The sequence below is a fragment of the Ammoniphilus sp. CFH 90114 genome (genome assembly GCF_004123195.1).
In the GTDB taxonomy this organism is placed as follows: Bacteria; Bacillota; Bacilli; order Aneurinibacillales; family RAOX-1; genus YIM-78166.
Genome location: NZ_SDLI01000008.1, coordinates 1 through 57,671 on the forward strand (window position 1 = coordinate 1; position 57,671 = coordinate 57,671).

Here is a 57,671-nt window from a genome sequence, read left to right on the forward strand (position 1 = left end):
GTTTCGTTCATATCAAGGGATCTCATGTCCGTTTGAGTTCCAAACACAACGATTTTAATTCAATTAACGCACCTGATGTCCGCAAAAAATAAAGGACGTAAATCCTCTAAAGGATTCACGCCCTTCTCTCTTTATGACAAATATGCTTCTTTAACTTGCGTATTCGTCAGCAACTTGCTTGCTTCATCCTGTAGGATAATCTCTCCAGTCTGAATAACATAGCCGCGATGAGCCACTTGCAGAGCTTGGTTCGCATTCTGCTCAACCAATAATATAGTCATGCCTTCTTGGTTGAGTTCCTTAACGATGCTAAAAATCTGTTCAACAAGGATGGGAGCCAAACCCATCGAAGGTTCATCAAGCATAAGGATTTTTGGTCTAGACATCAATCCGCGGGCAATAGCAAGCATTTGTTGTTCTCCTCCGCTCATCGTCCCGCCCTTTTGATTAATTCTTTCCTTTAACCTAGGGAAATAATGAAAGGCTCGTTCAAATCCTTCTTCTATTAACTTCTTATCCTTTATACCGAAAGCTCCCATTTCCAGGTTTTCTTTCACAGTCATCTTAGGAAAGATTCTTCTTCCTTCCGGCACGTGAGCAATTCCGTAGGATGCTGTAATATGCGGGGGGATGTTGGTAATATTCTTCCCATCATAGATGATAGAGCCCTGTTTCGTATGGACTTGACCGCAGATGGCTTTCAGTGTGGTGGATTTCCCTGCACCGTTGGAACCAATCAGCGTCACGACTTCACCTTGATTTACTTCTACACTAATCCCCTTCAGGGCATGAATCCCCCCATAATAGGTGTGTACTTGATCTATTTTTAATAGTGCCATCTTCTCACCTCTATTCAGCTTATGACCTAAGATGCTTCCTCTTCGTCGCTCTTACCTAAGTACGCCTCAATGACTCGCTTATTATTACGGATCTCTTCTGGGTTTCCTTCAGCAATCTTCTGACCATAGTCTAGGACATGAATATTCTCACTTAGTTTCATGACTAATTTCATATCATGCTCAATTAACACGATCGTTAAGTTCAATTCATCTCGAAGACGGAAGATAAACTCTGTGAGTTCTACCGTTTCGCGTGGATTCATCCCTGCTGCCGGTTCATCAAGTAGAATGATCTTTGGCTGGGCTGCTAAGGCACGAGCAATCTCCAATCGGCGCTGAAGACCGTAAGGAAGGCTCTGAGATTGATCGTTGGCGATATGCTCAATCCCTACATATTTCAGAATACGATAGGCTTCTACCCTTACACGCTCTTCCTCATGCTTTACCTTTCCGAAGTTCCCCAGTATTCCCATAAGGCCTGATTTTAACTGTGTATCCATTCCTACCATCACGTTCTCAAGAGCTGTCATTTCTTTAAAAAGTCGGATGTTTTGGAAGGTACGGGAGATCCCCTTCGAGGCAATAATATCTGGGCGAAGTCCCTTGATACTCTGACCGTCTAATAGAATATCTCCCTCATCTGGAATATAAAAACCTGTGACCATGTTAAAAAATGTCGTCTTCCCTGCTCCATTCGGTCCGATAACAGCCGTAATCGTCCCTTTTTCAATATTAACACTCACGTCGTTTACAGCGGTCAAACCGCCAAAACGCTTCGTGATCCCTTTGATTTCTAATACATTACTCATGAGCTCTTCCTCCCTTGCTGGGCCTCAACCTGTGCTAGAATTCCAGTTTGCGGCAGAGTCTGATCCAACTCTTTTACCTTGTCCAAATCAATCTCCGGACGCTTCGCTGGGATAATTCCCATGGGTCTAAATATCGCAATACTTATGAGAATAAGACCAAAGATTAAACGTTGGAACTTAGAAGGGTCCAACTCATTCGGGATGTTAATCACACCCGACATGCTTAATTGCTGCAGCCACTCGGAAATCTCTTGAAGGACGGATACATTCAGTACCGTGATAATCGCTCCACCGACAATAACGCCTGGAACACTACCATTCCCTCCAAGAATAACCATAACTAGAATACTAATGGATTGCATGAGGATAAAGCTTGTTGGGTCGATAAAGGTTTGTTTTGCTGCAAAGATAACGCCTACGATCCCGGCAAAGGAAGCACCCGTAGCAAAAGCAAGCAGCTTCGTCCGAACGAGCGGAATTCCCATTGCTTGAGCGGCTAGCTCATCTTCACGAATAGCAATCCAAGCCCGACCTAATCGAGAATTCTCTAAACGCTTATTCGCGATAATAATAACGGCAATTACAATTAAAACAAGATAGTAATAATGCGTCGATGTATTAAACTGAAAGCCGAATAACTCAGGTTGAGCTACCGCAGGGATTCCCCGAGGTCCATTCGTAATATTGATAGGCTTATCTAAGTTATTAAATACAATACGGATAATCTCACCGAAGCCTAGTGTAACAATCGCTAGATAGTCCCCTTTAACTTTTAGTACAGGAAGACCAAGTAAGATTCCAAAAATCGCAGCAACCAATAAACCGATTAATAGAAACGGCCAGAACCATTCTCCCCCAAGAGGAAACTGCATAAAGGCTGGCATAAAGTTATTAGCTTGTGCAGTAGCAAAGATGGCGTAAGAGTAGGCACCCGCTGCAAAGAAGGCAACATAGCCTAAATCTAGTAGACCAGCAAAACCTACTACGATATTCAGACCTAGCGCCATCGCAATGTAAATCCCTACGTTAGACGCAACCTCCATATAGTATTGGTTACCGCCAGAGGCAAAAGGCAATAGGATAGTAAAGATAAGCACCCCTACTATAATACGAGTTTTAGTAGGTATCTTGTTGGAATAATAAAGGACTAAGAAAGAAAACAAGAGCATCAGGAAGGCTATAATCGATTTGGCTGCAAAATGTAGCCAGAGCGATGCCACAAGTAAATAGATGCTTATAAAGCCATATTGGGCTGATTGGTTGGATAGTAGTGCTTTCACTTTTTCCATGGTTCGCTTCACCTACACTTTCTCTTTCACTGCTTCTCCGAACAATCCTTCTGGCTTAAATAGCAATACAAGGATTAAGAGCGAGAAAGCTAGTACGTCTTTGTATTCAGCACCCATTGCTCCGTGTGTTAAAGGTTCTAGATACGCCGATCCAAAAGATTCAAATAAACCTAGCATGACTCCACCAAACATAGCTCCCTGAATATTGCCGATTCCTCCTAATACTGCGGCTGTAAATGCCTTAAGACCAAGAAGGAAACCTATAAATGGATTGATCGTAGAATAGTATTGAGCGTAAAGTACTCCTGTAGCTCCGCCAAGTCCTGATCCGATAAAGAAGGTAATAGCGATAACTTTGTTTACATTAATTTGCATGAGGGAAGAAGTCGATTGGTCTTGGGCTACGGCTCTCATGGCCTTTCCCCATTTCGTCTTGGAAACAAACATCTGCAAACCAATCATCATAATAATGGCAGAAGCCATGATAATAATAGATTTATGTGGTAGGATAGCAGCATCAGTTAAATTGATAGATTCAGTAAATAATTGCGGGCTGTTTAAGAAGAAGGCTCCGCGATGCAGTCCCTCAACTAAACGAACAAGATCCTGAAGTAAGAAGGATACACCAATAGCTGAAATAAGCACGACTAGGCGAGGCGATTTACGGAGTGGACGATAGGCAATCCTCTCAACTCCAACTCCTAGTGATCCGGTAAATAAGGTTGCAATGAGTAGTGCGCCGAATAAGGAGAGAAAAGGATTCATTCCTTCTAACATACCTGTAGCTTGTAATAATAACAGAACTTCCGTTCCAACGAACGCTCCCACCATGAAAATTTCACCATGCGCAAAGTTGATTAGCTCCAATATCCCGTATACCATGGTATACCCTAGAGCGACAACCGCATATAAAAACCCTAACGTGAGTCCGTCGATGAGAACCTGTGGCAATATCGCAATATAAAAATCTAGACCCATACGGTTACCTCTTTTCTGCTTGTATTTCAATGGTTATTAGTCTTTTTAGGAAAAAGAAAGGAGCGACTTGGCGTCGCCCCAGTTGGCGTTTAGGGTTGGGAACAATCCCTCCCCCCTACGCATAAGTGCCACTGGACTCTCGGCTTACAAGGCTTACCGATTAGCCCAAGTTCTTAGCCTCTTTCAGCAATTACTTGATTTCTGCGATTTGATCTGCAGGATATGCACCCTTCTCAAAGCTCTTAATGAATACAGATGCGTTTACGTTGTCACCCTTCTCATCAAAAGTAGTTGTGGAAAGGATACCTTTGAAATCCTTTGTTGCAGAAATCGCAGCATTCAACTGTTCACGAGTAGGCTTCTTGCCGCCATTATCCTTAATCGCTTGCTCTAGTCCGTTCAACACTACTAAAGCGGCATCATAACCATAACCAGCGAAAGCACCTGGATCTCTATTAAAGGAGGTCTTGAAGCGATCAACCCAAGCTGGACCGTCAGCAGATGCTGTAATGTCTCCTGCTACAGAAGTGATGCGGGCTAACTTCACAGCTTCGACACCAGCAGCGGTTACGAATCCACCATTATCAAGACCGTCTCCACCAAGGAACATGCCATCATATTGCTTATCCTTCAACTGCTTTAAGAACTGACCACCTTGTGCATACATTCCCCCGAAGAAAACAGCTTGGGAGTTAGAAGCCTTGATCTTGGTTACTAGTGTATTGAATTCCATCTCTTGTGCACTTACGGATTCGTGAGCAATAACTTTAAGTCCAAGTTCTTCTGCTTTCTTCTTCATCTCGATCGCTAGACCCTTACCATAGTCAGTGGCGTCATCGATGATGTATAAAGACTCAAGTCCCGAATCCTTAATAAATTGAGAAGCTGCTGGTCCTTGGTTGTCATCACGAGCACAAATACGGTGGAAGGTCTTCCAACCATTCTGGCTCAATTGAGGGTTCGTGTTCGAAGGAGATACGACCGGTAATCCTGCTCCCTCGTAAGTCGTTCCAGCTGCTGCCATAACCCCTGAGTTCAAGTGACCTACTAAAGCTAATACATCTTGATCTGTTACAAGGGCCTTCGCATTGGTTGTACCTGTAGCTGGGTCAGCCTTGTCATCCTTAGGAAGCAATTGAAGATCAAATCCCATGGCCTTGAACTTCTCTGCATTGTCCTTAAGTGCAAGCTCTGCTCCCAACTTGATGTCTTCACCCATCTCCGCATTCTCACCAGAAAGTGGACTTTGGGTTGCAATCTTGATGACCGCGGATCCACCGCCACCGCTGCTTGCTGGCTGTTCTGCTGGCTTGTCACCGCCACCGCTTCCTCCCGTTTGTGTAGATCCACCGCAGCCGCTCAAAATCATACCGATGGAAAGAACAAGAGATGCAGCTAAAAACGACCTTTTTCTCATCTTTTGTAGTACCCCCTCTAATATCTAATTAATTAGTACATACGTTTATTTTATAAGTTATTTGAAAATTTGCAAGAGAAAAAAACAACTTTTTATAAATAATTTTTTCTCTGTTTTCATTTTTACAAAATTAAGGGAAATCGCTTTCATTACTGATATATCGCATATTACAAAAAGTCGTTCTCTAACTATATTCTATAAATAAACTTGTTTTGCAAATTAGTTTTAGCGCTTTTAAGCAAAAAAGCCCCTTCATACTCTAGAGTATAAGGGGGTGGCTTGATAAAATCTTACTTCCTGTTAGATAATCTATCACTATTTTATAATCTCCTGGCCGGGTAAAGAGGTCGTCCCTCCTTAATGGAATACAACCCTTGTGCCGTGAGTCGCAAATCTGGTAAATGTGTTGCAGATAAAAAGAATAAAGTATACAACGGGTCAATATGACGATGTCCTCTGACCTTTAACATATCCACTAAATTCGATGTCTCTGCCATTAAATCATGCATATCCAAAAGGCTCATCTTCCCACTTAAGGGTAAATCCAAGTGAAAAAGATCCTGATTCCCTTCCTTTAAAACGATTCCTCCCCCACGAGAGAGAAGGTCATTCACAGCTTCAACCATGCTATCTTTACACTGCCCTACGACTAATACATCCTGTGAAGCCGTGTATGTCGTAGCTAAAGCATCCAATCGGTCTGCAAAGCCTTTGATGATTCCATTCGTAATCCAATTGCCAAATTGGTCAATTAAGCTTACGTAACAATAACCTTCTAAGTCCTTTGTGTTTAAGCCCGTCTCAGGCAATATCACATCAGAGCGCTTGATAATCGCCGCATTCACCATTTCCAGCACAGGAATCTCAGTCGTATCGAGATTTAAGTCTAAGCTCTCCCGTTGTAATCTCCATGATTTTTTCATGGGATTGAAGTTCATTCGATCCCAATCACACAGAGGCCACTGTTCCGTCAGTTTTCCTTTCTCAGCCACCATTCTACCATCGGCCATTACGCTTAAAGGTTTAGGTTGGTGTACATTCTCCAAAAATACAATGTCGGCTATGCGGCCTGGTGCAATACCACCGATCTCTTGATCTAATCCATAATAGACAGCCGGATTTAATGTGGCCATCCGATACGCTGTTAGAGCCGGGACACCGCTCTCTAAGGCTAATTGGATTAAGTAATCCACACATCCGCTACGATGAAAGGGAGGCATAGAGCCATCCGTTGTCACCATAAGGCGTGACGCCGCAGCCGAATTAAAGTCGAACCCTATCTCCTTTAATCCAGAAAAGATTTCAGGCAGATCTGGTCGTATCGAGGAGTGACGCAACGTTGCGTACATCCCTAACCGAAGTCTTCTCATCACCTCTTGCGCATTAATGGCTTCATGGCAGGCTGTTACTCCTAAAGCAGCCATGGCATTCAGCGTATCAACAGATGCCCCCGGGTTGTGACCTTCTATCCTCTTCCCTAGGTTCCTCGTCATTACAATGCCATTCAGCATGGACTCGTCTCCTGCTAGTAGATTCGGCCATGACGTCAATTCCCCTGCTTGTAAGACACGATCATGCTCGAGCCACTTAAGCAAATTTCCCTCCGTGAATTTGGCTAACATCTCAGGTTGAGTACTTTGCGGGTCAAGTCTTGTCCACCAGAAATTCTTGATAGGCAAAGAAGAACAGTAATCGAAAAGGTAGTCGTACTCCTCTCGGCCCATGTTTAGATAAAAAATTAAGTTATCGCTGATTAAGGTGGTCGTCCCAAGACTTAAAGCAAATTCACTAAAGGCTTGTACATTATAAAGCTGAAAAGGGTGAGCATGGGGTTCTATGTAACCAGGGGCTAGGACATACGATGAGGCATCAATCTCCACTGTATTGGAATCGGTTAAGGGTGCCTTTTCCCCTACATAAGCAATACGATCTTCATACAAGATAACATCAGCCCGTTCTACTTCACCCGTGTATACATTGATAATCTGTCCATGACGAAGCCAGGTGGTGGCTGGTCGTTTCCTACGGGACACCTCTATGAGACCTAGAATCTTAGCCTGATCTAGAGGGCGGATGGGTTTAGGCATAACACATCCTCTCCTTACCTTTTTTATCCACATTGTATCACAGGCACAAGGCGTAAGTATTCTTTTCTCCAGATAACAAACACTACTAATAAAACAAGACTGCCGGTGGGTGAATAACAGGAATATCTCCTGCTAACACACCACCTCATAACGTGCAGCCTTATTCCTTGGAGGTCTTATGAAAAAAAATGTAGGCACCATCGATGCCCTGTTGAGGATTTCTCTAGGTTTTTTTGCTTTTGGCTGGGGGATTTCGAGGATGGTACGCAAGCCGTATAGCGCGATGCCTTTTTTTATTACTTTGATGGCTTCACAGAAGATCGCTGAGGGTATCACTCGTTTCTGCCCTGGACTTGCCTTGCTTGGCTTGAACACGAGGGATGTAAAAAAGGAAAGAAAAATGCCCCCATCTACAAACTATTACGCCAGAAGAAAAATAGAACCCCCTCTCACTGCACCTACACAGTTTGAAAGGGGGGATATCCATGAATAGTGCCCAAGTACTTGAGATGGCAGGCGATAATTTCTTCGTCATAGCCTCTGTTCTTGGTTCTATTGCTGTGATTGTTTGGTTGTTTGTGCGAATTAACAAAAAAGCTAAAGGTCGTGTCTAACGAGAGCCTTCTTCGCGATATCCTTACGGTAATGTGCACCATCGAACGAAATTTGTTGAACCGCCTGATAAGCTGCATCACGCGCTTCTTTTACCGATTGGCCAATGGAGGTCACACCAAGGACTCTTCCTCCATTGGTCACCACTTTCCCATCCTTCAGTTCTGTGCCCGCATGGAACACCATCGCTTGATCTCCGACTTGATCCAATCCGGTAATTTCCTTGCCCTTTTCATAAGAGCCTGGATAACCACCAGATGCCATGATGACGCAAACCGCTGCTTCTTCTTTCCACTGAACATCTAAATTATCAAGCTCACCAGCCACACCGGCAATAAGGACATCTAAAAGATCCGTTTTCAAGCGTGGCAGAACCACTTGGGTCTCAGGGTCTCCGAAGCGTGCGTTGTACTCAATGACCTTCGGCCCTTCCTTCGTAATGATTAAACCGGTATAAAGAATTCCTCTAAACGAGCAGCCTTCCTTAACCATCGCTTCTGCTGTAGGTACCACAATGTCTTTGACAATCTGTTCCACCAGACTCTCCGGCATATGAGGGACAGGAGAATACGTACCCATACCGCCTGTGTTAGGTCCCTTGTCATCGTCATAGACAGGCTTATGGTCTTGAGAGGGGACCATAGGCTTGACGGTGGTTCCATCCACAAAGGATAACAACGTCATCTCTTCACCTTGAAGGAATTCTTCAATAACCACTCTGGCTCCCGCAGATCCAAAGATTTCATCTTTCATAATATGCTGAAGCGCCACCTCAGCCTCCTCAAGTTTGAAGGCAACTGTTACCCCTTTCCCTGCAGCAAGACCGTCCGCTTTCACTACAATCGGAGCACCCTCCTGACGCACGTAAGCAAGAGCTTCTTCATAACTGTCGAAGGATTCATACTTCGCTGTTGGAATGGCGTACTTTTTCATCAGATCTTTGGCAAAGGTTTTGCTTCCTTCGATTAGAGCTGCCTCTTTCTTCGGACCAAATACAGATAAACCTTGCTCTTCAAAATAGTCCACAATCCCAGCTAACAGAGGATCTTCAGGACCCACGAACGTTAAATCGATTTTTGCTTCCTTTGCAAAGGCAGCAAGCTTTTCAATTTCCATGGCGCCAATCGGAACGCATTCTGCCAGTTCGGCAATACCCGCGTTTCCTGGAGCACAATAAATTTTTTCAACTTTAGAGCTTTGAGATAGTTTCCACACGATGGCATGCTCGCGCCCGCCGCTTCCAATGATTAATACCTTCACGGGAGATCCTCCTCATTATTAGTGTTTGAAATGACGAACCCCTGTTAACACCATGGCGATGCCATGTTTGTTCGCTTCTTCAATGGAGTCCTTATCACGGATCGAACCGCCTGGTTGAATAATCGCCGTAACTCCCGCTTTTGCCGCTTCCTCGATTGTATCTGGCATCGGGAAGAACGCGTCAGAAGCTAGTACGGAACCTTTAGCTTTTTCGCCGGCTTGAGCAATGGCGATACGAGCAGAGCCTACACGATTCATCTGACCTGCTCCTACTCCAATGGTAGAGGAGTCTCTAGCTAATACAATGGCATTTGATTTCACATGCTTCACGACTTTCCATCCGAATAGCAATTGCTCCATTTCATCCGCTGTCGGCCTTCTATCGGTTACAACTTGAAGATCGTCTTCTGTTACTTGCTTGATATCCTCTTCTTGAACAAGTAGGCCGCCTTGTACCGAGGATAAACGAAGAACGGCTTTTTGATCCGCCTTTACTTCACCTAGTTTTAGCAATCTCAGGTTCTTCTTCTCTTTCAACACTTCTAGCGCATCCTCATCAAAATCAGGAGCCATGATGATCTCAAGAAATAATTCCTTCATCAAGAGAGCTGTAGCCTTATCAATCACTCGATTCGCAGCAATAATTCCTCCGAAGATGGAAACCGGATCGGACTCATACGCTTTCTCGTAGGCTTCTAGAATCGTTTTTCCTGTCCCTACTCCGCAAGGATTCGTATGTTTTACCGCTACAACAGCTGGCTCGGAGAATTCCTTCACTAATTGGAGGGCTGCATCCGCATCGTTGATATTATTGTAAGACAGCTCTTTTCCGTTCAATTGTTCGGCTGTACTTAGTGTTCCTGCTCCTGCCAACGGAAGCTTGTAGAAACCAGCCTTCTGGTGAGGATTTTCTCCATAGCGAAGGTCCTGAACCTTTTCAAATGTAACAGTATACTGATCTGGCCATTCAACTCCAACCTGCTCGGTCAAGTAGTTAGAAATTAAGGAATCATAAGCCGCTGTATGACGGAATACTTTCGCCGCTAAACGACGACGAGTTGCAAGACTAACGTCTCCAGCCTTCATTTCCTCAAGTACGCCAGCGTAATCCAACGCATCTACAACGACGGTTACAAACGCATGATTCTTCGCTGCTGAACGAAGCATGGTAGGTCCGCCGATATCGATGTTTTCAATCGCATCCTCATAGGTCACGTCCGCTTTGCTAATTGTTTCCTTAAACGGATAGAGATTGACGACAACTAAATCAATGGGCTGGATGTTGAGCTCTTCTAATTGCTTCTGATGCTCTTCTTTATCGCGAATCGCAAGTAGGCCGCTGTGAATGTTCGGGTGAAGAGTTTTTACTCGTCCATCAAGAATCTCAGGAAATCCTGTCACTTCAGAAATCCCCGTTACCTTTATTCCCTGTTCCTTTAACAGCTTGGAAGTTCCTCCTGTAGAGATAATCTCCACGCCGAGTTGTTCAAGCCCCTTCGCAAATTCTACGATACCCGTTTTATCTGATACGCTGATTAACGCTCTTTTCATCTGATCTCTACCTTTCTTCCGTTTAATTCAACTCTTCCATCTGCTATCCATCCGATGACTTCAGGCAACAGCTCATGCTCCATCTTCTGTATCTTCAAAGACAAGGAGTCTTTGGTTTCTCCGTTTTCTACACACACCGTCTTCTGGGCAATGATCGGCCCTGTATCCATTCCTGCATCAACAAAGTGAACCGTAATTCCCGTTACCTTTACCCCATACTCTAACGCTTGTCCCACAGCATCCTTCCCAGTGAAGGCTGGCAGAAGAGATGGATGTAGATTAATCATTCGACCCGAGTAACTAGAAAGAAGGGTCACTCCTATTAATCTCATATAGCCTGCAAGTACAATCAAGTCAACCTGGAAATCCTTTAGCTTTTCTAAAATCATTTCTTCGTACGCTTGCTTATCCGTGAACTCTTTGGGGTTAAAAGAAAAAACAGGAATGGATTCCTGTTCAGCCCTCTTTATAACAAGCGCACCCGGACGATCACATACCAATAGCGCAACTTCTATATTTTTTAATCGCCCTGCTTTTGCTGCCTCCATAATGGCGGCAAAATTGGAGCCAGATCCAGATGCAAAGACGGCAATTCTCATCCTTGGTTTCCTCCAACAAGACGAACCCCTGTTCCCCCTTGAACAACAGATCCGATACGATAGGCTGTCTCTCCAAGAGAAGCTAATTTATCCAGCACAGCTGCACTTTCCTGCTCAGAAACGACGAGAATCATCCCAATCCCCATATTGAACGTACGATACATGTCGTATTCAGAGATGTTTCCTTTTTCTTGAATGAGATCAAAGATAGGAAGAACGGGCCAAGTACCGAGCTCAACTTGGACTTCCACACCTTCAGGAAGGACGCGTGGGATATTGTCATAGAATCCGCCACCCGTGACATGAACCATTCCCTTCACTTGATATTCTTTCAAGAGTTCCAAGAGAGGCAACACATAAATCCGAGTTGGTGTAAGAAGGGTGTCCCCGAGTTTTCCACCTAAGGATTCCACTTCTGTGTGCAATGTAAGTCCCGCATCTTCTAATAGCACTTTACGGACTAATGAAAAGCCATTGCTATGAACGCCGCTAGAAGGAAGACCAATCACCACATCACCCGGTTGGATCGTGCTTCCATCGACAAGCTTTTTACGATCAACCATACCGACCGTAAATCCCGCGATATCATATTCTCCATCCGCATACATCCCTGGCATTTCTGCTGTTTCTCCACCAATCAAGGCGCATCCAGACAACTGACAGCCATCTGCAATCCCCTTAACAATGGCTTCAATCTTTTCTGGCAACACTTTTCCGCAAGCAAGATAATCAAGGAAGAACAACGGCTCAGCGCCTTGAACCACTACATCATTCACGCACATGGCTACGGCATCAATTCCAATCGTATCGTGCTTATCCATTGCAAAGGCAATCTTTAGCTTGGTCCCTACGCCGTCCGTACCAGAGACCAGGACAGGCTCTTCATACTTCTTCATATCCGGTTGAAACAAAGCTCCAAAACCACCCAATCCTGTTAACACTTCAGGACGGAAGGTCTTCTTTACATGCTTTTTCATCCGTTCAACCGCTTCATTCCCTGCATCTATATCAACACCAGCATTACGATAGGCATCGCTCATATCCACTTGTCCTCCTTAGCTTGACTTACTCAAAGTTGCACAGCGGCTATCCGCTTCCTCGTCCTCGTAGATTTCCGTAGGGTACTGGCCTGTAAAGCAAGCCAAGCAGTGACCGCTATTGAGTTCTTCCGAGTTTCGGCCTACCCCTTCCATAAGTCCCGCTACAGAAAGGAAAGACAGGCTATCTGCGCCTATAAATTCACGCATTTGTTCGATTGTTTTCTTAGCAGCAATTAACTCTTCTCTTGTAGAAGTATCAATCCCATAGAAGCAAGGATTCATAACAGGAGGGGAACTAATTCGAACGTGAACCTCGGTTGCCCCTGCTTCACGGAGCATACGTACGATTCGCCCGCTTGTTGTCCCTCTTACAATCGAGTCATCAATCATGACAACTCTTTTCCCTTCAACGACCTTACGTACAGCACTCAGCTTCATTCTTACCCCTTGAGCACGAAGCTCTTGGCTTGGTTGAATAAACGTTCTACCGACATATCGATTTTTGATTAATCCAAGCTCATAAGGAATGCCAGTGGCCTCTGCATAACCGATTGCTGCAGAAATACTAGAATCAGGTACCCCTGTTACCACATCTGCTTCAATATAGGCTTCCTTCGCTAGTTGTCTTCCTAATTGCTTACGCGCTTGATGAACGTTGATTCCGTCAATATCGCTGTCAGGTCTAGCAAAATAAATATATTCAAACGAACAGATCGAACGTTGCGTATTCCCAGAGATTCGCTCTGAACGTGTACCTTCCGCATCGATAACGAGCATTTCACCCGGTTCTACTTCACGCCAGTATTGAGCGCCTATCACATCAAAAGCACAGGTTTCAGAGGAAACCACATACCCTTCTCCGATTCTGCCCAAAGATAAAGGACGCAAGCCATTCGGATCAAGTGCTACGATCAATTTGTTTTCTGTCATGATGAGAAGAGCATAAGCTCCCTTGATCATGCGAAGCGATTCACGAACGGCATCCTCAATTCGATCATAACCAGAACGGGCGATCAAGTGGGCAATAACTTCAGTGTCACTTGTTGTTTGAAAGATGGAACCTTGACGTTCCAACTGATGTTTGACCTGCTTAGCGTTAACTAGGTTCCCGTTATGCGCCAAAGCAAGATTCCCTTGACTATATTTAAAGATAAGAGGTTGAGCATTTTCAATTCGGCTATCGCCAGCCGTGGTATAACGAACATGACCAATGGCCATATGCCCTTTAATCTCTTCTAATTCTTTATTGCCAAACGCCTCTGTAACCAGACCCATTCCCCTGTGATAGGAAAATTTCTCTCCATTAGAAGCACAGATCCCTGCTGATTCCTGACCACGGTGCTGAAGGGCATGTATGCCATAATAAGTGAGCTGGGGAGCATCGGGATGACCGAACACCCCGAACACTCCACACTCTTCATTTAATTTATCCCAAATTACGTCATCAAACATGGAATCGCATCCTTCCAGGCTGTCTTTGCCTTGGATAGTGGTTGTTGAATGATTGCTTGACCATTGACTCGAATCGTTAATTGATCTCCGGATACATTCCCTAACTTCGCTACAGGAACACCATAGCTGTTGGCTAAAGTTTGAATTTCCTCTGCATCTGCAGCTGTTGCAGTGAGAAGAATACGAGATTGGGTCTCACTGAACAACGCAAGGTCTGGACGAAGATCTGTCGATAGATCTACTTCTGCTCCGATATTTCCGGAGATGGCACTTTCCGCTACAGCTACAGCTAATCCACCCTCAGCCAAGTCATGAGCAGACTTCACTAGCCCCTTGCGAATGGCTTCTAATGTAAGCTGTTGAAGCTTCTTCTCCACCTCAAGATCGATTTGAGGAGGACGACCCTCAATACGGCGTAATTGTAGCTTCTGGTACTCCGAGCCGCCTACTTCCGCTTTGGTTTCCCCAAGAAGTAAGATGATGTCTCCTTCTGCCTTGAAGGATTGCGTTGTGATATGATCCATATCGTCAATGAGACCGACCATCCCAATGGTTGGTGTAGGATAAATGGCTACGCCATTGGTTTCATTGTATAAGCTTACGTTTCCGCCGATGACCGGAGTATCTAACTGACGGCAAGCTTCACTGATTCCATCGGCTGCCTTCTCGATCTGCCAGAAGATTTCTGGCTTCTCTGGGCTTCCAAAGTTAAGGTTATCGGTAATGGCCAAAGGCTTCGCACCAGAGCATACGACGTTACGCGCCGCTTCCGCCACCGCAATGGCTCCACCATGATACGGATCAAGGAATACATATCGTCCATTACAATCCGTCGTCATAGCTAAAGCTTTACGAGTTCCACGGATCGCGACAACAGCAGCATCGGAACCTGGATGAACAGCTGTATTGGTACGCACCATATAATCATACTGACTATATACCCATTCCTTGCTGGCAATGGTTGGAGCGGATAATAATTGAAGTAAAGTTTCATTATAATCTGTTGTTTCTTCAAGCTCTGAAGCATCTACGTTGGCAAACTCTTCATAGTAAGCCGGCACCTTAGATGGCTTATGATAAACGGGTGCATCCTCCGCTAATTTATCAACAGGAATGTCAGCAAATACTTCTCCATGATGCAAGATACGAAGACGATTGTCATCGGTTACGCGACCGATCACGACAGCATGAAGACCCCACTTTTCAAAAATCTTATATACTTCTTCTTCCGTTCCTTGTTTGGCTACAACGAGCATCCGTTCTTGAGATTCGGAAAGCATCATTTCATAAGCCGTCATGCCCACTTCCCGCTGAGGAACAAGGTCAAGATTCAGTTCAATTCCGTTGCCTGCTTTACTTGCCATCTCTGAGCTCGAGCTGGTAAGTCCTGCCGCACCCATATCTTGAATCCCTACTACTAATCCTGAATCAATCAATTCTAGCGTAGCTTCGAGCAGCAGCTTCTCCATGAATGGATCCCCTACTTGAACAGCCGGACGCTTCGCTTCAGAACCTTCACTCAATTCTTCAGAAGCAAATGTAGCTCCATGGATACCGTCTCTACCCGTAGCTGCTCCTACATAGATAACAGGGTTGCCGATTCCTTTCGCTACCCCTTTTTGAATTTGATCATGGTTGATAAGTCCAACGCACATCGCATTAACTAAAGGGTTTCCGTCATAACTAGGATCGAAATAGATTTCTCCGCCAACGGTCGGAATTCCGATACAGTTTCCGTATCCAGCGATTCCTGCTACTACATTTTCAAACAAGTATTTGGTACGAGGGGTTTCAAGCTCTCCGAAGCGCAAAGAATTGAGCAAGGCGATGGGACGTGCTCCCATTGAGAAAACGTCGCGGATAATTCCGCCCACACCCGTAGCCGCCCCTTGATAAGGTTCAATTGCTGATGGATGGTTATGGCTCTCAATTTTAAATACAACCGCTTGATTATCCCCGATATCCACGATTCCTGCTCCCTCTCCAGGACCTTGAAGAACTCGTGGACCACTTGTAGGGAAACGCCGAAGAACAGGCTTGGAATTTTTATAGCTGCAATGCTCAGACCACATTACGCTGAAGATCCCCGTCTCTGTATAATTCGGTTTACGCCCTAAAATTTCTACGACCTTGTTGTATTCCTCTTCCGTAAGACCCATTTCACGATAGACTTGTTGTTCTGCAATCTGATCAGGGGTAGGCTCTCTATGCTGCACCGTTCTTCTCCCTCCAGTACTTAAGAATTGAAGTAAACATGCGCTTACCGTCCTCAGAGCCTAGCCATTCATGCACAGCACGCTCAGGGTGAGGCATCATACCTAAAACATTACCGTTCTCGTTCATAATTCCAGCAATCTCTGCAATCGATCCATTCGGGTTATGCCCTTCATAACGGAAGATAATGCGGTTGCTTTCTTCTAGCTCTTTTAACGTTTGCTCATCACAATAGTAGTTTCCGTCTCCATGAGCAATCGGAATCTTAATCCATTCTCCTTCGGTATAATCCAGGGTAAATGGCGTTTTGTTGTTTTCTACTTTCAAGTCCAGCATTTCACAACGGAACTTCAAGCTCTGATTACGGCGAAGCGCTCCAGGAAGGAGTCCAGCCTCTGTTAACACTTGAAAACCATTGCAGACACCAAGGACTAATTTTCCTGCTGCAGCTGCTTTTTTCACTTCTTCCATCGCAGGAGCGAAGCTCGCCATTGCACCAGGACGCAAGTAATCCCCATAAGAGAACCCTCCTGGAATGAGGATCGCATCATACTTTGAAAGATCTGTTTCCGTAAACCATACATAATCGACCGGTTGGCCAAGCGTATCCTCGACCCCTTTATACATATCGATGTCACAGTTGGAACCTGGAAATACAATCACCGCGAAATTCATGATTTAGACCTCCTGCAGCTCGAAACGGTAATCCTCAATGACCGTGTTCGCAAGCAGCTTCTCGCACATTTCCTTCACGCGCTCTTCTGCAGCGGCTCTGTCGTTTAACTTCACTTCCAACTCCATATACTTCCCGATTCGAACGTCCCCAACCTCATCAAATCCTAAAGAGTGAAGAGAACCTTGAACGGCGTTCCCTTGAGGGTCGAGTACACTTTCTCTTAATGTTACGTATACAGTAGCTTTAAACATGAGCTTGTCCTCCTAAGCGTCTTAAGATTTCTTGATAAGCTTCTTCCACACTGCCTAAATCACGACGAAATCGATCTTTGTCTAGTTTTTCTTTCGTTTCTGCATCCCAGAAACGGCAAGTATCCGGTGAGATCTCATCAGCGAGAATGACTTGTCCGTCATTCGTCTTTCCGAACTCTAATTTAAAATCGACTAGAATAATTCCACGTTCAGCCATATAAGCATTGAGAACTTCATTTACCTCTAATCCAACCTTCTTAAGCAAAGCACATTCTTCTTCTGTCGCTAGATTCAGCACAGATACGTGGGCATCATTAATGAAGGGATCCCCGAGAGCATCGTCCTTATAATAGAACTCTACGATTGGATGTCGAAGAGTAGTGCCTTCTTCCATCCCTAATCGCTTAGCAAGGGAACCGGCGGCGATATTGCGAACGACAACTTCTATTGGAATAATCTCGACTTGGCGTACAATTTGTTCAGTTGGAGATACTTTCTTTACGAAGTGATTTTCGATTCCCTTTTCTTTTAACATGCTGAGAAAAATCGAACTGATCTCATTATTTAAGATCCCTTTGCCCGTAATCTGTGCTTTCTTCTCACCATTAAAGGCTGTTGCATCGTCTTTGTACTCGATCCAGTAAAGCCCAGGTTCATCGGTTTTATAAACTTTCTTCGCTTTACCTTCGTACAACAAATCTAACTTTTCCATTGCCGGTTTCCCCTCCATTAGGTGGATGTAATTATGAAAGGCCTAAACGCTCAAAGATGGTGTCGACATGCTTAAGATGCCAATTGTAATTAAAGCAATCGTCCATTTCTTCTTGGTTCAGTAGCGTAGTCACCTTGCTATCCTCTTCTAGGATCTGACGGAAGGAACGTTGCTCTTCCCAAGCTTGCATCGTTTTTGGTTGAACCGTGTCATAAGCTTCTTCACGACTTAAGCCTTTATCAATTAACTTCAGCATGACACGCTGGGAGTATATCAATCCGAACGTACGGTCCATATTACGCTTCATATTTTCTGGGAACACCGTTAAGTTCTTCACGATGTTTCCGAAGCGATTCAACATGTAGTTCAAAAGAATTGTTGCATCCGGTAAAATCACGCGTTCCACAGAAGAGTGGGAGATGTCTCTCTCATGCCATAATGGAACGTTCTCGTAAGAGGAAACCATATAGCCGCGGATCACCCTAGCCAAGCCCGACATATTTTCACTGCCGATTGGGTTGCGCTTATGAGGCATCGCAGAAGATCCCTTTTGTCCTTTTCCAAATGCTTCTTCTACTTCTCTCGTTTCACTCTTCTGCAAACCACGCACTTCCGTTGCAAACTTCTCAATGGAGGTTGCGATCAAGGCGAGCGTTCCCATGTATTCTGCATGTCGGTCACGCTGAAGGGTTTGAGTCGAAATTGGTGCTGCTTGAAGCCCTAACTTCTCGCAAACGTATTGTTCTACAAAAGGATCGATGTTCGCATAAGTCCCTACGGCACCAGAAATCTTTCCGAAAGCCACACGCTCTGTCGCTTGGTCGAAGCGCTCTAGGTTACGCTTCATTTCTTCACGCCATAGAGCTAGCTTCAATCCGAAGGTCGTAGGCTCTGCATGAACCCCATGAGTACGTCCCATCATAACCGTGTTCTTGTGCTCTTTTGCCTTCTCTGTAAGAATCTCAATGAAGTTCACAATATCTTTTCTCAAGATTTCATTTGCTTGACGAAGCAGATAAGAAAGAGCGGTGTCAACAACGTCGGTAGAAGTTAATCCATAGTGCACCCATTTCTTCTCTTCACCTAGCGTTTCAGATACCGCGCGAGTGAAGGCTACGACGTCATGACGGGTTTCTTCTTCTATCTCGTAGATACGGTTGATGTCAAACCCTGCATTCTCACGCATAGTCTCAACATCTGCTTTAGGAATGTGACCTAGTTCTGCCCACGCTTCACAAGCAAGAATCTCTACTTCCAACCATGCTTGAAATTTATTCTGTTCCGTCCAGATCGCCGTCATCTCAGGTCTGCTATATCTTGATATCATATGGTTACCTCCGCTTTATTCCAGATTCCTAATGCTTCAATTTGTTCTAAGGCCTCTTCCGTTGTACTTGCCAACACATTTAAGTGCCCCATCTTTCGTTTCATCTTGCTTTCTGCTTTTCCATATAAGTGCAGCTTCGATGTAACAGGAAGCTTCTCCATCGATTCTAATATAGGTTCGACATGCTCCCCTAATATATTAACCATGACCACTGGAGAGAGCATGGTGACGTCCCCTAACGGCAATCCACATACAGCGCGAATATGTTGCTCGAACTGTGAGGTCATACAAGCTTCCATTGTATAATGCCCCGAATTGTGAGGTCTTGGTGCTAACTCATTAACTACAATCTGTCCATCCTTCGTCAGAAACATCTCAACCGCCACTAGACCAACGACACCGAGTGCCTCAGCTATCTTTAAGGCAATCTCTTCCGCCCTAGCGGCCTGCTCGGCTGTGACGCGAGCCGGTACAATACTCTGATGAAGGATATTTTCTATATGAATGTTTTCTGCGACAGGGAAAGCCTTCGTCTCCCCGTTCGTACTTCTCGCAGCGATAACGGAAATTTCTTTTTCAAATGGGATGAACGCCTCGACAATGAGCTCTGCCCCTGTTCGATTCAAGTCCCTAAAAGCCCCAGGAACTTCTTCCATTGACCGGATGACCCACTGTCCTTTCCCATCATAACCGCCTGTGGCAGTTTTCATGACGCAAGGAAGACCTAGCTTTGAAACCGCATCGCTTAGCTCTTGCTCGCTTCCAATCACTTCAAAAGGAGCGACCGGAATGCCGTAAGCGTGAAGGGTTGACTTCTCGCGAATACGGTTCTGTGTAATCTTCAGCAACTCGCTTCCTTGTGGAACAAAGGAAGTCTTCTCTAACTGAGCCGCTACTTCGGCGTCTACATTCTCGAATTCATACGTAACTACATCGCATGATTTCGCGAACTCTTCTGCCGCTGATAGATCAGAGAAGGAAGCAATTATTTGTCTATCGGCTACTTGACCGCAAGGAGAATCTGGAGTAGGATCCAACGTTACGAAGCGATACCCCATATTTCGTCCTGCCAGGGCCATCATTCGGCCTAGTTGACCTCCTCCTAGGACACCAATGGTAGAGCCAGGTTTGATCATTTTCACAGGAGTTGCCCTCCCTCCATCACACTTTCTCGAATGTTCTCTCTTCGCTGTACAAAGCGTTCTTGAATCTCTGGATACTTAATCCCTAGAATCTGAGCTGCAAGTAAACCAGCATTAATTGCTCCGGCCTTCCCTATGGCTACTGTTGCGACAGGGACGCCTCCTGGCATCTGAACAATAGAAAGAAGAGAATCCAATCCGTTCAAATTCGAGGATTTAACAGGTACCCCTATAACAGGCAATTCAGTCTTCGCTGCCACCATTCCCGGCAGATGAGCGGCTCCACCCGCTCCCGCAATAATGACTTCGATCCCTCTGTCTTTAGCGGTTGTGGCATATTCAAACATATAATCGGGTGTTCGGTGAGCAGAAACAACTTTCTTCTCATACCCCACTCCGAGTTCATCTAACATGTTACAAGCTTCCTTCATTGTCTCCCAGTCTGAGGTACTGCCCATGATGACACCCACAAGGATATTCATGTTTTTAAATCCTCCTACGCACGAATAATTCATCTTTAGTAAACCACAATTCCCGAAGAAAAACAACCTTATAAACGTACTTTATGTTGTTATTTTTTAATTAATGTTCGTGTTTTACCCGTATTACACAAAAGAAAAGGGCATCTCTATTTAAGATGCCCTACTTTTTTATGAAATTAATGCACCCAACCAAAATAGATTAAGAATACGAAGAACAAGAAGTACATAATCGGATGGACCTGTTTTCCTTCACCTTTGATCAGTTTCGTTAGTGGATAAAGAATAAATCCAAGTCCAATCCCTGTCGCGATACTAAAGGTAAGTGGCATTAAGATAATGGTCAAGAAGGCCGGAGCCGCTTCTTCAATCTTATCCCATTCAATACGACTTAAGTTTGACGCCATGAGGATCCCAACCACAATAAGGGCTGGTGCTGTTACAGCTGGAGTAATCACGGCAAGTAAAGGAGAGAAAAACAACGCAATTGCAAAGAATGCAGCTGTTACAACGGAAGCAAACCCCGTTCTTCCCCCTGCCGCTACTCCTGCGGAGGATTCCACATAAGAAGTCGTTGTGGAGGTTCCTAATACCGCACCGGCAACCGTCGCTACGGAATCCGCTGTTAGGGCTTTACCCGCTCTAGGCAGTTCATTCCCCTTCATAAAACCCGCTTGACTCGCAACCCCCACTAACGTTCCTGCTGTATCGAAGAAATCTACAAACAAGAAGGTGAAGATGACAATAATCATCTGCGCTGACAGCATGGTCGATAGATCGGTAAGCGGACCGAACATAGCTCCAAACGTAGGAGCAATGCTAGGAATTGGGGCTACAACCCCTGCAGGGGGCTGAATAATACCTACGATCATTCCTCCAACTGCAGTAATAACCATTCCATAAAAGATAGATCCGGTTAGCTTTCTTGTCATCAAAACAACGGTAACAACTAGACCAAAAACAGCTAATAGGGTGCTCTGAACCTGCGCCATCTGCGCCGGCTCCATCCCTTCCTTGTAATGAAGGTTACCTAAAGCTACGAAGGTAGCTGGATCTGCTACAATAATACCGGCATTCTTAAATCCTATGAAAGCGATGAATAACCCAATCCCTGCTGATGCTGCATATTTCAATCCTGCTGGTATAGCATTAATTATCGTTTCCCGAACACCTGTGAAGGTCAAGATCAAGAAGATAACCCCAGATATAAATACCCCTGCTAAAGCTTGCTGCCAAGGAATACCCATGGTAAGAACGACCGTAAAAGTAAAGAAAGCATTCAGTCCCATCCCTGGGGCAAGAGCAATTGGATACTTCGCATAAACTCCCATGATTAACGTTCCAATCACAGCCGCTAGAGCGGTTGCTACAAAAACTGCATCCTTATCTGGGAACAAATGACGAAGGTCAGGCGGAAGATCTGCCCCACTCAACATAAACGGGTTAACAGCCAAAATATAAGCCATGGCCAAAAAGGTCGTTAAACCCGCAATAAATTCGGTGCGAAAACTCGTTCCATGTTTCGCAAATTCAAAATACCCTGCTATTCCAGACTCCCGAACGTTCGCCGATTTTTGCTTTTCCATAACCAGCAGTTCCTCCCTAATGATTATAAATATAAAGACTATTACTAAACCCGAAAATTAGTTTAGCAATAGCCTTAAAAAAAGTCAACGATAATCACGAATGTTTCTTTATAAATTTTTAATTAATATTCGGTTTTAGAGCCTTACTCCCACTCAATCGTTGCTGGCGGCTTAGAAGTAATGTCATAAACTACACGATTCACATTCTCCACTTCGTTGACAATCCGCACTGATATTTTCTCCAAAATATCATAAGGTATACGCGCCCAATCTGCTGTCATTCCATCAATAGATGTAACCGCACGGATTCCGACAGTATAGGAATAGGTACGGCTGTCTCCCATAACCCCTACACTCTTCATATCAGGCAAGGCTGTGAAGTACTGCCAGATCTCACGATCAAGGCCAGCCTTTTTAATTTCCTCACGCAAAATTGCATCCGATTCCCGAACAATCGTAAGTTTTTCCTCCGTAATTTCTCCAATTACACGAATGCCAAGTCCTGGACCTGGGAATGGCTGTCTCCAAACAACCTCAGCTGGAAGACCAAGTTCCTCACCAACTTTACGAACCTCGTCCTTAAATAAAGTCTTCAATGGCTCGATTAGCTTTAATTTCATATCCTCCGGAAGTCCACCGACATTATGGTGAGACTTAATCGTTTGAGCTGTAGCTGTACCACTCTCTACGATATCCGTATAAAGCGTTCCTTGCGCTAAGAAATCCATACCTTCTAGCTTGCTGGATTCTTCCTCGAACACATAGATAAACTCGTTGCCAATAATTTTACGTTTCTTCTCTGGATCAGAAACCCCTGCTAACTTAGAGAGAAATCTCTCCTCCGCATCAATCTTAATGACTTTCATGTGGAACTTCTCGCTAAATGTTTCCATTACGCTTTCGGCTTCACCTTTGCGCAGCAATCCATGATCAATAAACATACATGTTAGTTGATCTCCGATCGCTTTATGTATCAGAACTGCGACAACAGAAGAGTCTACCCCTCCGCTCAAAGCACATAAAACTTGTTTATCTCCAACCGTCTCTTTAATTTCTGCGATCATCTGCTCAATGAAATTCTCCATCGACCAATTTCCTTCGCACTCGCAAATATTAAATAAGAAGTTAGAAATCATTTCATTCCCATACTCGGAATGACGAACTTCTGGATGGAATTGAACGGCATAAAAGTTCTTCTCAGGATGGCTCATCGCCGCAATCGGGCAGTGCTCACTGCTCGCATCAATGCGGAAGCCTTCCGGAGTTTCAACGACTAAGTCGCCATGACTCATCCATACGTTTTGTTCTTTATTTAGCTCACCGAAGAAACGACTTTCGTTAGCAATGCTAATCGCTGCTTTCCCGTACTCTCTCTTGCTCGCTCTCTCCACTTTTCCTTTCAAGTGATGAGTCATCATCTGCATCCCGTAACAAATACCTAGGATTGGAATACCTAGATCATAAATCTTCTCATCTACAAGGGGGGAATTTTCGGCATACACGCTTGCTGGACCACCGGAAAAAATGATTCCTTTTGGATTTAATGCTTGAATTTTCTCAATGGTAGTATTGAACGGTAGAAGCTCACTATAGACACCAAGGTCTCTTACTCTTCTGGCAATCAACTGATTGTATTGGCCGCCAAAATCCAATACGATGACGATCTCATTAGGTCTTTCCATAATCCAAAATCCTCCTATGATGGTATAGCGATTAACGTTAGGAATAGGTTCCCCTAAATAAGTGGAAAACATAAAGCCAGACTCCTCTGATTCCTTCAATCAGGAAGAATCTGGCTCTTAGAAGAAAGCCTTTCCCTGACATTCACCCTGCCGAAATGAATTAACGTTCGACTTTTGACGAGTTTATTCTATCAAACGATAGGTAAATGATCAAGAAAGGAAATGACGTAGGAATTTTCGCAATTTAGATTTATTCTTTTTAATCTCTAGTTCCTTCCAGGAATTATTTCCATAGATATGTTTTTCGTAGGAGTTGGTCAGCTCTCTCAGCTCATTTTTCGTGTCTGTATTCAAGGTGATTCGAGAAACAAACTCTTGAAGGGATTCACTTTTTTCTCTCCGCGAAAAGGTATTTCCAAGAGCGGAAATGACAGAAAGATAGAGCTTGGCCACTCCGTCTGCGTTTTCCACTCGCTTTCCTCGATGGTAGAGGAGCCAGAATCGCAGCTGCGATTGCTTCTTATAAATGAAAACCCCGATGATCAGTATAGCCAACAGAAGAGGTATAATCCAATTGACACCGTTTTTGCTTGCGGAGTCACCCGTTACAAAGTCTTCCTCCATCTCAGCCAATCGATCCGTCATATCTTGATTGGAAAAAGGAATCATGGAACTTGCCGGCACATCCTCTTCCTTCTCCTCCATCGCTTGAACATCCTGTTTTGTTGGATGGACAAAGCCTGGAGTCGGTTCAAAAGGAACCCAACCATAGCCAGAGAAATAAACTTCCACCCAAGAGTGCGCATTCTTATTTCTCATGGTTACTTCATATACGTTGTCGTCCTTGCGTGTCATGTCTCCCGTTGAGAATCCCTTCACATAACGGGCTGGAATTCCAGATGCTCTTAATAATACTGCCATCGCGGATGAAAAGTGATCACAGTATCCCCTTTTGGACTCAAACAAGAATTGATCTACAAAATCTTCTCCTTCCCCAAGATAAGGGACATTCAGTTTCTCATAAACAAAACCACCCGAGTACTTTAGATATTGTTGGATGGCATAAGCCTTACTATAAGGATCCGCCTGATCGCGTGTAATTTCTTCAGCCAATTGAGTGACTCTCGCAGGCAAATTCATGGGCAGCTGAAGATAGTCTTGTATTTCCTCAGGATAATCGAGGTCAGATTCCCTTAATTTCTCTTCATTAATTAATGGAATACCAATAAGAGCCTCATAATCTGCTATATTCTGTTCTTCGTTAGAATAACGCGCTTTAATTTCATGGTTCCCGGTTGTATAAAGAGAAATGGGCTGTGGTGAAACAGATTTCATCTCTTGAATTTGCCCACCATAAAAAATGATCCGGTATCTGGGATCAACATACCGCACTTTCGTTAGAATTTCTTTATCTTCCATTTTCATATTGTCCACGAGAGGTTCTAAGCCCACCTCCCCCTCCATCTTCAATATGGAGGTTTGCCCTCTTACATCCTTCCATTCCGAACCAGTATAGACATTTCTCGACTCCCCGCGCCAATAGTGCTTCTCTGGCGTTTCGGCATAGAAAACTACGGTCTCATCATCTATAAACGGCCCTCCTAGCCGATGATCTCGGCTTTCATAGCCTACCTTCTGATACCCTGATCCCCCTTGATGGCCAAACCAGCCCACATTAAGAGCAGTAGACTCATTGGGCTTAGGGACGGCATACGCAATGGACATCACGGTCAGGACAAAAACAAGGGATGCGAATATCCACTGCAAGCGATTATACCTTCCGCTTATCGCTTGCACACCTAATCTCTCCACGATGCGAAGCTGTTGAATCGCTAAAAGGGATAAACAAAGAAGGACCGTTCGAATAAAGGCTTCTTTAACCTCATAAACAGTCGTAATGTCCATCAAGACAAGAAAAGCTGCAGTGGAAATACTAATCCACAAGGCTTGATTACGATTGAGGACGGCTTGATAAACAATCCGTACAACCACCCACAACAGAAGAACAAAGACCAAAGATCGAATAAAACTCGTTGTCAAAGCAAATTCTCTTAATTCTACTCTCTCATAGTTGTAAATAAACTCAATCATGAGATATTCCAACCAAGTTCGCCCTTGATCCGGCGTTTCAGGCTGGTACATGATATACATAAACACAGCTGAGCCAATCCACCCTAGACATCCCCTCACAAAAAAAGGAAGCTTGGCCATGGATAGAAGAGCAAACCACCCTACCAGCCATAAAAATACACTAAAATCTTCGAACTGTATAAAGAGAGGCAGCGGTCGCAACCACTCCCATAAGATGAAAAAAACGATAATGCCTTTAAGCCAGTTCACGGTGTAGAATCACCCCGCTTCCTTGTAACTTATGGATCCACATCCGCTGATCATCTGCCGAGCTCTCACTAGCCAAAAACAACTCTACTGTTGTTCGTTTTTGCGCCAAATCGGTTAACAATACACTTAACGAACGATCCACTTGGCTTGTCACAATAACTAGATGTGTCCCACGCGGGAGTTGTGGCAAGGTCTGACCCACGAGGCTGGCCACACTTCCTTCTCCATCTAGGCGTAATCTTGCTAGCTCTTCTAGAACCCTAAAAAAGTCATGTTCTTGTGCTCCTTCTAACATCCTAGCTCTTCCCAATGCCCCTTCTAGCAGCAATGAATATTTCAATTGTCTCTTCTTTCCTAAGTAGATCAAACTAGCTACTAAACGGATCGCCTTCTCAAATGCAGCATTGTCCGGATAGGCAGACGGTCGAGTATCTAAAAATACAGCAAAGTGATTAGAAACATGATATTCATATTCTTTAGTTTTTAATGTATGATTCTTGGCGGTTGCTTTCCAATGGATCTGACTAAGGCGATCTCCATAAGCATATTCCCGAACGCCTACCACAGAAGTCAGTTCATCCGAATGACGACGCGCAATTGAAGCATGCCCACTATGTTGACCATCTTTTACACTCCATGTCCCTAGAAGATCATATCTAGGATAAACAATAAATTGATCGAGCCTGTCAATCGTCTTGTCTAATTTCATAAGCCCAAAAAGGTCACCACAAACTATCGTAATCTCTTTGAGTTCATAGACTCCTCTAGCTAACTGAGGAATCTCAAGCGTAATGTCGATCTCTTTCTTGAACCAGGGGAATACAATCTGACTAGGAACGAAAGGCATGTTCTCCGGCCATCGCTCGTGAGCGGCATACCAAATCAAGGGAAAGGGAAGCTTCCTTTTCATTTTAATCGTAACGAATTGCTTACCTCCCGCCTGAAGTCTCTTTGAGCTTATCTCCCTCATGACCTCCATCTTAAGAAAGCTGGTAAAATACAGTAAGCTCTCATAAAGGATGAGAGTCAGAAGAATATAATATAAGAACGTACTAGCAAATCCAGTATGCCACCCCTTGTATAGATAGGCGAGAAGCGTAAAAAATGACAACAAGGTAAGACTTAATGGACCATTCACCTAGACACCCAACTTTTTGTCGCGAGCGACAGGGACTGGAATTTGCTCTAGTATAGAACTTACAATGTCTGTGGCCTTCACACCCTCAAAACGCGCTTCCCCTTTTAGAATCATTCTATGGGCCAATACCTCAATGGCTAGCTCCTTCACGTCGTCTGGAGTCACAAAATCCCTTTCCATGAGGTAAGCTCTCGCTTGGGTAGCTTTATAGAAGGCGACCGTACCACGTGGACTAACGCCAAGCAGGACATCCTTATGAGTTCGCGTTCTCTGACAGATCTCCACCATATATTCCTTGATCACATCATTCACATATACTTGAGATACTTGCCCCTGAAGCTCTACGATTTCTTGAATGGTACATACGGTGGAGAGTGTATCTCCATTCTCAGTAATCACAGTGCGGGAAAGAATTTCAACCTCATCTTTTTTATCTGGGTATCCAAGGTGAAGCTTCATCATAAAACGATCCATCTGGGCTTCTGGCAGTGGATAGGTCCCTTCGTATTCAATCGGGTTTTGGGTGGCCATAACAATAAACGGCTTGTCTAATGTGTAAGTCACCCCATCAACCGTAACTGATCGTTCTTCCATCGCTTCTAACAAGGAGGATTGCGTTTTCGGCGAAGTCCGATTGATCTCATCAGCAAGTAAAATATTGGTCATGATGGGTCCCTGCTTGAATTCAAATTCCATCGATTTTTGATTGTAAATCGATACCCCAATAACATCCGTCGGCAGGAGGTCTGGAGTGAATTGAATTCTTTTAAATGTTCCGTTAATGGAACGCGCTAGAGCTTTCACCATTCTCGTCTTTCCTACCCCTGGTACATCCTCAAAAAGAATATGTCCTTGGGCCAATAAAGCAATCATCATTTTTTCTATCGTATGGCGTTTGCCTACAATGACTTTTTCTACATTCTCTATAACTCTATCTAGCACTCGTGTCTGATCCACTTGTATCATGAGGCACCCCCAATGTCGCTCTAGTTTATCCCTTTATTTTACTTTATTTGGCACGTCGAAGAAACCTAAAAAGATTGGGAATTTGTCGTATTATAAATTTCATCCTATTCTTCCATTATCTTATTCTTGATCCTCTTCTCAAGTGTGCTAGAATTAATTCCAGTTTTAACACAATTGGACTAGGCCTGTCCGATCATTCATTCCTGGCTAGTTAGTTGGTATTAAAAGCGGGAGGAATAGTGAGGATTTAATAGATATGAAAAACAATTTAACTGTGTTAACTATAGTCGTTTTCTTTGTAGGATCTATAGCCTTTAACAACAACCATTGGGTGGCTGAAGCGAAGGAATGGGATCAGGCTGACGAGATTCAGAATGTAAGTGAGCTTAAGCACCATATCCAAGATGGATCTACAAAGAAGATGAAAGATAGCATGATTCGGCAACCTGTTGCTGAGCCAGATTTGACACAGGAGGAAGTACAACAAGAAATGACTCTACAGGAGCCGGAACTAAAACCTGAACCTCTGCCAGAGCCGAAGCCAGAGCCCCAGGCAGTTGCGCCGAAGCAAAGTAAGCCCGCTGCTAGTACGCAAGCACCCCAAGATCTCCAGTGGTTAGCGCGCATTATCCACGCGGAAGCGAAGGGAGAGCAGATGTTGGGGAAGGTAGCTGTTGGAGCCGTTGTTCTTAACCGAGTTAAGCATGAAGAGTTTCCGAAGAGTATCTACAAAGTCATTCATCAAAAGAACAAAAAAGGGAAGTATCAATTCCAGCCAGTAGCCAATGGCAAGATTCATAATCAGCCTGACCAAGATTCAATCGAAGCCGCTAAACTAGCCATGAAGGGGAACGACCCAACCAACGGGGCCCTCTTCTTTTATAACCCAAAATTATCCCGCAGTAATTGGATGGCAAACTTGCCTAAGAAGGCCCAGATTGGAAACCATATTTTTGCTGGAAGCTAGGCCCAAGAAAATGAACCGGAGGAGTTTCCTCCGGTTAACTTGTTTTGATTCTCATCAAGACAATTATACCTATAGCCACCAAGATAATAAGTGACCCTAAAGCGATTCGGCTTGCTAAATTTCCGGTTTCAGCGAGTACAAGGGTGATTGTGCCATAAAGTACGGGTCCAACAATGGAAGAGACCTTTCCTGAGAAAGCGAATAGACCGAAGAATTGTCCTCTTTTCTCCTCTGGTGTTAATTCAATAATAAACGTCCTCGAAGTCGCCCACATCGCCCCCATGGCTACACCATACAAACTTCCTGCTATCCAAAACATTACCTGGTTCACAGCCCCACTGGCTAGCGCAATAGCCACCATGAGAATCACAGCAACGGATGCCACTGCTTTTTTCGACCCCACAGCTCGATGAATATAACCGAAAACAAAAGAACCTACAATCGCAGTTACCGTAGATACCAAATAAAGCAAAATGAACTGGCCTGTCGTAAATCCGGCAATGGTCTTGGCATAGATAGCCATCATGGCAATTGCGGTAGCAATCGCATCGTTAAAAAAGAAGTACGCAATCATAAACAGCCAAACTGCCGGGTAAGCTTTCATCTCGCGTAGACTTTCTAAGATTTCCTTGTAGCCGCTAAGAAATGACCTCTCATTCTGCCTAGCTGCCCCTTTTTCCTTATACAAGAACATCATCGGGAGAGAGAAAACAAAGAACAGCACTGCAGAAGGAATAAAAGCCCAATGATATTGGTCTCCAATAAAAGGATAAATACCTAGTCCAATTAAAGTACCAACATATCCTAATGCGACCCCGAACCCCGATACAACAGGAGTCTCCTTCTCCCCTTGAACTAAATCAGGAAGCATAGCATCATAAAAGATAAGTGAAGTATTATAAAAAAACTTAGCGACCATAAATAAGAGAATAACCAGAACGATGGAGATTGGCAGGCCCCCTTCGGTCTTCGGGCTGTCCCACATCGCAATCAGCCCCATCATAAGGGTAGCGGTAATACAGCTCAAGGTAAAAGGAATAAGATACCGCTTCTTCCTTCCCGTTCGGTCAATCATGACGCCTAACAATGGAGAGAATACAACGATAAAAAAGCTAGCGATCGCGTTGGCATACGAAATAAAGGTGCTAGCTAGCTGGTTCATTACCTCACTGCCGCCAATGACTTGCTGTAAATAGAATGGGAAAAAAATCGTGATTACGTTGGAGGAAAATATCGTATTCGCAAGGTCATAGAGTGCCCACGAGAAAATCGGCAGACTCAGGAAAAGACGCTTATTGAATAGTAAGGCTTGCCTATGAGAATCTGACCCTGTATTCATTTTGAAGAAAGCCCCTTTCTTCCGTGAACTTTTACTCTATTATAAGGGCTATCAAGAAATATTTGGGATTTATTTGCATGATTAATCTATTGTTATAGGTCATAACCCAATCGGACTCCGCTCGTTCACCATATATTAATCCTGAATATGACATCTTACGATAAGGAGCGATTGATTTCATGGCATCCTTCTATCAAGCCACGGTCATGAAGGAGTTAATATCAAGGAAACTGCTGCTTCACAGGAAAGAATTAGTTGGTGTAGGAGTGGGCTTTGCAGATCCCAAGAACCCTCGAAAAGGAGCAGCCGTCCTTATTTATATGCACAAGGCTAAGGCTGCAGCTACCAAGGCCATACGAAGGACGATAGAGAACCTGATGAAAACGAAGCAATGGAAGGTCCCGATCAGAAGCATCCAAACAGGCCCTGCAGTCGCTAATGCTAACACATCACAGAATCCTCGCGGAAGATATCGTCCTATTCCTGGAGGCGTCAGTATTGGAACAACCGGGTTGACGGGGACCGCGGGACTAACTGTAGTCAATTCCCCAAATCCCCGACAACTCTACATCTTAAGCAACAATCATGTTTTGAATCGAACGAATAGTACTGCCTTCTCTCCTACTTACCAACCTGGACCTGCAGATGCTCCCATACAAAACAACCAAATTGGTCGCTTAGATCGGTTCATACGCATTCGCCCTGAGGGACAAGGAGAAAATTTAGTGGATGCTGCAACAGCTATTCCGTTTAGCAACAGCTTACTTTCCCCTCGTTATCTCGGTGTCGGGGTTGTGCCAGGTCATCAACTAAGCTATAGGGTAGGCGATCGTTTCAAAAAGATGGGGCGGACTACTGGATTTGTAACGGGAGTGGTTGAATCCATTAACACGGATGTGAGAGTATCGTACGGTAATTACGGTTTTTCGGCGCTCTTTAGAAGACAAACGATCATCCGCAGCGATAGGGGGACTGCTATATCTCAGCCCGGAGATTCTGGCTCGGTATGGCTGAATGCCAGTACCAACTACGCTACAGCTGTCAACTATGCCTCACTTACTGGGAATGGTGGAACAAGAGCAGTATGCTATCCAATTCACTGGTTTATGCAAGCCTTCAACACCCGAGTAGCTATACCTGCGTCATCAGCAAGAGGATTGGTCAAAAAAGTGAACTACAAGCGCAACTTCGCTTATGTTCGACCGCTTAGCAAGGAAGATCTCCGCCGTATCAAGGTTGTCAAAGTGAAAGGAAAGAGGGTGCCCTAAAAGGTCGGAAAACCGACTCTTAGGGCACCCCCTTACTCAAGAATAATTGTATTCAGGGGATTATTAGCCACCTGTTTCTCGGTCAGGACTTCAACGCGTCAGATTGAAGCCCTCAAATTGCAGACAGGCGATTTTCAGTACTTCAAAGTGCCCGTTTTGATGCTCCGAAATCAGGAGCGCACCAATTTCTAGGCACTATCTTTTATTCCCGTTTTCCTAGCTTTTTAACGTCTTCTCCATGTCCAACAAGATAATGAGACGGCGGTCCATCTTCGTAACCCCTTGAATATAGGTAGATTCAATTCCACCAACAACGGTTGGAGGGGGCTCAATTTCACTTCGGTTTATGTCCGTGACATCACTGCAGCTATCCACTACAATACCAACTTCAATCTCCTCTAGGCTAAGGACAATGATTCTTGTGTCTTCATTGTAAGGTTCAGACGGAAGTCCAAAGCGCTTGCGAAGATCTATCGTCGGGATGACCGACCCCCTGAGATTCATCACACCAATGATATAATCGTTGACATTCGGGACACGTGTTACATTTGTCATTCTTTCAATGGAATTGACTAATGTAACATCAATTCCATAGTCTTCATCATTAATGCGAAAGATAACAATCTTTAACAAATCATTAAGGGCATCGACGGTTGCTAAAGATGATTGATCCATTTCCATTTCCCTCTCCCCTTCTCGTCTTATATGTCATTCTATTATGTTCTATTTTACAATGCATTGCTAGTTTGAGATAGAGGGAAGCGTAAACATAATATGAAGATTTGATTCTATTGAAAAATATATGATTGTCTACTCTATCTACCCAATCAAATCGATTGCTTCTTGCATCTAATATAACTATAAAAAAGAAAGGAGATGAGCTTATGAGCAAGAAAAAAACACGTATCTCTCGTAAACGAGTGGTCGTCACAGCAAAAGACGCACGTGTAAGGCAGGCACTTGGAAACGGCTTTACTCGCTGGGTATTTAACACTACCATTGGACCAAGAACCTTCTTTGCTTTTACTTTCAACGCAGGAAGCCGAAGCATTATTAGTAATGGATTCTGGGTCTCTGCTAACCAATCTCTTGATGCCCATGAAACGAGCAGCTATTCGCAAACACCAAACAGAGGAATTACTGTGGTATTCAACCCTACCCTCGTTACTAGGCAAGCCCAGTTTTTCTTTATTACGAAAGACTAATTAAACAACTCGAAATTAAAGAAATGAGGGTGTCCCAAAGACACCCTTATTCATGTCAACCACATCGAAATCTTGGACGGTATTGTTTGTTTATGAATGGAAATATTAAAGAGACTCAAATTATAAATACAAACCTTGGGGGTGCTACCAAATGTATATGCTAGACGTTATTAAATCTGCATTTGCTCCTTATATGGACGGAGAAAAGCCTCCACTACATATCGGCGAAGCATTTAATCTTTGGTACTATTATTCTGGCGTAGTTCAATCCAAACGAGCCACTGAAGTCGGGTTTAATACAACTCAGGATGAGGAATTAAAAAAGGTGCTTGAGGATTTAATGAGAAATGTTCATGATCCCATTCTCAGAGAACTAACAGAATTCCTTCGTAACGAGGCTGTATCCCTCCCACAAACAACTCCGGAGAAACCAACCGTGGGAGACTTTAAAGATATTCCTGAGGGAGTTAAACTTACTGATGTTGAGATTGCCAACAGTATCAATTGGAATGAACTCATGGGAATTCAAATCGCTACCAGAGGAATTATTGAGTCAACACGAGCAGATGTAGGAGCTATGTTTGCCAGATTCCAAGTGATGAAATTAACCTGGGCGTTAACAATGAAGCAACTACTTCAAAAGCGCGAATGGATCAGTATCCCACCCTACATTAACAAATAACAACTGCCTACATAATGTGGTAAGAGTACGGATTCATGTGCCTCCAGTATTACATAGACAATGAAAAAAGAGGCCCTTCACAAGTTTACTCAACTCGTGGAGAACCTCTACTTTTTTATCGTTAGGTCTAAACCCTTATTAATTCAGGGGTTCAGGGCATTACATCATGCCGCCCATGCCACCCATTCCGCCCATGCCGCCCATATCAGGCATTCCAGCACCTTTTTCTTCAGGCTTGTCGGCGATTACAGCTTCAGTTGTTAAGAACATAGCTGCAACGGATGCTGCATTTTGAAGAGCGGAACGAGTAACCTTAGCAGGGTCAACGATACCCGCATCGATCATGTTTACCCACTCACCTGTTGCTGCATTGATTCCAGTTCCAACTGGCTCATTCTTTAAGCGCTCAACGATAACGGAACCTTCCAAACCAGCATTGCTAGCGATAATACGAACTGGTTCTTCAAGTGCACGAAGTACGATGCGAGCACCAGTTGCTTCGTCTCCTTCTACTTGAACAGCTTCTACAGCTTTAACCACGTTGATCAAGGCAGTACCACCACCGGATACGATACCTTCTTCAACAGCAGCACGAGTTGCGTTAAGAGCATCTTCAATGCGAAGCTTCTTCTCTTTAAGCTCAGTTTCAGTAGCAGCACCAACTTTAATAACCGCTACACCGCCAGCTAATTTAGCCAAGCGCTCTTGAAGCTTTTCTTTATCGAAATCAGAAGTAGTCGTTTCTACTTGTGCACGGATTTGCTTCACGCGAGCTTCGATGTTAGCTTTATCTCCAGCACCTTCAACGATTGTAGTGTTTTCTTTAGAAACAACTACACGTCCTGCAGTACCAAGATGTTGGATCGTTGCAGCCTTAAGGTCTAAACCAAGATCTTCTGTGATTACTTGACCGCCAGTTAATACCGCGATATCTTCAAGCATAGCCTTACGACGATCTCCAAATCCAGGAGCCTTAACTGCTACAGCAGTGAAAGTTCCACGAAGCTTATTCACTACTAGAGTTGCAAGAGCTTCCCCTTCTAGATCTTCAGAGATGATCAACAACGGCTTGCCTTGTTGTACAACTTTCTCTAGTACTGGTAAAATTTCTTGAATGCTAGAGATCTTCTTATCTGTGATCAAGATGTAAGGATTCTCAAGAACAGCTTCCATCTTGTCAGTGTCAGTGATCATGTAAGGAGATACGTATCCGCGGTCAAATTGCATACCTTCAACCACATCTAGTTCAGTATTGAATCCTTTGGACTCTTCTACTGTGATAACGCCTTCCTTACCTACCTTTTCCATAGCTTCTGCAATCAACGTACCGATTTCGTCATCAGCAGCAGAGATCGCAGCAACTTGTGCAATGGATTCTTTCGTTTCAACAGTTTTAGAGATATTCTTAATCTCTTCAACCGCTGCACGAACAGCCTTTTCGATACCCTTGCGGATAACCATTGGGTTAGCTCCGGAAGTAACGTTTTTCAAACCTTCACGGATCATAGCTTGAGCCAATACCGTTGCCGTTGTTGTACCGTCACCCGCTACGTCGTTTGTCTTCGTAGCTACTTCTTTAACTAATTGAGCACCCATGTTTTCGAATGCATCTTCTAGTTCGATTTCCTTTGCAATGGTAACACCATCGTTTGTGATAAGAGGAGATCCAAACTTCTTCTCAAGAACTACGTTACGGCCTTTTGGTCCTAGAGTTACTTTAACCGCATTAGCTAGAGTATCCACACCACGAAGCATAGCGCGGCGAGCTTCTTCACTAAATCTAATATCCTTTGCCATTTAAAGATGCCTCCTTCTAATTCATATATGTAAACCCGAGATTTATTTACGAAGGGACGAGTCCAGTTGGACCTTATAGTCCCAATGAACTCAATTATTGTAAGATAGCAAGAATGTCGCTTTCACGCATGATCAACAATTCTTTGTCACCGAATTTCACTTCAGTACCAGCGTACTTAGAGAAGATAACTTTGTCGCCTTCTTTCACTTCAAGGGCAACGCGCTCTCCGTTCTCAATACGTCCAGAACCTACAGCTACAACGCGGCCCTCTTGAGGCTTTTCCTTTGCTGTGTCTGGTAGAACGATCCCACTTGCTGTTGTCTCTTCCTTAGCAATTGCTTCGATAACCACGCGATCACCTAATGGTCTTAACACTGTGAAACACCCTCCTTAAGGACATTTGCGTTTTATTAGCACTCATTCAACTTGAGTGCTAACACATTTATTATAATAGTCATTTTTCCCCAACTTTGCAAGCCCCTAAATCACTTTTTTTATTAAAAATTTGTAAATATATGTATGAACTACAGATTTACCCTTTCCATTTTGTCCCAAGGTGAGGCTAAGCATACCAAGGGTCATATGTGGAGAGTATTTTATCGATTTTAGTGAATCCTGAAGGGACGCAACCCAATCCATCACAAAAAAGAGGAGATCACTCTCCTCTTAATCGTCTGTTTTAATAATCGCAAATTCTTCTTCCCATTCCTTGTCTCTTTCCTTCTGTTTGCGATAGACGAATCCGGATAGCCAGATACTAATCTCATAAAGCGCAATGAGCGGGATGGAGACAAGAATATTGGATATAAAGTCTGGTGGGGTAACTAAAGCTGCGATGGTGACAAAGATCAATATAGAATACTTGCGGAACTTCTTAAGAATCATCGGGTTGACCACCCGAATCGTGGTCAAAAACAAAATGACGACTGGGAGTTCAAAAAGCAAGCTGACAGGAAGAATTAAGTTAAACATGAACTGGAAATATTGCGTTAGCCCGTAGGTTTCTTCTGCCCCCAAAGCAAACGTGAAGTTGGACATAAACCCAATAATCATAGGAAGTAAGATATAATAGCCGAAGCTTAAGCCCAACAGCAGTAAGATAATGGCAAAAGGAATATAAATCAGCAAGGCCCTCTGCTCCACTTGGGTAAGTCCTGGAGACATAAATCGCCACACATGAAATAAAATAACAGGCAACGTCAGTATAACAGCAATGATAAAGGCCACTTGCATATAGATCCGCAGAGCATCCGAGAACCCAAATACATGCCACGAAATGTTAGACGCAGCTGGATCATTCTTTAAATGTTCTACAAGGGTTGGTGCTACGACAAAACCTATGATCATAAACAAGATAAAAAAGGAAATAACCCAAATAAGCCTTTTTCTTAGCTCAGATAGGTGATCCACCATTGACATTTCTTTATCATTCATTTTCTTCTACGACCACCGGTTCATTTTTTTTCAAAAAGTAGACAAGCGACTGCAACTCAACGCTAAGATCGATATAATGAATTTTTATATCCTCGGGTACTTGCAATCTAGTCGGGGTAAAATTTAGGATTCCCTTAATTCCAGATTTCACAAGTTGATCCGTAACATCTTGCGCTGCATGTACCGGCACGGTAAGGATAGCAACTAATGCATCCTCCTCTTCCACTACACTTACAAAATCATTCAAAGGATAAATCGGGATTCCATTTATCTTTTGTCCAACCTTCGATGGATCATTATCAAACGCGGCAACTATCATCGCGTTATTTTTTAAGAAGTCATACTGAAGGAGAGCGGTACCTAAATTTCCCACTCCCACGAGGATAACATGGGTTGTTTCATCCTGCTTCAAGAACTCTCTTAGAAATTGAATTAAATACTCTACATCATACCCATAACCTTTTCTCCCTAACGCTCCTAAATAGGAAAGATCTCGACGTATTGTTGCTGGATCAATATTCAGCGACCGGCTGAGCTCTGCTGAAGAAACCCTAGTAATACCCAATGAGGAAAGCCCGTGAAGATATCGAAAATATATGGGAAGTCTCTTCGCTGTTACTTTAGGTATAGCTTGTTCCATGAGCTCACCTCCTCATCGTCAATTTACTAACACGAATGAAATCCTCCGTAGCCCATGGAGGTAATATCTTTGGCTGTGATCTTCTCTCCCGCAAGAATTCTAGGCAAGAACACATCAAAGGAAGTATGCGGATCATGCATTACGCATCCTGGTAGTCCCATGATCGGAATATCCCCGTAATAGGCCATCAGCAGCATAGAGCCTGGAAGCATAGGGGTTCCGTAGCGGACCACTTCAGCTCCTACCCCTTTGATTGCGCCAGGTGTACGATCGTCAGGATCCACCGACATTCCTCCAGTCACGAGGATCAAGTCAACCTTTTTATCGATAAAGTACCTTATCTCATTCTGAATCTGCTCGGCATCATCATTCGCAAGTCTTTGCTCTATTACTTCAGAGCCGAAAGCCTTAAGCTTCGCCCGGATGACAGGACCAAACTTGTCCTGAATTCTTCCGGTATAAACCTCACTTCCCGTTGTTACGACCCCCACCCTCATAGGCTTAAAGGGCTTCACGGAGAGAGCAGATTGTTCTGCTAATCGTTCAACTGCCAGAATCTTGCCTTCCTCAATAATCAATGGGATGGGCCGAACACCAGCCAAGGATTGACCCGGTTGGACCACTTGATTATCTACTAAGGTAGATAAAGAGATTCCTTCTAGTTCATTGACCTGGTGAACAATATCTGCTCGAACCTTGAGCAAACCATGTATCTTGGATTTAAGTGTCACTTTTCCTTCGACTGGCTCTGTTAAGAGGATTTCGCCCCCCGCTAGTGCCTTCGCCATTCTTTCCGCTCCCTCATTCTCATGAAGGTAGCCAACAGGTATGTCCATGATATAAATATGTCTTTTTCCGATGTCTAACAATAGAGGTATATCTTCTGGTGTGATTTCATGCCCCGCCTTAAATGCTCTTCCTTTAAACTCACCTGGGAGAATACGAGTCAAGTCATGACCGAGTCTCATTCCCACAGCTTGTTCAACTGGCACTTCTATCAAGTACGAAGATTTCACCACTTTTCCTCCCTTGTAATAGATCCAACCCCCACATTCCCATGAATGATATTAATCGCATGTGGAATCTGGTCGCATATAGCTGTAAAACACTCTTCCACTCCCTTAGGGTTGCCAGGAAAGTTCACAATTAGGGTGTTGCCTCGTGTACCTGAAATCGCACGAGTGAGCATCGCACGACGAGAATTCGCAAGAGATGCCCTTCTCATCTCTTCCGCTAGTCCTGGAACATGGCGATCGATAACCCCTTCTGTAGCTTCAGGAGTCACATCCTCCGGACTAAGTCCCGTTCCACCAACGGTTAAAAGTAAATCCACTCTTTCTCTATCCGTTAGCTCAATCATAGTCTCCTTCAGCATCTCGATGCTATCGGGAACAGTGCGATGAATATGTATCTCACTATCTAAGTGCTTCTTTAGCAACTCAATTAGCTTTTCTACGCTATCGTTTTCTCTTTCTCCTCGATAAATCGAATTGCTCGCTGTGACAACACCAATTTTATATACAGACATGAAAATCCTCCTAGTTGAAAGATAAATAAGTCTCAGTTCAGTAACAAGAGTCCATCTATATTGTACATGATTTCACAACGTAATTAAAACGAATTTATACAGTCAATCCATCCCTCGTCCGTAACAATGGTTTCCATCCGGAAGTCATGGTCATCCATTGGAATGGATTCTACGATTTGTTCTACAAAACAAGGTGCGATCATCCTTGGCAGTTTAGGAAGCTTTGACAAAAAACGATCATAGTAGCCCCCTCCATACCCAAGTCTTCCACCATTATGGTCAAAAGCTACACCTGGCATAATAATAAGATCTATTTTCTCTAGATTCGCTGTCGGTGATATTTCGGGGTCAGGCTCTAAGATGCCATAGATTCCCGGAACTAAGGTTTCCCATCCCCTAAACAGGTAAGGAACCATTTCTTTTTTTTCTACAAACGTCTTCGGAATAACGACTTCTTTTCCCTCTTGCAAGGCCGTCGATAACAGCTCACGAATATCCACTTCATCCCCAAAAGGGACAAAGGAAAACAAAGTTTTTGCTTCTTTATAGCTTTGGTTATCTAATATTTGACGAACAATTTGCTCAGACTTTTTCTTTCTTATACTGCTCTCTATCTGACTTCTCTTGGATAGTATTTGCTTTCTTAACCATTTTTTGCTCACTATGTTCATCTTCCTCCCTTCCCCGTCACCTTTCGCATAAGGAATGTGGTAAACTAAAGAATGTATATTAATACGAGGTGACATCCATGATTTTATTACAAGCAGTTGACATTTCCAAATCGTTTGCTGCAGAACCCATACTCAGCGGAATAAACCTGCAGATTCAAACCGGCGAGAGAATTGGACTTGTCGGAGTTAATGGAGCAGGAAAATCTACACTTCTAAAGATTATTACTGGGCAATTCCTTCCAGATACCGGAGATATTCGTAAAGGTAAAGATGTTCAACTAGGATACCTCGCTCAAGACAGTGGACTAGAATCCGTCAAAACCATATGGGACGAGATGATTTCTGTCTTCTCTTCTTTGCGTAATATGGAAAACGACCTTCGTGCTCTCGAAAGCAAGATGGGCGATCCGATGCCAGAGAAAGATTATGAACAACTCTTAAGCCAATACTCTTCTCTCTCCGAGCGCTTTAAGGAGCTTGGCGGCTACCAATATGAGGCGAATATCCGAAGCATTCTTCATGGTTTAAGATTCTACGAAGAAGACTACCAGACCTTGATCTCCTCTCTCAGCGGTGGTCAGAAGACTCGGTTAGCCTTGTGCAAATTGCTTTTAACAACTCCAGACATTCTCGTATTGGACGAGCCGACCAACTACTTAGATATCGAAACTTTAACTTGGTTGGAAAGGTATCTGCACAACTACACGGGTGCCGTTCTCGTAGTATCCCATGACCGCTACTTCCTAGATGCCCTGGTTACGGTGATCTATGAGATTGAGCGGACGGAATGTAGAAGATTTGTTGGGAATTACTCCAAGTATCTTGATCTAAAAGCAGAAGATATCGAGCGGCAATTAGCGATGTTTGAGAAGCAACAATCCGAGATTAATCGCCTTGAAGACTTCATTGCCCGCAACATTGCCCGAGCCTCAACAACCAAGAGAGCCCAAAGCAGGAGAAAAATGCTCGATAAGATTGATAGAGTGAACCGTCCGATCACGGCGGACAAGCGAGTCTCCTTTTCCTTTGATATCGACCGGGTAAGTGGAAACGAAGTGTTAAAAATCAAAGATTTATCTGTAGGCTATAAGGACAAAAAGCTCAGCTCTGGGCTCACCTTCCAGTTAGACCGGGGAGAGCGTATCGCTTTACTCGGCCCGAATGGGATAGGAAAATCTACTCTTTTAAAGACCGTAGTCGGTGAATTGCAGCCTTTAGCTGGTTCTATCTCTCTTGGCTCTAATGTATCTATAGGATACTATGACCAGGAGCAAAAAGAACTGAATCTTGACAAAACCGTTCTACATGAGCTCTGGGATGATTACCCTCAGATGCTTGAGAAGGATATTCGTACGGTGCTAGGCAACTTTTTATTCAGTGGCGATGATGTGCTGAAGAAAATATCTTCCTTAAGCGGCGGAGAAAAAGCAAGAGTCAGCCTAGCTAAGCTCATGCTTCAGAACTCTAACTTTCTCATTCTCGATGAGCCAACCAACCACTTAGACATTTACAGTAAAGAAGTGCTAGAGAATGCCTTAGAGGACTACCCTGGTACTATTTTATTCGTGTCTCATGACCGTTATTTCTTAAATAAAATGGCGAGTCGAGTGATTGAGCTTGCGCCCCACGGAGCCGTGAGCTACTTAGGGAATTACGAATATTATCTTGAGAAGAAAACGGAAATGGAAGAGCTCGGGAAGGCAGCTCAGCCTACTGCTGCTGACACCACAGAAGATAAAGGTCGGAGAAACTCCGACAAAGAATCCTTCTTCCAAGATAAGGAACAACAAAAGAAAGAACGGCAACGCCAGCGCAAGATCGAGGAAATCGAGAAGAAAATTGAAGCGCTTGAAGTAGAGATTGCTCACTTTCAAGACCTTCTCTGTCAACCCGAAACCTTCGCCGATCCGGTGAAAGCTCACCAGATCAACCAAGAGCTTGAAGCGAAAAACCAGAGCTTAGAATCCTTGATGGAAGAGTGGGAGTCGTTACAGGAATAGGGATGATGGTTCGGCAGAGGATCCGGATGGTGATACCCACAGGCAATTAAGTGGAGGTTTTTCCGCTATTTCGTTGATCGGTTCAAAAATGGCTAGAATAAGCGGAATATTTTCCGTTAGTCGCCACCAAACCCCACTTTTGACTGTGTTTGAGGCGAATAGGCGGAATTCGTTCCGCTATTTCCCCCTCAAATTCCATCAAACTAAAAATAACCGGAAATTCTCCGGTTATTTTTCTTTCGGCTTCGGCTAGTGGCGGGAGGCAGGCCGGCACAGGGTCGTGCAAATAAGCGGAGGTTCTTCCGCTATTTGACCGATCGGTTCAAAAATGGCCATAATAAGCGGAATATTTTCCGTTAGTCGCCACCAAACCCTACCTTTGATTGGTTTTGAGGCGAATAAGCGGAATTGGTTCCGCTATTTCCCCCTCAAAGCCCTTCAAACTAAAAATAACCGGAATTACTCCGGTTATTTTTTCTGCCTAAAGTAGCCTACTACCACCCCACCCTGCGATCTACGCCTCCTCCATCTTTTCCTTCAATCCCAGGAATAGTAAAGGCACCACCATATAGATGATGGTTGTTGCCGCTGCCACAATACCAGAATCGTTTACGGCCAAAGCGGTAAAAGCTCCAACGATGATCCCGAAGAATCCTCTTACAGCATAGGGGTACTTCTCTGATAGACGTCTGATCATTCCTGCTGGTCTATAACATAGCAACCCTAACACCAGCAAAGAAGTAATAAACACCTTACTCCAGGACGATACTCCAATCAGCTTCCAGTTCATGGATAATTTACGCTCGATAATCTGCCCAATCTCTGCCCAGTTCCCCTGCGCTAGCTTTTCCATGGCTCTCCCGATATGAGACTGAACTTGATCCGCCGCCATCATGTTAATGAGAAACAGACTTGATAGCGCAACAACGAGCGATAACATCCCCCAGAAGATATACCTTCCATTCAACCGGATATCAAACAATCGAATAAACGAGGTGCTATAAGCCGCAACAGCCGTTAGGGCTCCTCCTGCATTCGTTCCCCATCCCGGCAAGGAGAAGAAAATGAGATAGAGTCCGAATACTCCCATGGCGACTCCTTTAACGATAGCCATGTGTTTTTTAGTAATTTCCAGAAGCATCGCCAAACTAAGAATAGAACTGCCGATTACGACTCCCATATATTCATTGCCGATTCCATAGTACCTTGCCCCTATAATCGGATCATAGCCGAGATAGGAACGCTTCATCAAGGAAGATTGCCACCCTATTCCGTCAAGTAAGATGGGAATCCAGTTTAACAAACTAATCACTAAAAACAACCATGGAAAAGGTAAACGAATCACTGCCGCAGATAAAGCAGTTCCCAGAACCAGCAAGAAGATAATCGTCAAGTTAGCTTGTTGGATCATAGGAAACGACGGGAGAATAAGAAACAGAAACGGTGACAAAGTAATCACAAGCAACAGAAAACGAAGGATCCCATTTATAGTACGATACAAGGGGTGAGACGGTTTAGCCAAGAACCAAAAGGCTGCAGCGACCAGTAAAACGGCAACTTGAAAGGTGACATACCCATACAATACCTTCGAACGTGTGGAATAGATATGTTTAATCTCCTCCCAATCCTTCCAAAACGACTGATTTCCTTGGACAACTGAGATCGTCCTCCCGGTTATCTCTCCTGGAATAGGGATTCCCAACCACTGTAAAATCGTCGGTGCAACATCCACATTCGCTACTACTCCTGCTTGTCGTGTTGTTGCGGTATAGAGAATGCCTTCCCCTCGATGAGGACCGATGTGAACAAAAGGAGACATCATGGACTTTATGGCTTGTGCATCCGAATGGACCATTGGAGAAAGAACGAGAATCATATCGTCCTCTGTTCTCCTCTCTACCAGACTTCCTATAAAAGCATTCATTTCTGCTAGGATTTGATCTTTCATCTTAGCGAAGTGGTCGCCATTCATGGCATTCTTCATGGAATACAGACGATAGAGATCCCCAAGTTCTATCACAAGGAGCGATGCCTCATCATGAGTCTCCAGCTGCTCTAGAATATAACTATAATCCGTAGTCATGCCATAAACTTTCTGTGGATCCATTCGGTTCACACGATCCGAGATATCCCCTGCGTCCACAGCACCTCTGCTATTCATCACAAGAGCTGGGGCAAATCTCGCGACATCTTCTCCTTTATCCGAGTTCCCTATCACATAGGTATGTAGGCCTTGCTGCTGAAGTTGGTCACCCAACAGCCCAGGACGAATCGTGTACGGTTGATTTCTGTTGTTATCCACAAGCTGGTGAAAACTCGGAAGATAAATCGACCTATCATTTCCTTCGACACCCACAAGCTGTTGATAAAGATGTTTAGCGAAAGTTTGACCCACCAACTCGTTCCCCATATACGCTTCCGCTGCCTTAGCTTGCCCTACCGCACGTGTTCCACTGCTCATTGTGATCAGATTGTTCCAATCACTGATTTCAGCTGCCGTTCTCAGATTCATCGCCCCAACAACACCCTCATGCAACCATTGCCCTTTTTCCATCGACTCCATTTGTTTGACGTCTTCTAGGGAAAAATGATTAATCAGGACGACAAAAACTCGATTTGTCGGCTGCTGTTGAGAAGCCATGACGGAGCCTGACAAGAACAAACAGAAAAAAACCAAAATTGTGGATAAAATATTCCGAATCATCACAAATTACCCTCTTTTCCACAATACCCACATAGTTATACACAGCCTTCGTAGCTGTAATCGCGCGTTTCTACTTGATTATCCACATTTTCGACAAAATACGTTCTTATTTTTATTAACGTGCTAAATTAGTTACAAACCCAGCAATATCACTTACTCACAGACTTACTCACATTATCCACAGATTTTTATAAATAACTTGTCCACGGGAACGTGCGTGCGGAAGAAACGATAGTTAAAAAGAAAAAAGACAACTATTTACATAGTTGCCCTTTTAACTCAAAGGTAAACCAGGAATCGCATTCAAATCCAATTCCGCAAAGTCTCCCCTTAGATATTGAATATAACCAGCAGCAGCGATCATGGCCGCATTATCCGTACAGAGAGACAACGGAGGAATGACCAAATCAATTCCTTCCTTTTCACTTCGGTTTGTGAGCTCTGTACGTAGCCCTCTATTCGCGGCTACTCCGCCGGCTAACAGGACCTGCTTAACTCCGTATTGTTCCACAGCACGGAAAGTTTTCTCTACCAACACTTCAATGACGGAAGCCTGAAAACTCGCAGCTACATCGGCTGGGGATAACTCTTCACCCCGCTGAGCCGCATTATGCAACGTATTCAACACAGCTGACTTCAAACCGCTGAAGCTAAAATCATAAGAACCCGGTTCTAACCAAGATCTAGGGAAAGGAATAGAAGCTTTCCCCTCATGAGCTAACCGATCAATATGAGGACCTCCTGGATAAGGCAAGGATAAGGAACGAGCGACTTTATCATAAGCTTCCCCTGCTGCATCATCCCTCGTCTGTCCCAGTATCTCATAGGAACCATGCTCTTTCATATACACTAATTCCGTATGTCCACCCGATACGACGAGAGAAATAAGCGGGAATTCCATCTCTTTGACTAAACGATTCGCATAGATATGTCCAGCAATATGATGGACACCGATTAACGGAATTCCCTTCGCATAAGCTATGGACTTAGCCGCTGAAACGCCAACAAGTAGGGCTCCTACCAGCCCCGGACCATACGTGACAGCGATCGCAGATACATCATCAAGTGTGATCTCTGCCTTATCCAGAGCTTCTTGGAGAATGACCGTGATGCCCTCCACATGCTGACGAGAGGCTACCTCGGGAACAACCCCGCCAAAACGCTTATGAATCTCCACTTGCGAAGAGATGACATTCGAACAGATCTCTACACCGTCCCGAATCACAGCTGCTGATGTTTCGTCGCAGCTCGTTTCAATGCCTAAGATATAACATGGCTTGCCCGAAATTTGCTGCTGTTCATATTTTTCAAGAACTCTTTGTTTCCACTGATTTGTCTTCAACATGATCAAAGTTCACCCACATAATTAGGGCATCCTCACCATTATCGGAATAGTATCTAGGACGAACCCCTGTTTTATCGAATCCTAATTTCTTGTACAAGCCTTGCGCGACGGTATTTGATACTCTTACTTCCAATGTCATGGCATTGGCCCCTTGACAGATCGCATGAAGCTTCATGGCGACCATCAGCTTTTCGCCCCACTTCTTCCCTCGATACTCAGATGCAATGGCGATGTTGGTGACATGGGCTTCATCTCCTATGATCCACATGCCCCCGTATCCTGCTACTTGTCCTTCTACCTCGAGAACTAAATAATAAGAAAATTGATTGTTAGACAGTTCATTTTCAAACGATTGCCTCGACCAAGGAATCGTAAACGTCGTCTTCTCAATCTCCTCAACCTTGTCGATATCATGGAGCGTCATTCTACGGACGAGATAATTTTCCATGGCTAGCGAATCTCACCTACTTCCCTTGTGAAGCTAACCATTTCGACTCGGCTTCAGCGAGCTGAAGATACTGCGGGGTAAAAGTATCTACTTCCACATGTCGTCCCGCCTTTATTTCTTCCATGCCTATTCTTGCAATATAGGAGGCTCGCGGAACATTCCATTCCGCCGGTCCGAACACGGCTAGTGTCCCCATCTTATCCACAATCATCTGACGGTGCAGAGCCACATCATCTCCAAGAAATAAGACAGGTGTGCCCTCACTTGCCAACTGCTCTGACCATGGCTCGACCAGAAGAATTTGATCTTTCATCACGCGTTCACCGTTCTCAAATAAGCTCGCATAAGCTTGGCCTCTCCTTGCATCAAACATTGGACACACTCGCCCTGGAAAATAAGGAGCATTCCCAGCTACCGCTTCTAAACTAGAGATCCCCACAAGCGGAATACCGAGTGACCAGGCCATGGACTTCGCTGTCGTGACTCCCATTCGCGTACCTGTATAAGAACCTGGACCATGGGCAATCGCAATCCCCGTGAGATCTGTCGGGTCTACATCCAATTCTTCCATTAGCAAGGAAATGGCTGGCATAAGTCGAATGGAATGATTCTTCTTTAGGTTGGTCGTATATTCCCCTAACAACTTATCCTCTTCCATGACAGCTACACTTAAAACTAAATTTGAGGTGTCTATTCCGAGTATCTTCATTTCTTCAACTCCTCACAGATCTTGCGAAAATGCGCGCCCTTCGGAATGAGTTGAATCTCTCTTGAATCTCCCTCTAATCGTTTAATATAAATAGAAAGCAATTCAGAAGGCAAAGAAGAGTCGATCCGGCTAGCCCACTCTACTACCGTTACACCCTCTCCATAAAAGTACTCATCAAAGCCCATTTCTTCAAACTCATCATCCATTCGATAGACATCCATATGATAAAGGGGCATTCGTCCCTGGTATTCTTTTATGATGGTAAAGGTAGGACTATTGACCACGCCCTTCACGCCTAAAGCTTGAGCTAATCCTTGGGTAAATGTCGTTTTCCCTGCACCTAGATCACCCTCTAAGGTAATGACATCTCCCGGTACGAGCCACTCAGCTAACCGCTCCGCCCATACTTGCGTCTGTTGCGCTGAATGGGACGTAAACACATATTCGTCATTTGAAGGATTCAAATTAGACACTCCTAGTATTCATTAGAAATTGTTCCCTGCTTATTATATCTTTCACCAACCTTGACCGCAATAAAACCAACAGGAAACTTGAAATGGTTCACAATATTGAAGTAGACTTAAAAGCAAATAGACAGCAGAAAGAGATGGAGGAAATTAGACATGCGCTTTTGCATCCTACAAGGACAATCTGGACTTGAATTCGTTGCTATACCGAAAGATCATATGTATCAATTTGTGGCCTTGTTTCGCCGTCTACATAAGGAGATTGATAAACTGACAGCCGGCGAGGTGCCAACTTTACCTTCCGTCATCGCAGAGTGCAGCGACCTTGAGATGGTGTCCTACGATCACGAAGTGGTAACTGGCCTAGATTATATTAATCGCCTAGAAGCTACTTTTGTAGAAATCCAAGAAGAAAACTATCCTTTGATCTCTTTATTGACTGAGATTCGTGCTTTTCAAGCTCAATTAGAGTATTTAGCGGAAGAAGAAGAAATTTAGTTGTTCACCCTCTTCCCTTTTCTGAATATCTTATTGTTAACAGATATTTCCCCAGACAGCAGAAGGGACAGAGGAGGGACTTAGGGATGCCAGAGTGGCTGCGCAAACAGTTGATGCGTGCCTTTCTCGGTAAAGATCGGAGACAAATCCGTCTTTTAAACGATTGTTGGTTCGTCTATAAACAAAAAAATACCGACAGGAGCTTTTCTTAAAAAGCAGCTCTTTCGTCATTGGGATAAAACGAAGGAAGCAGTCAATCATGACTGCTTCCTTTTATGATGTGACAGGAACCATAGAAAGTCCTACACGCATTTTCTTTACATCGATTTCTGTGACCCATACTGTAACAATTTGGCCTACGGATACGACATCTAAAGGGTGCTTAACATATTTTCCGCTTAGCTTTGAAATATGGACAAGCCCATCATTTTTCAACCCAATATCTACAAAAGCCCCGAAATCGACCACATTACGAACGGTTCCTTGCAGCTCCATTCCTACCTTCAGGTCTTGAATGGTCAATACATCTTTAAGCAATAAAGGCTTCGGCAACTCATCTCGAGGATCTCGACCTGGTCGAAGTAAGCTGTCTAGAATATCCTGAAGGGTGGGTTCCCCAACTTCCAATCGGGCTGCCATCTCCGGTACATTCACGGATTGAAGTAATTCCTTCGTTTCTGGAGAACCAATATCAGTAGCTTGAATCCCTAATAAATCTAGCAGCTTAGCCACCTTCTCATAGGATTCAGGATGGATTGGGGTCTTATCCAATGGGTTCGCCCCATCCATCACACGCAGGAAGCCGATACACTGTTCGTATGTTTTATCCCCTAAGCGAGGGACCTTCTTCAGCTGAGCCCGATTCGAGAACTTACCTGTTTCTTCTCTTAGCTTGACAATATTTTTCGCTACTTGCTTGCTTACTCCCGAAACATATTGAAGCAGGGAAGGAGAGGCGGTATTCACATCAACCCCAACATAGTTTACCGCGGATTCTACCACAAACTGAAGGCTCTCGGTCAGACGAGTTTGACTTACGTCATGCTGATACTGCCCGACTCCAATGGACTTAGGGTCGATTTTTACTAGCTCAGCCAGCGGATCTTGCAAACGGCGGGCAATGGATACCGCACTTCGCTCGGCAACATCTAAGTCAGGGAACTCTTCCCCTGCAAGCTTAGAGGCGGAATAAACACTTGCTCCTGCTTCACTCACAATAATATAGAAGATCTCTTGATTAATCTCCTTGAGCATCGTAGCGACGAATTCTTCAGTTTCCCGTGAAGCTGTCCCATTCCCAATCACTACAAGATTAACCCCATAGGTCTGGATCACATCTTTTAAAACACGTTTTGCTTCTTCGACTTTATTCATAGGAGGAGTCGGGTATACTACTCCTACCTTGTGAAGCTTGCCTGTTTCATCAACCACGGCATACTTACAGCCGGTTCGATAGGCAGGATCGACACCTAAAACCATCTTCCCTTTTACCGGAGCCTGTAATAGCAACTGGCGCAAGTTCTCCGCGAAAATATGAATGGCCTGTTCTTCCGCGGTTTCCGTTAACTCATTGCGGACTTCCCGCTCCACAGCTGGACTAATAAGACGCTTATAGCTATCCTCTAGTGCTGGCTCTAGGTAAGGCGCTGCCACCGTTTGACGCGGAATATATTTTCTTATCAAAAATTGCATGATCGGCGTCTCATCTAAATCGAGTTTAACCTTCAGAATGCCTTCCTTCTCCCCGCGGTTGACAGCTAAAATCCGATGGGGAACAATTCGTTTAACCGGTTCAGCATACTGGTAGTACATCTCGTAGACGTTCTTTTCCGATTCTTCGTCCTGTTTCTTCTCCGTCTGAATCAGGGCATTCTCCATCGTCTGTTTGCGGATCCACTTGCGTACATCCGGATCATCCGATACCATCTCTGCAATAATGTCCATAGCCCCCTGAAGGGCCTCTTCCGCGGTTGTTACTTGTTTTTCTTCGTTTATATATTGAGCCGCTTCCTCAAGTGGATTACCCTTCGTTGGCAAGCTCATAAGATATGCCGCCAGCGGTTCTAATCCCTTTTCCTTAGCCATGGTGGCTCTAGTTCTTCGTTTCTGACGATAAGGTCGGTAGAGATCCTCCACTTCCTGTAATTTCGTAGCGGAAAGAATATCCCGTTCAAGCTCTTCTGTCAGCTTGTCCTGTTCTGCGATGAGGCGAATCACTTCACTCTTACGCTCTTCTAAGTTACGCAGATAGGTCAAACGCTCTTGGATGGTACGAATTTGATTTTCATCTAGTGTTCCGGTTACTTCTTTACGATACCGTGCAATAAAAGGAACGGTATTCCCTTCATCGAGTAGTTCAACTGTATTTTTAACAAACTTGGATGCGATGCCGCTCTCCCTGGCAATCGTCTCGATCATCTGGTTCAAATCCATACCTTTTTCGCTCCTCTTGAAAGCTTTTCACTGCCTTCCATTCTACCACATTCCAAACTGGAATATCTAACCGTATCCTTGACTAAACGAGAAAAGGCTCACCGAAGTGAGCCTTGTTGATGGATATTCTATCGTGTTAAAGCTTAATGGGATGAGCTTGCCGAAAAGGAAATGAAAATTATTGCGGGTGTTTAACGCTCGTAGATTAAAAGTCGATCAGCCCTAGACTGATCTGTAAGGCTTCATTCACCTTATCCATCATCTCATCATCTAAATGGGTTATTTTGTCCGTCAAGCGTTGCTTATCAATCGTACGTATCTGCTCCAAAAGAATGACGGAATCCCGATCAAATCCATAGCTCTTAGCATCAATCTCGACGTGTGTAGGAAGCTTCGCCTTCTGAATCTGGGCTGTAATGGCCGCGACGATGACCGTCGGACTGAAACGATTTCCTATATCATTTTGGATAATTAGCACCGGACGAACGCCGCCCTGCTCTGAGCCAACAACAGGAGAAAGGTCCGCAAAGTATACATCGCCACGTTTAACAATCACAAATTACACCCCGCTTACTAAGCGGCCCAAGGTATAATTCGCTTCCTCTTCCGCTTGAAAAGCCTCCGAAGCTATGTTGAGATTAATATTTGCCATCTCCATGTAACCCTTCTGCATAGTCTCACGGATATGACGCTTCTTACGCTCTCTTAGGTAGAGTTTCATCGCTTGTCTGATAAATTCGCTTCGATTTGATTGTTCCCTTTCCACGACACCATCCACCTCTTCTAGTAAATGATGTGGCAAGCTGATCATAATACGCTTGGTATCCATCCTAGACAAGACAAACGCACCTCCAACGACACTTACACCATGTGATCTGCATAAAACGCATACTAATAGTACCATTATGTCGAAATGCATGCAGAAATATACCAGTGAGTATATATCCTAGCACGCATCTGCATACAACACAAGATACTAATTCTCTGTCGAAAGCCGATATCCTTCTACCAAATAGTAGGAATTATGACTCCACCGGCGCATTATACTCCATGATTGTACCACTATACTTGGATTCCCGACAAGGAAATACGACAATTTCAAAGGAGAAAATTTTTGGTCATTACGGTGTCTCCACCTTTACGGTAGACCCTAGGAACTCGCTTGCTGATCATGCAAGTTACCTCGTAATTGATGGTCTGGAGCTGATCTGCCACATCATCCACGGTTATCTGTTGGCCACCTTGACTGCCGATCAATACAACTTCATCACCTACACGAGGATCTATCACCGATGATATATCGATCATCAGCTGATCCATACAAACCCTTCCGACAATAGGTGTCCGGGTACCTTTCACGATAGCCTGCCCTTTATTGGATAAAGCTCGTGAAAAACCATCCGCATATCCGATGGGAAGAGACGCAATAACCGACTCACCTGAAGTAGTAAAAGTAGCCCCATAGCTAATCGAAGTTCCCGCAGGAACGCTCTTGATATGCGCGATCTTCGTTTTTAAGGAAAAAGCCTCCTTGAGCTCGATACCCTTATTTCTGGTGAAAGCAGACGGATATTGTCCATATAAGCTTATTCCCAATCGAATCATGTTATAACCCCAATTTGGATAAAGAATCCCACCGGCGCTATTGCTGCAATGAATAATAGGGAATGTGTATGGTTCAATCACTTTAATAAACGTATGATGCTGTTCCGTGGTATATGACGGATCTTCTTCATCCGCACAGGCAAAATGGGTAAAGACTCCCTCTGCCTCTACACGGTCGGATTCGGCAACCGCTTGCATCAATTGATCTAATTCTTCTTGTGTCCGTACACCGACCCTTCCCATACCGGTATCGAGCTTGATATGAATCTTAGCCTGCTTGTCCAGTCGGGCGCCTTCGTTCTGAATCGCAACAATGACTTCCGGATGGAACACGGTTAAGGTAATATCACGAGTAATCGCCTCGCCCACAAACTCCGGAGCGGTGTATCCTAACACAAGAACAGGGGCTGTAATCCCCGCTTCTCTTAATTCGATCGCCTCGTCTAGTAAGGCTACCCCGAGATAAGTAGCTCCAGCAGCTAGTGCTTCTTTTGCCACAGGAATGGCCCCATGTCCATAGCCATCTGCCTTAACAACAGCCATGATCTGCGTTTGCTCTGGAAGATGGGCCCGGAAAGCTCGTACATTATGAGCAATGGCATCAAGATCAACCTCTACCCAAGTATTGCGGTAAAACTTCTCTCCCATAGGTGATCACCTTTTCTTATTTTTTCTCACTTTCTGTAACTGATCATCTAGCATATCTAAAAATTTTCGAGAAACCATTAAAGGCTCCTTCTTCCCCTTCAACCGAAACAGAGCCTTCCATTCTGAAGCTCGCTCTACGTCAAGCAGAGAAAACACTCTTTCTTTCCCACCTAGACGAATAAACAGCTCCGTCTTCGTAAGAATATACTCTGGAGCTAGTACCCTTCTATAAATAATAGGAGCCCCTCCAATTATCACGACAGCCGACACTACCGCCAGTACTTTATACAAGCCGCTGTCAGCAGGCATATATCCTGCCAGAATGAACATGACCAGCATGTAAACAACCGTCTCGTAAATCCGGTAGCGTGTAGGTCTTTTTTGGAAGATATCCATATAATTTGATTGCTCTTGAATCATTATATCTTTCACTTCACCACACTCCTTTAAGATAACCATGGTCCCTAATAAAAAACCAGAGGAAAGGGCAGCCATAAATATAGGCTGCCCATAGTTATAATCTACCTTATCTGATTTATTCATGGAAGTCAATTTGTTCAATAGGGAGAAAAACGACGCCCTTCCTTTTCCTTATTTACCGATTTGATTAAAGGTAGACTTCGCGACAGAGATCATCTCATCTTCTGGGAGATCTCCTGTTAATAGGTATTCCACTCCATCGTAAGTCCAAGTCAGTGTTTTCTTCTGCTCACCGGTCATAACTGCTACCGTATGTCCAAGGTCAACGATTTCCCCGCTTGGATAGCTAACCGTAGCTGCCTTAGGTCTCTCTTCAATAAGGGTAAAGTTGAAATCGCCTTTATAGCGAAGAACAATCTGTGGCCCTTCCGCTGTATCTACTTTTTGCACCCCAGTGAATGTTGCCCCTTCCGGCACATAAGTAGGCTGGATCACACCAAAGCTGCCTGTTGGCTCTTGCTTAGGCTCTCCGTTCGCCATAGTCGGTACAGAGGACTGAAGCATACTTGTCTCCATATTTCTCTCTTTATTGAAGGAGTCATTATCAAACTTGGCATCCCCTTCAAAGTCGGCAAATTCCACAGTCACCATTACATTCTTGTTGGTATCCATGACATCCACTTTAATCGGCGACAGGTCGGTGCCTAACCAGATCTTCTGGGTCGTTAAGGAGCGATTTTGATAGTCTGCCTTCACTTCAAAAGCATACTTACCATCCTCTTCTGTAAATACGCGTTGCTCGTCATCTAAAATGCTCTTCACTAAAGATTCATACAAGTAAACTTGGGCATGATTTTCTGGCCATCCGCTTTGGAATCGGAAGCTTTTATTGAGATGAGGAGTAAGGACAAACACTCCCTCTTGGTTTCTAAGTATGATTTGCGTTATGTCTCTTTCCTTGGAAGTTAGAGCTACGCGATAGAAGTCAGGCTTGTTATGCCATACTTCTACATCATAAGTCTGAGGGTCCTTCCCCGTTTGCAAAGTAAGCTTTGCATTCATCTTGTACCCCGTCATTTTTTCTAGCTTCGTACCCAAGTCTCCAACAATTGCATCGACACCCTTAGGACCACAACCTGTTGCAAGCATGGATAGGATTGTGACTAGCATGATTAGCCATCCGAGTTTGCGTTTCATTATCTGATTCATCCCCTTCGCTCATTTTTTTAAGAAAACTTGGCGCTTTTCTCAAAGCTGACAAGCTTTCCTTGTCCTGTACGTTAATACAGGAGAAGAACAAAGGAGGGTCCCTTTTCAGGGTTATATACTGTGTATCTTACGCATTATCTGCGGTTAGATCTTTGACAGCTTTGCCAATCCAGTTTCCTAAATCAGTTGCTGCACCGCTATATTCGTCCATGAATTCTCCCGACATTCCGTGAAGATAAACCCCCAACAGAATCCCCGACAGTATGTTCCCCGTTTGATTGACAAAGGATCCAATCATGCCTGACAAGACATCTCCAGATCCCCCTTTAGCCAAGGAGGAGCTACCGCGTGGACTGACGAAGATTTCTCCTTTTGGAGTAGCAATGATGGTATAAGTCCCTTTAAGCACAACATACACCTGATGGTGAACAGCAAATTGTCGGGCAATGTGAGGTCGATTGGTTTCAACCTGCTCTACGGATACACCTGCTAGCCTGGCCATTTCACCGGGATGAGGCGTAAGCACAACCTGCTCTCTGCCTTTAAGCATGGAAAGATCTTTAGCTAAAAGATTTAGCGCATCTGCGTCCAGCAAGAGAGGGCCTGTTGTGTGACGGATGACTTGCTCCAGCCATTCGCTTCCAGGAGCCTGGCCCATTCCAGGGCCCACGATGGTAAAATCGAACCGCCCTTTCCTCTCGGTGAGCAACTTCCAGCTATTTTTAGAGAAATAGCCTTCTGTTTCGGGCCAAAGCCAATAGATCGCTTCCGTCACCTTACCAGCAACCATAGGCTGGATCGTTCTCGGTATAGCCAAGGTAACCATACCCGCCCCTGATCGAATCGCACCCATGGAGGCAAGAGCCGGTGCTCCTACATAAGAATGGCAACCACCAAGGATGAGAACATGCCCAAATGTTCCTTTATGAGAGTGGCGCGAACGCTTCGGCAAAAGAGAAGTCATCATCTTCTCGTCCAAAAGTTGATCCGTAGGTGCTAACTTTTCCCCTACCCAACCCGGGATGGAGATGTCTCTCACCAGAAGCTCACCGCAATACGCAGCACCAGGGAATAGGTATTGCCCCCACTTCGGGTAAGCAAACGTCACCGTTGCATCCGCCTCTACAGCGTTGGTTTCCACCGATCCTGTATCCGCATTTACCCCGCTTGGGATATCAATAGAGATCACGTCAGCTTGTTCCTGTTGATTGACCTCTTCAATGATCCTCCCTATTGGCTCCCTTAAAGGACCTTGAACCCCGGTTCCAAGCAGCCCGTCTACAATGAGAGTAGCCCACTGCAAGTCCTGAATGAACTCCTCCCAGCTACTGTTACCAAACAGCTTGACCGCATACTGGCTACCGATAAGCGCACGATAAGTCGTTGCCGCATCCGTACTCATCTTTTCCTCTGTCCCTACCAGCCAAGTTTGCACACGGTAACCTTTATTCAGCAAGTGCCGGGATACCACAAAAGCATCTCCGCCATTGTTTCCGTGTCCCGCTAAAACTACCACTCGAGCGTTCGGGGTGGCCCATCTGGCCTCCACTTCTTTCACCACAGCTTGCCCTGCTGCTTCCATCAAGATAATGCCTGGAATGCCGATTTCCTTCATGGCGAAGCGGTCAATCTCTCGCATTTGTTGCGCATTCACCAAATACACCCTTCTTCCCTCCTGATCCCGCGTTATATATGTATGTCCATACCTGTCCAGTTATGCTGACAACCCTTAATTTTATTAAATCATTCCTCGATAATCACTTGTGCTACGGCGTACTTCTTTTCGTGTGAGATGGAGACATGATAGCTTTGCTTTAGCTTGGGATTATGAATCTCCAGCCATTTTCGGCATAGCTCCAGTGTCGGCTTTCCTCTATCATCACGTAGTACGGCAACGTCTTGCCAGCTGAGTTCTTTCCCAAAACCAAACCCCGTCGCCTTCGCAAAAGCCTCTTTAGCCGCAAATCTTCCCGCTACATATTCGAGTTGTCGATCGCCTGTTGATGGCATTCCTTTTTGCTCGGTCTCGGTAAGTATTCTATTAATAAATTTCTGACCTTGTCTTTGTAGTACGTGTTGCATGCGTTCCTTATCCACAATATCGATGCCAATTCCTTTAATCATGTTATTGATGGCTCCAATCCCTACATTCTAATTTTTATATTATCAGATCATGATGGCAAAAAGAAAAGACGAGTTGGAATTTTTTTGATACGATAAGGTTGTACGAACCTACTGACTACTGAGGAGGAATGCTAATGAGTTTTGAAGAAGAGTACCAATCCTTTTTAGATCAACATGAAAAAGCAAGGGAAGGAGAACGGTTGAGGCGTCTAAAAGAGGGCCATGGCAAGGCTGAGCTATCCTTCTTACAGAATGTATGGTGGCCCCTCTTTCACCACTTTGACTATTTGCACCCCGAGTATGAAGTAGATGATTTCAAGGACGGGAAACGCTACTTAGATTATGCCTATATCCGCCCAGGAGTGAAGATTTGCTTTGAAGTCGATGGATATGGCCCCCACCTGAAAAATATTAGCCGCTGGCAGTTTGCAGACCAACTAGAGAGACAAAACCAGCTTATCATAGATGAGTGGACCGTCATCCGCTTCTCCTACGACCAAATCCTCGAACAACCCCGCCGATGCCAACAAACAACCCAACAAATCATCGGAAAATCACTTGGAGCAGACCCCCACCACAAGACCCTCACATTTATAGAAAAAGAAGTCATCCGTTTTGTGATCAATAAAGGTACGGCGGTGACTCCAGCCGAAGTAGAAAAGCTGCTCAAATTGTCCGATAAAACCGCAAGAAAAATCCTCTCACAAATGGTGCAAAAGAAGATTTTATACCCAGCCACAGGCCGCCAGCGTATCCGTTCTTATCGTCTGGGGGAAGGAGTTCAGAATCCGTTGTGTAGGATTTAGAGATGATGGGGGCTCGGGGGATCACCTCCAAACATAACAGGAGAAATTTCCGCTATTCTCCCCACAAGCCTCAAAACAGCCAAAATAGCGGAACGAATTCCGCCTATCGGCCTCCAAAACCTAAAAATCAGCTACTTTTAAACCATTTGCGGAAAATTTTCCGCTTATTTCAGACTAAAATGGGCAAACCAACCACTTAACGGAAAAATCTCCGCTTATCCCCCTCCACCTAGACCCCACACAAAGTGAGGGACCCCGGGAGCCCGGGGGTGGGTTC

Annotated in this window: 55 protein-coding genes; 10 read left to right on the plus strand and 45 right to left on the minus strand. The window is 44.4% G+C overall.

The genetic code is table 11. The features are described from left to right. Positions 1 to 131 precede the first annotated feature (131 nt). From EIZ39_RS17360 to EIZ39_RS17385, 6 genes are all read right to left on the minus strand, one after another. Entirely contained in the window at positions 132 to 839 is a 708-nt protein-coding gene (locus EIZ39_RS17360; protein WP_129201363.1) for an ABC transporter ATP-binding protein, read from the minus strand. Between the two features lie 26 nt (positions 840 to 865). Beyond that, a complete protein-coding gene (locus tag EIZ39_RS17365) occupies positions 866 to 1,648 on the minus strand; it encodes an ABC transporter ATP-binding protein (protein ID WP_129201364.1) in 783 nt (260 codons plus the stop codon). Further along, positions 1,645 to 2,937, minus strand: coding sequence for a branched-chain amino acid ABC transporter permease (locus tag EIZ39_RS17370; protein ID WP_129201365.1), 1,293 nt, complete (start codon positions 2,935 to 2,937; stop codon positions 1,645 to 1,647). The genes EIZ39_RS17365 and EIZ39_RS17370 overlap by 4 nt, the downstream gene beginning before the upstream one ends. Positions 2,938 to 2,949: 12 nt before the next feature. After that, a complete protein-coding gene (locus tag EIZ39_RS17375; RefSeq protein ID WP_129201366.1) occupies positions 2,950 to 3,915 on the minus strand; it encodes a branched-chain amino acid ABC transporter permease in 966 nt (321 codons plus the stop codon). Between the two features lie 190 nt (positions 3,916 to 4,105). After that, positions 4,106 to 5,332 (minus strand): branched-chain amino acid ABC transporter substrate-binding protein, encoded by a 1,227-nt coding sequence (locus EIZ39_RS17380; protein WP_129201367.1) that lies wholly within the window; start codon positions 5,330 to 5,332, stop codon positions 4,106 to 4,108. A 320-nt stretch (positions 5,333 to 5,652) separates the two neighbouring features. Beyond that, positions 5,653 to 7,419 carry an adenine deaminase C-terminal domain-containing protein gene (locus EIZ39_RS17385; RefSeq protein ID WP_164985151.1) on the minus strand — a complete coding sequence of 589 codons (1,767 nt, stop codon included), beginning with the start codon at positions 7,417 to 7,419 and terminating at the stop codon, positions 5,653 to 5,655. A 178-nt stretch (positions 7,420 to 7,597) separates the two neighbouring features. Between EIZ39_RS17385 and EIZ39_RS17390 the strand changes: the two genes are divergently transcribed. Further along, complete coding sequence (locus tag EIZ39_RS17390) at positions 7,598 to 7,912, plus strand: YgaP family membrane protein (protein WP_129201369.1); 315 nt, start codon at positions 7,598 to 7,600, stop codon at positions 7,910 to 7,912. After that, positions 7,905 to 8,033, plus strand: coding sequence for an EYxxD motif small membrane protein (locus tag EIZ39_RS27570; RefSeq protein ID WP_255433988.1), 129 nt, complete (start codon positions 7,905 to 7,907; stop codon positions 8,031 to 8,033). Before EIZ39_RS17390 ends, EIZ39_RS27570 begins: the two co-directional genes overlap by 8 nt. On the opposite strand, the gene purD is transcribed toward EIZ39_RS27570, so the two are convergent. The 17 genes from purD to EIZ39_RS17475 form a co-directional block, all read right to left on the minus strand. Then, on the minus strand, positions 8,017 to 9,291 hold the full coding sequence (gene purD, locus EIZ39_RS17395) for a phosphoribosylamine--glycine ligase (RefSeq protein WP_129201370.1): 1,275 nt from the start codon (positions 9,289 to 9,291) through the stop codon (positions 8,017 to 8,019). The two genes, EIZ39_RS27570 and purD, sit on opposite strands and share 17 nt — an antisense overlap. Positions 9,292 to 9,309: 18 nt before the next feature. After that, positions 9,310 to 10,842 carry a bifunctional phosphoribosylaminoimidazolecarboxamide formyltransferase/IMP cyclohydrolase gene (gene purH, locus EIZ39_RS17400; protein WP_129201371.1) on the minus strand — a complete coding sequence of 511 codons (1,533 nt, stop codon included), beginning with the start codon at positions 10,840 to 10,842 and terminating at the stop codon, positions 9,310 to 9,312. Then, positions 10,839 to 11,441, minus strand: a complete 603-nt coding sequence (purN, locus tag EIZ39_RS17405; RefSeq protein WP_129201372.1) for a phosphoribosylglycinamide formyltransferase — start codon at positions 11,439 to 11,441, stop codon at positions 10,839 to 10,841. Before purN ends, purH begins: the two co-directional genes overlap by 4 nt. Beyond that, the gene (purM, locus tag EIZ39_RS17410; protein ID WP_129201373.1) at positions 11,438 to 12,481 is read right to left on the minus strand and encodes a phosphoribosylformylglycinamidine cyclo-ligase; all 1,044 of its coding nucleotides are present in this window, start codon (positions 12,479 to 12,481) and stop codon (positions 11,438 to 11,440) included. The genes purN and purM overlap by 4 nt, the downstream gene beginning before the upstream one ends. 15 nt (positions 12,482 to 12,496) lie before the next feature. Continuing rightward, complete coding sequence (purF, locus tag EIZ39_RS17415) at positions 12,497 to 13,933, minus strand: amidophosphoribosyltransferase (protein WP_129201374.1); 1,437 nt, start codon at positions 13,931 to 13,933, stop codon at positions 12,497 to 12,499. Beyond that, the gene (gene purL, locus EIZ39_RS17420; protein ID WP_129201576.1) at positions 13,918 to 16,092 is read right to left on the minus strand and encodes a phosphoribosylformylglycinamidine synthase subunit PurL; all 2,175 of its coding nucleotides are present in this window, start codon (positions 16,090 to 16,092) and stop codon (positions 13,918 to 13,920) included. Before purL ends, purF begins: the two co-directional genes overlap by 16 nt. Before the next feature lie 46 nt (positions 16,093 to 16,138). Then, on the minus strand, positions 16,139 to 16,822 hold the full coding sequence (purQ, locus tag EIZ39_RS17425; RefSeq protein WP_129201375.1) for a phosphoribosylformylglycinamidine synthase subunit PurQ: 684 nt from the start codon (positions 16,820 to 16,822) through the stop codon (positions 16,139 to 16,141). A gap of 3 nt (positions 16,823 to 16,825) precedes the next feature. After that, positions 16,826 to 17,074, minus strand: coding sequence for a phosphoribosylformylglycinamidine synthase subunit PurS (purS, locus tag EIZ39_RS17430; protein ID WP_129201376.1), 249 nt, complete (start codon positions 17,072 to 17,074; stop codon positions 16,826 to 16,828). Then, the gene (gene purC, locus EIZ39_RS17435) at positions 17,067 to 17,786 is read right to left on the minus strand and encodes a phosphoribosylaminoimidazolesuccinocarboxamide synthase (protein ID WP_129201377.1); all 720 of its coding nucleotides are present in this window, start codon (positions 17,784 to 17,786) and stop codon (positions 17,067 to 17,069) included. The genes purS and purC overlap by 8 nt, the downstream gene beginning before the upstream one ends. 31 nt (positions 17,787 to 17,817) lie before the next feature. After that, complete coding sequence (gene purB, locus EIZ39_RS17440; protein ID WP_129201378.1) at positions 17,818 to 19,113, minus strand: adenylosuccinate lyase; 1,296 nt, start codon at positions 19,111 to 19,113, stop codon at positions 17,818 to 17,820. Further along, positions 19,110 to 20,249, minus strand: a complete 1,140-nt coding sequence (gene purK, locus EIZ39_RS17445) for a 5-(carboxyamino)imidazole ribonucleotide synthase (protein ID WP_129201577.1) — start codon at positions 20,247 to 20,249, stop codon at positions 19,110 to 19,112. The genes purB and purK overlap by 4 nt, the downstream gene beginning before the upstream one ends. A 2-nt stretch (positions 20,250 to 20,251) precedes the next feature. Then, the gene (gene purE, locus EIZ39_RS17450; RefSeq protein WP_129201379.1) at positions 20,252 to 20,737 is read right to left on the minus strand and encodes a 5-(carboxyamino)imidazole ribonucleotide mutase; all 486 of its coding nucleotides are present in this window, start codon (positions 20,735 to 20,737) and stop codon (positions 20,252 to 20,254) included. A gap of 176 nt (positions 20,738 to 20,913) precedes the next feature. Further along, entirely contained in the window at positions 20,914 to 22,281 is a 1,368-nt protein-coding gene (locus EIZ39_RS17455) for an NCS2 family permease (protein WP_129201578.1), read from the minus strand. Positions 22,282 to 22,463: 182 nt separating this feature from the next. Then, positions 22,464 to 24,002, minus strand: coding sequence for a glutamine-hydrolyzing GMP synthase (gene guaA, locus EIZ39_RS17460; RefSeq protein WP_129201380.1), 1,539 nt, complete (start codon positions 24,000 to 24,002; stop codon positions 22,464 to 22,466). A gap of 210 nt (positions 24,003 to 24,212) precedes the next feature. Beyond that, positions 24,213 to 26,342 carry a transglutaminase-like domain-containing protein gene (locus EIZ39_RS17465; protein WP_129201381.1) on the minus strand — a complete coding sequence of 710 codons (2,130 nt, stop codon included), beginning with the start codon at positions 26,340 to 26,342 and terminating at the stop codon, positions 24,213 to 24,215. After that, the gene (locus EIZ39_RS17470; RefSeq protein ID WP_129201382.1) at positions 26,329 to 27,480 is read right to left on the minus strand and encodes a DUF58 domain-containing protein; all 1,152 of its coding nucleotides are present in this window, start codon (positions 27,478 to 27,480) and stop codon (positions 26,329 to 26,331) included. The genes EIZ39_RS17465 and EIZ39_RS17470 overlap by 14 nt, the downstream gene beginning before the upstream one ends. Then, the gene (locus tag EIZ39_RS17475) at positions 27,481 to 28,446 is read right to left on the minus strand and encodes an AAA family ATPase (RefSeq protein ID WP_129201383.1); all 966 of its coding nucleotides are present in this window, start codon (positions 28,444 to 28,446) and stop codon (positions 27,481 to 27,483) included. It abuts the gene before it with no gap. Positions 28,447 to 28,702: 256 nt separating this feature from the next. Here EIZ39_RS17475 and EIZ39_RS17480 point away from each other — a divergent pair, with 256 nt between their 5' ends. Beyond that, positions 28,703 to 29,413 carry a cell wall hydrolase gene (locus EIZ39_RS17480; RefSeq protein ID WP_129201384.1) on the plus strand — a complete coding sequence of 237 codons (711 nt, stop codon included), beginning with the start codon at positions 28,703 to 28,705 and terminating at the stop codon, positions 29,411 to 29,413. Positions 29,414 to 29,447: 34 nt separating this feature from the next. Here EIZ39_RS17480 and EIZ39_RS17485 read toward each other — a convergent pair whose 3' ends face one another. After that, the gene (locus tag EIZ39_RS17485) at positions 29,448 to 30,752 is read right to left on the minus strand and encodes an MFS transporter (protein WP_129201385.1); all 1,305 of its coding nucleotides are present in this window, start codon (positions 30,750 to 30,752) and stop codon (positions 29,448 to 29,450) included. A gap of 179 nt (positions 30,753 to 30,931) precedes the next feature. Between EIZ39_RS17485 and EIZ39_RS17490 the strand changes: the two genes are divergently transcribed. Continuing rightward, positions 30,932 to 32,020 (plus strand): chymotrypsin family serine protease, encoded by a 1,089-nt coding sequence (locus EIZ39_RS17490; protein WP_129201386.1) that lies wholly within the window; start codon positions 30,932 to 30,934, stop codon positions 32,018 to 32,020. A gap of 216 nt (positions 32,021 to 32,236) precedes the next feature. Here EIZ39_RS17490 and EIZ39_RS17495 read toward each other — a convergent pair whose 3' ends face one another. After that, positions 32,237 to 32,701 carry a chemotaxis protein CheW gene (locus EIZ39_RS17495; protein WP_129201387.1) on the minus strand — a complete coding sequence of 155 codons (465 nt, stop codon included), beginning with the start codon at positions 32,699 to 32,701 and terminating at the stop codon, positions 32,237 to 32,239. Positions 32,702 to 32,904: 203 nt separating this feature from the next. On the opposite strand from EIZ39_RS17495, the gene EIZ39_RS17500 reads away from it, so the two are divergent. Together EIZ39_RS17500 and EIZ39_RS17505 are read left to right on the plus strand one after the other, a co-directional pair. Beyond that, positions 32,905 to 33,225, plus strand: a complete 321-nt coding sequence (locus tag EIZ39_RS17500) for a hypothetical protein (protein ID WP_129201388.1) — start codon at positions 32,905 to 32,907, stop codon at positions 33,223 to 33,225. A 151-nt stretch (positions 33,226 to 33,376) separates the two neighbouring features. Beyond that, complete coding sequence (locus tag EIZ39_RS17505) at positions 33,377 to 33,907, plus strand: DUF3231 family protein (protein ID WP_129201389.1); 531 nt, start codon at positions 33,377 to 33,379, stop codon at positions 33,905 to 33,907. A 159-nt stretch (positions 33,908 to 34,066) separates the two neighbouring features. On the opposite strand, the gene groL is transcribed toward EIZ39_RS17505, so the two are convergent. From groL to EIZ39_RS17540, 7 genes are all read right to left on the minus strand, one after another. Then, positions 34,067 to 35,704 carry a chaperonin GroEL gene (gene groL, locus EIZ39_RS17510; RefSeq protein ID WP_129201390.1) on the minus strand — a complete coding sequence of 546 codons (1,638 nt, stop codon included), beginning with the start codon at positions 35,702 to 35,704 and terminating at the stop codon, positions 34,067 to 34,069. A gap of 94 nt (positions 35,705 to 35,798) precedes the next feature. Continuing rightward, positions 35,799 to 36,080, minus strand: a complete 282-nt coding sequence (gene groES, locus EIZ39_RS17515; protein ID WP_129201391.1) for a co-chaperone GroES — start codon at positions 36,078 to 36,080, stop codon at positions 35,799 to 35,801. A 291-nt stretch (positions 36,081 to 36,371) separates the two neighbouring features. Next, positions 36,372 to 37,139 carry a twin-arginine translocase subunit TatC gene (gene tatC, locus EIZ39_RS17520; protein ID WP_129201392.1) on the minus strand — a complete coding sequence of 256 codons (768 nt, stop codon included), beginning with the start codon at positions 37,137 to 37,139 and terminating at the stop codon, positions 36,372 to 36,374. Beyond that, complete coding sequence (locus tag EIZ39_RS17525) at positions 37,132 to 37,779, minus strand: redox-sensing transcriptional repressor Rex (RefSeq protein WP_129201393.1); 648 nt, start codon at positions 37,777 to 37,779, stop codon at positions 37,132 to 37,134. Before EIZ39_RS17525 ends, tatC begins: the two co-directional genes overlap by 8 nt. Before the next feature lie 26 nt (positions 37,780 to 37,805). Further along, on the minus strand, positions 37,806 to 38,798 hold the full coding sequence (locus EIZ39_RS17530; RefSeq protein WP_129201394.1) for a molybdopterin-binding protein: 993 nt from the start codon (positions 38,796 to 38,798) through the stop codon (positions 37,806 to 37,808). Beyond that, positions 38,792 to 39,307, minus strand: coding sequence for a MogA/MoaB family molybdenum cofactor biosynthesis protein (locus tag EIZ39_RS17535; protein ID WP_129201395.1), 516 nt, complete (start codon positions 39,305 to 39,307; stop codon positions 38,792 to 38,794). The genes EIZ39_RS17530 and EIZ39_RS17535 overlap by 7 nt, the downstream gene beginning before the upstream one ends. Before the next feature lie 83 nt (positions 39,308 to 39,390). Continuing rightward, the gene (locus EIZ39_RS17540; RefSeq protein ID WP_164985152.1) at positions 39,391 to 39,969 is read right to left on the minus strand and encodes a 5-formyltetrahydrofolate cyclo-ligase; all 579 of its coding nucleotides are present in this window, start codon (positions 39,967 to 39,969) and stop codon (positions 39,391 to 39,393) included. Between the two features lie 86 nt (positions 39,970 to 40,055). On the opposite strand from EIZ39_RS17540, the gene abc-f reads away from it, so the two are divergent. Further along, a complete protein-coding gene (abc-f, locus tag EIZ39_RS17545; RefSeq protein WP_129201397.1) occupies positions 40,056 to 41,978 on the plus strand; it encodes a ribosomal protection-like ABC-F family protein in 1,923 nt (640 codons plus the stop codon). A gap of 514 nt (positions 41,979 to 42,492) precedes the next feature. On the opposite strand, the gene EIZ39_RS17550 is transcribed toward abc-f, so the two are convergent. From EIZ39_RS17550 to tsaE, 5 genes are all read right to left on the minus strand, one after another. Further along, positions 42,493 to 44,685, minus strand: coding sequence for a hypothetical protein (locus tag EIZ39_RS17550; RefSeq protein ID WP_129201398.1), 2,193 nt, complete (start codon positions 44,683 to 44,685; stop codon positions 42,493 to 42,495). Between the two features lie 271 nt (positions 44,686 to 44,956). Next, the gene (gene tsaD / locus EIZ39_RS17555; RefSeq protein ID WP_129201399.1) at positions 44,957 to 46,027 is read right to left on the minus strand and encodes a tRNA (adenosine(37)-N6)-threonylcarbamoyltransferase complex transferase subunit TsaD; all 1,071 of its coding nucleotides are present in this window, start codon (positions 46,025 to 46,027) and stop codon (positions 44,957 to 44,959) included. Then, the gene (rimI, locus tag EIZ39_RS17560; RefSeq protein WP_240675857.1) at positions 45,990 to 46,475 is read right to left on the minus strand and encodes a ribosomal protein S18-alanine N-acetyltransferase; all 486 of its coding nucleotides are present in this window, start codon (positions 46,473 to 46,475) and stop codon (positions 45,990 to 45,992) included. Before rimI ends, tsaD begins: the two co-directional genes overlap by 38 nt. Before the next feature lie 16 nt (positions 46,476 to 46,491). After that, complete coding sequence (tsaB, locus tag EIZ39_RS17565) at positions 46,492 to 47,184, minus strand: tRNA (adenosine(37)-N6)-threonylcarbamoyltransferase complex dimerization subunit type 1 TsaB (RefSeq protein WP_129201400.1); 693 nt, start codon at positions 47,182 to 47,184, stop codon at positions 46,492 to 46,494. Then, entirely contained in the window at positions 47,181 to 47,648 is a 468-nt protein-coding gene (gene tsaE, locus EIZ39_RS17570) for a tRNA (adenosine(37)-N6)-threonylcarbamoyltransferase complex ATPase subunit type 1 TsaE (protein WP_240675858.1), read from the minus strand. The genes tsaB and tsaE overlap by 4 nt, the downstream gene beginning before the upstream one ends. Positions 47,649 to 47,807: 159 nt before the next feature. On the opposite strand from tsaE, the gene EIZ39_RS17575 reads away from it, so the two are divergent. Then, the gene (locus tag EIZ39_RS17575) at positions 47,808 to 48,149 is read left to right on the plus strand and encodes a hydrolase/acyltransferase (protein ID WP_129201401.1); all 342 of its coding nucleotides are present in this window, start codon (positions 47,808 to 47,810) and stop codon (positions 48,147 to 48,149) included. Positions 48,150 to 48,235: 86 nt separating this feature from the next. Next, positions 48,236 to 48,361, plus strand: coding sequence for a cortex morphogenetic protein CmpA (gene cmpA, locus EIZ39_RS17580; protein ID WP_129201402.1), 126 nt, complete (start codon positions 48,236 to 48,238; stop codon positions 48,359 to 48,361). A 61-nt stretch (positions 48,362 to 48,422) separates the two neighbouring features. On the opposite strand, the gene EIZ39_RS17585 is transcribed toward cmpA, so the two are convergent. From EIZ39_RS17585 to acpS, 8 genes are all read right to left on the minus strand, one after another. Continuing rightward, positions 48,423 to 50,582, minus strand: a complete 2,160-nt coding sequence (locus tag EIZ39_RS17585) for a Tex family protein (RefSeq protein ID WP_129201403.1) — start codon at positions 50,580 to 50,582, stop codon at positions 48,423 to 48,425. Between the two features lie 205 nt (positions 50,583 to 50,787). Continuing rightward, complete coding sequence (gene ndoA / locus EIZ39_RS17590; protein WP_129201404.1) at positions 50,788 to 51,138, minus strand: type II toxin-antitoxin system endoribonuclease NdoA; 351 nt, start codon at positions 51,136 to 51,138, stop codon at positions 50,788 to 50,790. A gap of 3 nt (positions 51,139 to 51,141) precedes the next feature. Beyond that, positions 51,142 to 51,411: a CopG family ribbon-helix-helix protein gene (locus EIZ39_RS17595; RefSeq protein WP_205668585.1), complete on the minus strand. Its 270-nt coding sequence runs from the start codon at positions 51,409 to 51,411 to the stop codon at positions 51,142 to 51,144. A 269-nt stretch (positions 51,412 to 51,680) separates the two neighbouring features. Next, positions 51,681 to 52,835, minus strand: a complete 1,155-nt coding sequence (gene alr, locus EIZ39_RS17600) for an alanine racemase (protein ID WP_129201405.1) — start codon at positions 52,833 to 52,835, stop codon at positions 51,681 to 51,683. Positions 52,836 to 52,841: 6 nt separating this feature from the next. Continuing rightward, positions 52,842 to 53,267: a hypothetical protein gene (locus EIZ39_RS17605; RefSeq protein ID WP_164985153.1), complete on the minus strand. Its 426-nt coding sequence runs from the start codon at positions 53,265 to 53,267 to the stop codon at positions 52,842 to 52,844. 159 nt (positions 53,268 to 53,426) lie between these two features. Next, on the minus strand, positions 53,427 to 54,452 hold the full coding sequence (locus EIZ39_RS17610) for a DUF4367 domain-containing protein (RefSeq protein WP_129201407.1): 1,026 nt from the start codon (positions 54,450 to 54,452) through the stop codon (positions 53,427 to 53,429). Between the two features lie 139 nt (positions 54,453 to 54,591). Further along, positions 54,592 to 56,127 (minus strand): NAD(P)H-hydrate dehydratase, encoded by a 1,536-nt coding sequence (locus EIZ39_RS17615; protein WP_129201408.1) that lies wholly within the window; start codon positions 56,125 to 56,127, stop codon positions 54,592 to 54,594. Positions 56,128 to 56,207: 80 nt separating this feature from the next. Further along, a complete protein-coding gene (gene acpS / locus EIZ39_RS17620) occupies positions 56,208 to 56,588 on the minus strand; it encodes a holo-ACP synthase (RefSeq protein ID WP_129201409.1) in 381 nt (126 codons plus the stop codon). Between the two features lie 134 nt (positions 56,589 to 56,722). Between acpS and EIZ39_RS17625 the strand changes: the two genes are divergently transcribed. Continuing rightward, positions 56,723 to 57,394 carry a DNA-binding response regulator gene (locus EIZ39_RS17625; protein WP_129201410.1) on the plus strand — a complete coding sequence of 224 codons (672 nt, stop codon included), beginning with the start codon at positions 56,723 to 56,725 and terminating at the stop codon, positions 57,392 to 57,394. The last annotated feature ends 277 nt before the right edge of the window (positions 57,395 to 57,671 follow it).

Excerpts from the sequence above, each read along its gene's own strand:
- purL (WP_129201576.1), bottom strand. The coding sequence starts at position 16,092 with ATGGGTCTTACGGAAGAGGAATACAACAAGGTCGTAGAAATTTTAGGG.
- purB (WP_129201378.1), bottom strand. The coding sequence starts at position 19,113 with ATGATATCAAGATATAGCAGACCTGAGATGACGGCGATCTGGACGGAA.
- EIZ39_RS17500 (WP_129201388.1), top strand. The coding sequence starts at position 32,905 with ATGAGCAAGAAAAAAACACGTATCTCTCGTAAACGAGTGGTCGTCACA.
- EIZ39_RS17575 (WP_129201401.1), top strand. The coding sequence starts at position 47,808 with ATGCGCTTTTGCATCCTACAAGGACAATCTGGACTTGAATTCGTTGCT.
- purS (WP_129201376.1), bottom strand. The coding sequence starts at position 17,074 with ATGTTTAAAGCTACTGTATACGTAACATTAAGAGAAAGTGTACTCGAC.
- EIZ39_RS17495 (WP_129201387.1), bottom strand. The coding sequence starts at position 32,701 with ATGGAAATGGATCAATCATCTTTAGCAACCGTCGATGCCCTTAATGAT.
- EIZ39_RS17380 (WP_129201367.1), bottom strand. The coding sequence starts at position 5,332 with ATGAGAAAAAGGTCGTTTTTAGCTGCATCTCTTGTTCTTTCCATCGGT.
- EIZ39_RS17375 (WP_129201366.1), bottom strand. The coding sequence starts at position 3,915 with ATGGGTCTAGATTTTTATATTGCGATATTGCCACAGGTTCTCATCGAC.
- EIZ39_RS17385 (WP_164985151.1), bottom strand. The coding sequence starts at position 7,419 with ATGCCTAAACCCATCCGCCCTCTAGATCAGGCTAAGATTCTAGGTCTC.
- purE (WP_129201379.1), bottom strand. The coding sequence starts at position 20,737 with ATGAATATCCTTGTGGGTGTCATCATGGGCAGTACCTCAGACTGGGAG.
- EIZ39_RS17485 (WP_129201385.1), bottom strand. The coding sequence starts at position 30,752 with ATGAATACAGGGTCAGATTCTCATAGGCAAGCCTTACTATTCAATAAG.
- guaA (WP_129201380.1), bottom strand. The coding sequence starts at position 24,002 with ATGGAAAGACCTAATGAGATCGTCATCGTATTGGATTTTGGCGGCCAA.
- tsaB (WP_129201400.1), bottom strand. The coding sequence starts at position 47,184 with ATGAAGATACTCGGAATAGACACCTCAAATTTAGTTTTAAGTGTAGCT.
- EIZ39_RS17610 (WP_129201407.1), bottom strand. The coding sequence starts at position 54,452 with ATGAAACGCAAACTCGGATGGCTAATCATGCTAGTCACAATCCTATCC.
- purN (WP_129201372.1), bottom strand. The coding sequence starts at position 11,441 with ATGAGAATTGCCGTCTTTGCATCTGGATCTGGCTCCAATTTTGCCGCC.
- EIZ39_RS17490 (WP_129201386.1), top strand. The coding sequence starts at position 30,932 with ATGGCATCCTTCTATCAAGCCACGGTCATGAAGGAGTTAATATCAAGG.
- EIZ39_RS17595 (WP_205668585.1), bottom strand. The coding sequence starts at position 51,411 with ATGGATACCAAGCGTATTATGATCAGCTTGCCACATCATTTACTAGAA.
- purH (WP_129201371.1), bottom strand. The coding sequence starts at position 10,842 with ATGAAAAGAGCGTTAATCAGCGTATCAGATAAAACGGGTATCGTAGAA.
- groL (WP_129201390.1), bottom strand. The coding sequence starts at position 35,704 with ATGGCAAAGGATATTAGATTTAGTGAAGAAGCTCGCCGCGCTATGCTT.
- EIZ39_RS17625 (WP_129201410.1), top strand. The coding sequence starts at position 56,723 with ATGAGTTTTGAAGAAGAGTACCAATCCTTTTTAGATCAACATGAAAAA.
- purQ (WP_129201375.1), bottom strand. The coding sequence starts at position 16,822 with ATGAATTTCGCGGTGATTGTATTTCCAGGTTCCAACTGTGACATCGAT.
- EIZ39_RS17475 (WP_129201383.1), bottom strand. The coding sequence starts at position 28,446 with ATGATACAAGTGGATCAGACACGAGTGCTAGATAGAGTTATAGAGAAT.
- acpS (WP_129201409.1), bottom strand. The coding sequence starts at position 56,588 with ATGATTAAAGGAATTGGCATCGATATTGTGGATAAGGAACGCATGCAA.
- EIZ39_RS17390 (WP_129201369.1), top strand. The coding sequence starts at position 7,598 with ATGAAAAAAAATGTAGGCACCATCGATGCCCTGTTGAGGATTTCTCTA.
- EIZ39_RS17525 (WP_129201393.1), bottom strand. The coding sequence starts at position 37,779 with ATGGAACAAGCTATACCTAAAGTAACAGCGAAGAGACTTCCCATATAT.
- abc-f (WP_129201397.1), top strand. The coding sequence starts at position 40,056 with ATGATTTTATTACAAGCAGTTGACATTTCCAAATCGTTTGCTGCAGAA.
- EIZ39_RS17360 (WP_129201363.1), bottom strand. The coding sequence starts at position 839 with ATGGCACTATTAAAAATAGATCAAGTACACACCTATTATGGGGGGATT.
- EIZ39_RS27570 (WP_255433988.1), top strand. The coding sequence starts at position 7,905 with ATGAATAGTGCCCAAGTACTTGAGATGGCAGGCGATAATTTCTTCGTC.
- EIZ39_RS17585 (WP_129201403.1), bottom strand. The coding sequence starts at position 50,582 with ATGGATTTGAACCAGATGATCGAGACGATTGCCAGGGAGAGCGGCATC.
- purM (WP_129201373.1), bottom strand. The coding sequence starts at position 12,481 with ATGAGCGATGCCTATCGTAATGCTGGTGTTGATATAGATGCAGGGAAT.
- purK (WP_129201577.1), bottom strand. The coding sequence starts at position 20,249 with ATGATCAAACCTGGCTCTACCATTGGTGTCCTAGGAGGAGGTCAACTA.
- alr (WP_129201405.1), bottom strand. The coding sequence starts at position 52,835 with ATGGGAGAGAAGTTTTACCGCAATACTTGGGTAGAGGTTGATCTTGAT.
- EIZ39_RS17480 (WP_129201384.1), top strand. The coding sequence starts at position 28,703 with ATGAAAAACAATTTAACTGTGTTAACTATAGTCGTTTTCTTTGTAGGA.
- EIZ39_RS17370 (WP_129201365.1), bottom strand. The coding sequence starts at position 2,937 with ATGGAAAAAGTGAAAGCACTACTATCCAACCAATCAGCCCAATATGGC.
- tatC (WP_129201392.1), bottom strand. The coding sequence starts at position 37,139 with ATGAATGATAAAGAAATGTCAATGGTGGATCACCTATCTGAGCTAAGA.
- cmpA (WP_129201402.1), top strand. The coding sequence starts at position 48,236 with ATGCCAGAGTGGCTGCGCAAACAGTTGATGCGTGCCTTTCTCGGTAAA.
- purF (WP_129201374.1), bottom strand. The coding sequence starts at position 13,933 with ATGTTTGATGACGTAATTTGGGATAAATTAAATGAAGAGTGTGGAGTG.
- EIZ39_RS17365 (WP_129201364.1), bottom strand. The coding sequence starts at position 1,648 with ATGAGTAATGTATTAGAAATCAAAGGGATCACGAAGCGTTTTGGCGGT.
- EIZ39_RS17535 (WP_129201395.1), bottom strand. The coding sequence starts at position 39,307 with ATGTCTGTATATAAAATTGGTGTTGTCACAGCGAGCAATTCGATTTAT.
- purC (WP_129201377.1), bottom strand. The coding sequence starts at position 17,786 with ATGGAAAAGTTAGATTTGTTGTACGAAGGTAAAGCGAAGAAAGTTTAT.
- rimI (WP_240675857.1), bottom strand. The coding sequence starts at position 46,475 with ATGGAAAATTATCTCGTCCGTAGAATGACGCTCCATGATATCGACAAG.
- EIZ39_RS17505 (WP_129201389.1), top strand. The coding sequence starts at position 33,377 with ATGTATATGCTAGACGTTATTAAATCTGCATTTGCTCCTTATATGGAC.
- tsaD (WP_129201399.1), bottom strand. The coding sequence starts at position 46,027 with ATGTTGAAGACAAATCAGTGGAAACAAAGAGTTCTTGAAAAATATGAA.